Raw genomic sequence first — 56386 nt, 5'->3', positions numbered from 1 at the left:
CAAAACAGTTTGTAAAACACACACATTTCACCGCCAATATCAGCAAAAACTTCTTCAATATCCGTAATTTATAAATTTACACTTCCCATTCTTCCACTTGCCAGCAATCCGCTTCGCATTTCAATACTAATTTTTCCACCAAATCCGCATCTTCAAGGCGGCTGATAAAGCCGCTTAAGATGTCTTCACCGCCTTCCCATTGCCATAGGCAAAGTCCGTAGGCATGTAATTCCAATGCGGCGATGGCAAGCAAATCCACGCTGTCGCTATATTCCGTGTAACTGCCTTCCCAATCGCGTGCGCCGAAGAGCAGATTTGCGCCCCACTGCTCGCCTACTTGGCTCAGACTTTCGATGAGGGCGGCGCTGTCTTCTTGCAGCGCAAAATAGCTGCCGCTTTTGCCTAATGCTTGATGCAGCAGCAGATAAATCGGCGCTTCTTCATCATCAATATCTTCCAGTGCATCAGCAAAGGCGGCAAGGGTTTTGTCTAAAGATTGCTCGGGCGGACAGAATAGTTCAAGCAACAATTCTGCGGCATCAATTTGCGTATTTTTATAAGGAGAGAAACTCATTTGCGCTTCCTGTGTTAACAATAATGCGTCCTGCGGGGCGCTTCTCCCAATCTCGACAGACAGGAATAACTTCATCTAAAAAGATTTCTTGATAAGGCATGTGCGCGACAAAATCGCTGTCGAATAATTTTGCCAACCAAGACCAGATTTGCTCCCGCTGTCCGCTGCGGCAATGGCTAGAGCTGATGCCGTACAAAGTCACGCTGCGCAAGATAAAGGGCATGACAGAGCCCTGCCAAATGCTGTTTTCCGCCATACCGATTGCACAGACCGCGCCATGCGGCTGAATTTTGCTCAATAATGCTGCCAAACTCGCGCCGCCTAAGGTATCAATCGCGGCGGCAAATTGCGCCGAATGCAGGGCTTTGGGACTATCCTTCACCTCTGCCAAAGACAGAATTCTTTGCGCACCCACTTGATAAAACAAGGCTTCATGCGCATCAGGCGAACGTGCCAATGCCACAACATCATAGCCCAAATAGGCCAATATCTGCACCGCCCACAAGCCGACCGCGCCATTAGCTCCTGTAACGGCGATTTCGCCGTCTTCAGGCACAATGCCGTGTTTGAGCAATTTATCAACCGCCAAAGCAGCGGAAAATCCTGCCGTGCCTAATAACATTGCGGTTTTGCTCGTCCAAGCGCTTGGTATGGGAACGATACTGTCGGCATTGACCGCAATCATTTGCGCCAAACCGCCGTTCACTTGCTCGCCCAAACCGGCACCCGCCACCAAGACCGCATCGCCCTTTTGCCACCTAGCATCCGCAGAAGCCTGCACCACACCCGCCGCATCGATGCCGGCAATCAGTGGATACTGCCGCATCACTTTGCCGCCACCGGTAATCGCCAGCATATCTTTATAATTCAGAGCGCTATATTGCACCGCAATTTGCACTTCGCCGCTAGGCGGCGCAGCATCTTCCACCAGACAAGCATTTGCCTCTGGATATCCATGAATTCGTATGGCTCGCATGAATCCCCCTGAAAAAGGCATAGTGTAAGCAAGGAATTGTCTTTATGCCACAATCGGGCGATAATCCGCGCCTGCTAAGGTTTCAACACACAGGACAACACATAAAGCGTCGCTCTAGGTGTTGCCATAAATAGGAAGCGCTTACTGCTGCTCCCGATAAAATCCTACCGCCATAAATGGCGAGGGGTCAACCGAAAAGGAATTTTTGATGAAAGCTAACATTATTCTGGCGGTAGAATCGTCCTGCGACGAAACAGGCGTGGCGATTTACGACTGCCGACGCGGCGCGCTCGCCAATCAAGTATTCAGCCAAATCGACATGCACCGTGCCTACGGCGGCGTAGTACCTGAACTGGCGGCACGCGACCATCTCAAACGCCTACCGCTTCTGCTGCAACAAGCCCTTGCCGAGGCAAAATTAAGCCTGCAATACATTGATGCAATTGCCTACACCGCAGGCCCGGGTCTGCTCGGTGCCTTAATGACCGGCGCGGGCTATGCCCGCAGCCTTGCCTATGCGCTTAATATCCCCGCCTATCCCATTCATCATATGGAAGGACATCTGCTCTCGCCCTTATTGGCAGCTGAACAACCCGAGCTGCCCTTTCTTGCCCTACTGGTTTCAGGCGGACACACGCAAATCCTCGCCGTTGATGCCATCGGACAATACCGCCTACTCGGACAAACCCTAGATGACGCCGTAGGCGAAGCCTTCGACAAAACCGCAAAAATCATGGGACTTCCCTACCCTGGTGGACCAGAACTGGCCGCACTCGCCCGACAAGGCAACCCGAAACGCTACGACATGCCGCGCCCTATGACCAACCGCCCGGGGCTGGACTTCAGTTTTTCGGGATTAAAAACCCATGTCCGCCTGCTTATCGAACAAGAACCCGCCGAGGCGCATGCCGACATTGCCGCCAGTTTTCAACACACCATTGTCGAAACCCTGCTCATCAAATGCCAGCGTGCTTGGCAGGAAAGCGGCTACCGCGATTTGGTCATCGCAGGCGGCGTATCCGCCAACCAAGCCCTGCGCAGCGGACTGGAGAAAAAAGCGCAAGCCTTAAAACGCCGCGTCTTCTTCCCCGAACTCTCGCTATGCGGCGACAATGCCCTAATGATTGCCCATGCCGCCGCCCGCCGTCTCGATATCGGCAAAAGCGCGGCTTTATCCCTAGACATCAAAGCGCGTTGGTCATTGGAAGCGCTCTCCGCCTAAAACGCCTCGCTTGCCTAAAGCCGCTCGGCAAGCGACAATGCGCCTTTTTCCGAGGACAATATGGCGGACTTCTCTCGCATCGAGCTGCTGACCGATAGCAGCATTCTAGAACAACACGAATTTCCTTTATTTGAATATACGGGACTCTATCTGCAACTGCGCAGCCAAGCACAAGCCATGGACTACTGCTGCATTGTGGTTGACCAACAAGAAGCACAGGATGCCAATGATGAAAAACTGCTCAACCTTGTCGCCGCCTCGGGCTATGTGGATGATGACAGCGACATTACCTTCCGCATCAGCAAAGCCGAGCAATATTTCTATACCTATTTCAATTTCAAAGCGCATGATGCGCATCTAAGCGATTCAACGGACTAATGCCGGCTTTTTTATTCAAGAGAGGATAAAAAATTATCCCCGAACATCAACTGAAATCTTCGGGGATAAATCGGCATCTGAAACAAGAATAAGATTATTAATGCTGCTGTCTATGCGGAAAACGCTCGCGCGGATTGCCAAAAATCATGGCAATCATCAATAAAGCGGCGAATGCCAAGAGAGACCATAGCGGAATGGATAAGCCTAAAAATTTATCGACGACGGCACAATCGCCGGTACCCTGCATCGATTGCAACAAACCATTCCAAAATCCATTCTTATCTAAAGTGCCCCAGAAATCGAAGCCGCAGGCAGGAATTTCGCCGGCAGGCAAACTTTGAATATGCAAATGTCTGGCGCTTAAGCCCAAGCCGAAAAAAATGCCCGCATATTTGCCAATCATCAATATCGTGCGGCTTATCGGTTTTACAGGCCAAAAAACCGCTTCCAATATCATAAAGCTTCCCGCTATTGCGAATGCGAGCCGCTGCATCATGCACAGCGGACAAGGTGCCAGATAAAGCGTTTTTTCCAAATACAGCCAAGCAAAAAGAATTAAGCCCCAAGCGCCTAGGCCGCTTATAAATAAAGCAATACGTTTATGTGTCTCTAACATGCTTTTTCCTATCTAATCTATAAGGCGCGCATTGTAGCAAATGCCCCCTGTGCTTGACTAAATTATCGTAAATGCCTTGTATTTTTCATAGCTGCCGCCATTGATGATACCTGTATGCAAAAAATTCGGATATCAAATGAGCGTAAATAATCAAGATCTTGTACTTAATGAAATGCGAGCAGCATTAGCCTTGCTGGAAACGGAAATGCGGACAATCGGCTGGTGGCAATCCCAAGCGCCGCCGGTAGAAGCGCTGAACAGCAAAGAGCCTTTTTGCATAGATTATTTGCGTTTTAGCGAATGGCTGCAATGGGTGTACATCCCTAAAATGCAGGCCTTTATGAATCAAACAGGCCGTCTGCCTGCCCAAAGCAATTTACTGGCGATTGCAGAAGAAGCATGGAAAGGCAGCGACCGCGACAGCACGGGCTTATTGCAAATAATTGAATTATTAGACGCCTTAGTCATGGGCGGTGCCAAAGACAAATGGCAGGCCGTCATCGGGCAAAGCTTATCTTAGTCGGGAAAAAGGCATTGTTTCAGCTGAATCATTTGCGAGTCCTCGGCATGATGCAACAACATCTGAGATACGCGTTCCTGCCATAATCGGGCAAAACGGCTTTGCTCTTGCACATCCGCCAATCCGCTCATCACTTTCGGCATTAAAGCGCGCATCTCTTCCGGCCAAGGCACAATCTCCGTATTCAGCGCGATGCTTACCGCATCGCCGTTATAGTCAAGGAATTCAAAAAGAGTTACAATTTAAACACATCTCGCCGTACTCTCTGCGCTACCTGTTAGCAGCATTACTGTGCCACTTTTTCATTTCTTTGACTATATCCTGGCGGCGCATCAGCATTACTGCTTCAATATCGGCATTAAATTGCAATAAATTTCTGCGCTTAAACAAAGCTTGCGCGCCAATGCCGGCAAAGCCCGTATCGCTTGCCGCGCCCGTGAGCAATTGCACAATACTCGCCATGACGCCGGTAGTGCCGCTATCCGGCGATTGGGCAAAAAATACTTCTATTTCGCCGCGTTGGGCAAGCTCTTCGCCGTATAAAGCCTTAATGCCTGCCAAAGTCATTAAATAGGCGGCGGCAACCGTCGGACAAGAATGCCCCGCCAATTTTACGGCATCCGCATAGCGGTATTGCAGCAACCCCAAATCTGCCGCCCCCAAAAACCATGCCAATTTATCTTGAATATGCAAGATAGGCGCTTGGGCGAAAAAATCCGGAAAACCTTCGCTGTCAAAGGTGAGACTCATGCTTTACTCCTAATAAGACGTATTATTTGCCGATGCAAAATCCCGAAAAGATTTCGCCTAATAAATCATCGGCATGAACTTTGCCGGTAATTTCGCCCAAATCATCATGCACAAGCCGCAAATCTTGAGCCAATAATTCGGCGGCGCGATGTCCTTGGAATGCCTGCCATGCCTGTAGAAAATGCTGCTGCGCCTTATCCAAAGCGCGAATATGGCGCTCCCGCGCAATAAAAGGCGCCTCGCTTTCCGTCTTGCCTGCCAATTGGGCGATTTTCTTGCGCACCGCTTCCAAACCTTGCCCCGTTTTGGCGGATAGCCATAAGCCGTCTTGATATTGTGCTTGCAGCGAAGCGTCCACCAAATCCGCTTTATTATAGAGTTTTACAATCGGGCTATTGCCGGCGCGCTCGCGCAGCTGCGTTTCCAAATCTAGGATTTCTGCCGCATCCATATCATCTGCGGCAATCAGCAAGGCAATCAGTTGGGCATGCTGAATCGCCTGATGGCTGCGACGAATGCCCTCTTGCTCGACAATGTCTTCGCTTTCGCGCAATCCCGCCGTATCCACCAGATTGATGGGAATGCCTTCAATGATAATGGATTCGCGCAAGATGTCGCGCGTGGTGCCGGCAATATGCGTTACAATCGCGCGGTCCTCTCCCGAAAGCGCATTTAAAAGGCTGGATTTGCCCGCATTCGGTTTGCCTGCCAAGACTAAATCGATGCCCTCATTAAGCAATTTGCCTTGCTCAGATTGCTGTAATAAGGCGGAGAGTTTCTCGCCCCAAGCCAAAAGACGCGCTTCGATATTGCCTTCGCTGATAAAATCGATTTCCTCTTCCGGAAAATCCAGCGCCGCTTCGATATAAACGCGCAGCTGCAAAATCTCATCGCCCAAACGGTTTACCTGACGGGAAAATTCCCCTTGCAAGGAACGGTTTGCCGCCTGCATTGCCGCCGTAGAACGCGCGGCAATCAAATCGGCGACCGCTTCGGCTTGGCTTAAATCCAATTTATCGTTTAAAAAGGCGCGCCGCGTAAATTCCCCTGCTTCAGCCAGTCGTGCGCCGCTATCCAATGCCGCACCGAGCAAGGCATTAGCCACTGCAATCCCGCCGTGTCCCTGCAATTCGACCACGTCTTCGCCGGTAAAAGAATGCGGGGCTTGGAAATACAGCAAAATACCTTGATCGATTAAGCTCCCGTCTTGCGCGTAAAAATGGGCAAAATGCGCATAGCGTTTGCGCACATCTTCTATTTTGCTCAATTGTTTGGCAATCGCCAATGCCTGCGCGCCGCTGATGCGGATAATGCAAACGCCCCCTGTTCCAGAGGGCGTTGCAATCGCGGCTATCGTATCATGCTGTCCAATCATGAGGATTGTTTGGCATGATGATTTTGCGGCGCTTTGTGCGGTTCGCCGTAGCGTTTGTTCATCAGCGATTGCTGAACAATGCCGAAAGCGTTCGATACCGTCCAATACAGCACCAAACCTGAAGGGAACCACATAAACATAAAGCCGAAAATCAAAGGCATCATGAGCATGACTTTTTGCTGCATGGGATCAGCCGGCGGTGGATTGAGTTTTTGCTGTAAGAACATCAAGCCCATATTGATAATCGGCAGGATGAAATACGGATCCATTGCCGACAAATCTTGAATCCAGCCCATCCAAGGCGCATGGCGCAGTTCCACTGATTCCGCAAGCATGTAGTAGAAAGCAATGAAGAAAGGAATTTGCAGCAGCATCGGCAGGCAGCCGCTAGCAGGATTGACCTGTTCTTTCTTATACAATTTCATGATTTCTTGGCTCATGGCTTGGCGGTCATTGCCGTAGAGCTCGCGCAGGCGCGTCATTTCAGGTTGCAGAGCGCGCATTTTCGCCATCGATTTGTAAGCCCAAGCCGAGGGCACGAAAAAGAGCAATTTAATCAACAGGGTCATGACCACAATCGCCCAGCCCCAGTTGCCAATCACTTTATGAATCAGCTCCATGACTTTAAACATGAATTCCGAAATCATAAAAAGCATGCCGTAATCAACGGTTTTATCCAAATACGGTGCTACCTGATCAAGGTCTTTAACGATTTTCGGCCCGACATAAGCGCTGCTGCTGAACTCGTATCGACTTCCTGCGGGAATGCTCAGCACTTCCGATTTCACGCCGACGATATGATCGCCGTTATTGGGATTGTATTGCGTATAAAGCACATGCGGCACGCTGTTTTTCGGTACTAAGGCGGCGATGAAATAATGTTGAATCATGGCTACCCAGCCGTCTGTGCTATTGACGGATTTCGCGGCTTTTTTAGTGTCTGCGATATCGCTTAATTTGATTTTTTCATAGCGGTTATCCGCCGATGATAAGACCGCGCCGGTAAAAGTGGCGATATTGGATAAGCCTTGCGAGCCTTGGGCTTTGCCGAAAGCAATTTGATTATAGGCAATGCCTTGCCATGTGTTTGCGCTGCTGTTGTCTAATTGCTGCAGCAATTCGAATTCATATTTGCCGCGATGGAAAGTAAAGGTTTTGCTGACGCTGAGACCTTGTTCATTCTGCCAGGTAAAAGGCACCGTCAGGCTGTCTTGCCCTTCCGCCAGCACATATTCGTTTTGCGCGCTCTGCCATAAAGCGGTGTGCGTGGGCGAGGCTTCATCGCGTGCAGCGCTAACCATGCCCGAGGTCATCTGCATGCGGTTGGGGTCGTTTTGACGAATCAAAGCCAATGCCTGATCATCTTTCAAACTCACGGAATATTTCAGCAAATCGGCCTGCATCAGCGTGGCGCCGCGCGTGCTAATTAAGACGTCCAGCACATCGGTACGCACACGGACAAACTGCTCCTGAGCATTAGCATGAGCGGCAACCGGCGCATTCATCGACGTATTTGAAGCGCTGACCGACGGTACACCGGCATCGGAAGCAGAAGGATCGATTTGTATTTGTGCGGTAGGGTTTTGCGGCATATTCGCCAATTGCCAGCGCTGCCATAAGATGAAAATTAATCCTGCTGCCAAAGCATACAAAATTACACGCATATTACTTTTCATATTTCTCCACACTTTTTTCTGGAACGGGGTCATAGCCGCCCTTAGACCAAGGCCCGCAGCGGCAAATGCGTTTGACGGTAAGCCAAGAGCCGTACAATGCGCCGTGGGTTTGAATCGCCTCTTCGCCGTAATGCGAACAGCTCGGTTCAAAACGGCATTGCCGACCGATATAAGGGCTAAGGGTTAAGCGGTATAGTTTAATCAATCCGATCAGGAATCTTTTCACTGTTGTATTCTATGCCAATGTTTTTGCAATGAAGCAAATAAACTCGCATTATCCGCTAATGCCGCCGCTGATTTCGGCATCACGATAATATCTATGGTTTTCGCGTCCGGGCTTAACATCTGCAAACGGAAAGATTCGCGAATAATGCGTTTAAGGCGATTGCGTTCATGCGCTTTTGCAACACGCTTTTTCGCCACTACCAAACCGAGACGGGAAAACTTAGGCGATTCCATACAAGAACGCCCCAGTACAGTGAAATAGCGGTCGCTGCTTCTCTGTTCAGGGGCGGAAAATACCTGATCAAACTGCGCGCGCTGCGTCAGTCGCGCTTCTCGCACAAAGGCGGCACACACGCGCAAGCAGATATTACACGGTCAAACGATGACGGCCTTTGGCACGGCGGCGGCTTAAGACTTTGCGTCCATTGGCGGTAGCCATGCGCGCACGGAAGCCGTGAGTACGTTTGCGTGATACATTACTAGGTTGGAAAGTACGTTTTGACATTATTGTCTCCTATTAAAATTCAAAGCGCGGGATAATACGGTGTTTATTAAAACAAGTCAAATATTTCAACACATAGAACGCCACATAAAGTGCCATTCCGGCGGTTGCCCCGTATCGGAAAATACCTGCGTCTCTTCCAATTGCATTATTTTCCTGAAAAAAGAGATTTCAACTAACAAGGCATTTTGGATAAAAACCGTCTTTGCCATTTCTTTTTCTATTATTCATTCGATTGATAAATAGCGCGGGTTTTAAATGCCAAAGATAAAGTGCCTTTATCAATATAAGCCAATTCCCCGCCAATCGGCACGCCATGCGCCAAGCGCGTCGCACGAACATGATGTTTAGCTGCCAATTCATTAAGAAAATAGGCGGTTGCCTCGCCTTCCAAGGTGCTGTTGGTTGCCAATACCAATTCCTTGATTTCTCCTTGAGCCAAACGTTTATCCAAGATATCAAGTCCCAAAGCCTCTGGACCTATACCATCAAGCGGCGAAATATGTCCCATTAAGACAAAATACAAGCCTTGATAATCGGTGGATTGCTCGATTGCCAGCACATCCGCAGGCGCTTCCACAACGCAAAGCGTCTGCTGGTCGCGATGTGCATTGCGACAAATCAAACAGGTCACTTCATCGCTCAAATTGCGGCAAGATTCGCAGCGTTGCGCCGTATGCAGGGCGTGTTCTATCGCTTCCGCCAATTGCGCGGCTTGCGTTTGCTTTTTCAGCAGCAAATCCAAAGCCATTCTTTGGGCGGTTTTTGCGCCTACACCGGGTAGGCAGGTCAGCGCTTCGACCAATCGGTCGAAGCTAGGGGAAAAAGACATCTTAAAACGGCAGTTTGAAACCTGCCGGCAATCCCATACCTGCGGTAACTTTGCTCATTTCCGACTGTGTCATTTCCTGCACTTTCACAGCTGCATTATTTACCGCGGCGGCAATCAACGCTTCTAACATCTCTTTGTCTTCATTCATCGTCTCGGCGCTAATCTGTACGCGCGTGCAACCGTAATGACCGTTCAATTCCACTTCGACCGCGCCGCCGCCGGCTTGCCCCGTCACTTTCTTATTGACCAGCTCAGCCTGCATTTTTTGCATATTTTCCTGCATTTCCTGAGCTTTTTTCATCATGCCGCCCAATCCACCTTTTAACATCATTCACTCCTAATGTGATTCACTGTCTAAAAAACGAATTGAATTCTCATCAATTCGTGCATCAAATTCTTTTTCTAAGGCTTGCACGGCGGGGTGTTGAAGAAAATCTTCCCGTAATTGCAGCTCCTGCGCCTGAAGTTGCACATGCCGATGCTGAAATACGGTTTGCTGTTCTGCCTGTTCTGCGAGAGAAACTTGGATTTTTTCCCCTACAGCGGCGCTTAATTGCTGCGCCAATTGCTGCAAATGTGCCGCACTTGCCCAAACTTTACCCGCCTCATCCGCCGCCATCTGCAAATGACCGTGTGCATAGCTGACGGGATACATATTTTCTTTGACAAAAAAACTATTTGCCAAAGGCAAAGCCTGCGCCACCTGCTGCCAAACGGCAGGGGCATTGATGCTGGCTTCCAATAATTCTCGGCTGATACGCGACGGTGTCTCCGCTTTATCCGAAGCGGCTTGTGCCGGAGATACTACTGCTTCTTCCCAAGGCGGCATCTCCTGCGGCTCATGAAAAATGCTATCCTCAGAAGCAGGCACCGCCTCTCTATCATCAGAGGGCAAAGCCAGCGCAACAGTATGCGCGCTCTGTTCCTGTTCTGCCGCTTCCTGTAATTGTTCTGCTAAATGATGCAAATCCGGCACAGCGGATGGCTGCAATGCCGCCTCATCAATCGGACGCACCTGCGCCAAATCTTGTTCGGGGAAGACCGGCTGCAATGCCAGCATGCGCAAGAGCATCATTTCAACCGCCATCGCAGCATCGGGTTGATAAGGCAGACTCTGCCAAGCATCGGTAGCGATTTGATACCACAACTGCACCAATTCAAGCGGCAATTGCGCCGCCAAATCCACCATATCGGCATGCACTTCTTCGGCAAAACGCTGCGCCTGCAATTGTGCGATGGTCAAAGATTGCAAGGTCTGCAAAATGCGGCGCAGCAAATCGCTGTAATCCGGCGCATAGCTTTCCAAAGCCGCATATTCCTGCCGCAATGCCTGTGCATTTCCCGCCGCCAAATGACGAAATAAAGCCCTGACGCGCACCGCTGGCACCGCACCTAACAAAGCGGCGACATCTTGAGTCAATACCCTGCCCTGTCCGTAAGCAATCGCCTGATCTAATAAACTCAGGCTATCGCGCATACTGCCCTGCGCCGCCTCTGCCAGAATGCCCAAGGCTTCCGTCTCAAAAGCCGTTTGCTGGCTTTCCAAAATATACTGCAAATGCGCGGCAATCTGCGCCGTACTCATATTTTTAAGCTGAAATTGCAAACAGCGCGAGATGACGGTAGCAGGAATTTTCTGCGGATCGGTCGTGGCAAGAATAAATTTCACATGCTCCGGCGGCTCTTCCAAGGTCTTGAGCAAAGCATTAAAACTGCCGTCAGACAGCATATGCACTTCATCAATCAAATACACTTTGAACCGCCCTTTAATCGGCATATACGGCACACTGTTAAGCAATTGCCGTGTATTATCGACCTGCGTGCGGGAAGCGGCATCCACCTCGATTAAGTCCGGAAAATTGCCCGCATCGATTTCGCGACAATGCTCGCATTCTCCGCAGGGATGGGAAGAAATACCGTTAGTTAAGCAATTAATTGATTTTGCGAAAATTCTGGCGATGGTCGTTTTGCCGACGCCACGTGTGCCTGTGAATAGATAGGCATGATGAAAATGCTGATGATCAAGGGCGTAACTCAACCCTTGAGTTACATGCTGCTGTCCTACGAGTTCTTGAAAATTTTTCGGGCGCCACTTTCTGGCTAATACTTGATGCATAAGACCGTCAGCTAAAAAAGAAAAAGGCCTACACCAGCACTCCTCGGCACCCAAGATCGCCACTACCGTTGCTTCCTTCCGGACCTGGCGGGGTTCGCGGCTTATTGTTGCGAGGTACCAATGTAGACCAGAAGCGCATTATAGCGACTGCCTGTTAAAATGCAAGCAATGTTTCAACCCTCAGAAAGACACATAAAATACCCTCTGTGTATTGCCCTGAATTGCAAGAGTTTACACTTCTCCGACTATAAATCATCGTAAAATAATTGCCGAAGAAAGCGCGCCGTTTACAGCCTTTGACTTCACGAATTTGTCGGCTTATTTCAAGCCGAAGGCCAAACGCATCCAAGCAAAGCGGCGGATGATTTCATATAGGGCGAAACTCAATAATAAAGTAAGCAGACTTATCGCCGCATAATATTGCCCTGCCGAGAAATTCGGACTATCCAAAAGCCAGGCAATCATAATCACAATCGGATGATGCAGCAAATAAATCACAATCGCCGACTGAATCAGATAGCGAATCACTGTACCGCTCTGATATTGCAGATGATAGCAATAATAGAACAAGAGAAAAGCCACACCGCCTGAGGAACAGGCATGCAATAGACGATAGGTAAAGCCGCCTAATGCCGGAAGATAATCTTGCAGTTTGATGAGTTTAAGCCCCAGCAGATAATCGATGATAAAGCTTAGCATTGTAATCATCAGCAATATGGCAATCTGTTTCTTAGTGATGCGGTGCAAGAACTCGCGCCGCGCATAAAGCAAAGCGCCGCAATAATAAAAAGGAAAAAATTGTAAGGTATTAACGATGAAAAAATTAAATAAATTGCCGTCAATCGAACCGAAGAAATGCCAATATTTACCATTTAAATACAGCGCGAGAGGATAAACTGCCGTAGCGATTAACAACATGATGAGAAACTGTTTCCACCATGCGCTGAAATAAATTTTTTCAGGAATCAGCATGTCCAAACAAGCACAAACAAAAAGCGTAATCAAAAACCAACCATGCATGACCATGCGCCATAAATCAAAATTTTTCCAAGCAAAATCCATATAATAAGCGCCGAATATTTGCAATAACAGATTAACGCCAAAGCAGCCCAATAATAAAGGCAGCAAAACGCGCTTAATTCTTGCTTGAAAAAATACTTTTTTGCCCTTGCGGCTGCGAATCATGCAGGCTAAAAATCCTGAGACGAGGAAAAAAGTTTCCATGCGAAAAATATGCTCCGGATAGACGAGCGCAAAAATCGCAAAGCTTTTATGATGAATACTGGAATAAACAAAAGTAAATTGCGGCGAAATCACCGATACCGTATGCCAAAATACGCCGACAATCATCAGCACGGCACGCAGCATATCCAGACCGTGATAATAAGTATAGTCAAAGAAATGAAAAAGTGGTGCAGTAATGCTGCTAACAGGTAGCGCAGAGAGTACGGCGAGATGTGTTTAAATTGTAACTTTTTTTGAATTCCTTGACTATAGTAGAAGGTTTTGTCATTAATAAAAAACAAAAGCTGCCTGTTAAACAGGCAGCTTTTTCAAAAGTTTTTTAATAAATATCGAAATCAAAATATTGCCGGTTGATTTTCTGATATTCCCCATTGTCGCGAATACCTTTAATCGCCGCATTTAAGCGCCGGCGCAATGCTTCATCGCCTTTGCGTACGGGAATGGAAACCCCTTCGCCGTAAAATTCCGGATCATTAAACAAAGGTTCGGCGAATGCAAAGCCTTTTCCCATTTCTGTTTTCAAAAAGCCCGAAGATAATGCGGTCTGATCGGCTAAAGTGGCATCCAAGCGCCCTGCCACCAGGTCTAAATTCACTTCGTCTTGCGTGTTGTAACGCTCAATGGAAGACACGACTTGGGCAAATTTCGCGGTGGCGTAATAGTCGTGAATGGTCGAGGTTTGCACGCCGATTTTTTTGCCTTTCAAATATTCCATTAAATTCTCTTGCGTGATGGCTTCCGCTTGTGCGGCGGCAAGCGCCAATTGCCCGTTATTGGAATAATATTTGTCTGTGAAATCGACGGTTTTTTTCCGTTCTTCGGTTGCCGACATCGAGGCGACGGCAAAGTCAATCCGCTCGTTCAGTAATGAAGGGATAATACTGTCCCAATCCATTTTCACCAACTCGCATTCTGCCTGCATTTCCTTGCATAAGGCTTTGGCGATATCGACATCAAAGCCGATTAATTCATTGCTTTCATTGACCGCAGAAAACGGCGGATAAGCGCCTTCGATGCCGATGCGCAAGGTTTGCGCCTGTGTCAAAACGGCAGTTGCGGCGATTAAAGCAGCAATTAAGAGTTTTCTCATTTTCTTCCCCTTTCTTGGATAGGTTGTAAATGGCGATAAATTCGCTTTTCTAACAATTTAAATAACACAAAAATACATAGCGTAATCAAAAGATAAATAACGGCTGCCGTACTAAAGGCGAGATAAGGTTCGTAGGTTTTGCCATAGGCACTGCGCACCGCCTGCGTCAAATCCATAATGGCGATGGTTGAGACGATTGCCGAACCGTGCAGCATGAAAATCACTTCATTGCTGTAAGCCGGCAAGGCACGGCGCAAGGCACCTGGCAAGATAATGCGTCTGGCGATTTGCGCTTTGCTCATGCCGAAAGATTTTGCCGCTTCGATTTCCCCTAGCGGTGCGGTTTCGATAGCTCCGCGCACGATTTCGGAAGTATAGGCGGCGGTATTTAATGCTAGCGTTAAAATCGCCCAAAACATTTTATTGCGCAATAAATCCTGCATAAACTGCGATAAATTCGTGATTTCCGAAATCCATAAGCCTAATGCGAAATAAATCAAATAAAGCTGAATCAGCATCGGCGTGCCGCGAAAGATATAGCTGAAACTTAAGGCAGGCAGGCGCAACGCAAAGGGCAGGCGCGATGCCATCAGCATGCCTAAAGGAATTGCCAAACACAGTCCAATCAATAGAGAGGTAGGCACCAGCCATAGGGTATTGAGCGTACCTTTCCAAATATCGCCGCCGTATTGGCTGAAAAAACGAATCAGATATTCCCAAAAACTTTCATCACGCATTAAGACACCGTCGCAAAGCCTTTAGAAAAATGTCGTTTTAAGGCGAATACAATCATAAGGGAAATCGTCGTAAAAAATAGATAGCCCAATGCGCCGATCATATACATCGCAAGGCGCAGTACAAAATCCGATTTAATCATAGGATTGCTGGTCGCCGCTTCTTTGATGACTTTGGTTAAATCATCCACTTGCACCAAAGACACTAAAGCGGTAGTTTTCATCAAGACCAGCCAATTATTGGAAATGCCCGGCAGGGCGTAACGCAGCATTTGCGGAAAACTGATGCGGCGAAAAATTTGCCAAGGCGACAAGCCGTAAGCTTTTGCCGCTTCAATCTGTCCTTTGGGAATTGCCAGATAGGCACCGCGGAAGGTTTCCGCCATATAAGCGCCGAACATCAAACCGATGGTAATCACGGCGGTGGAAAAATTATTCAAGGCGAGGTCTTGCAGTCCCAAAAAGCGGGCGATATCGGTTTTGCGAAAAATCAGCAATAAGCGCTGCAAACCATAGAAAAACAAGAATAATTGCACCAAATCGGGAATGCCGCGCAATACGGTGGTATAGGCCGTCGCCGGCATGCTCAGCCACGGTCTGCGCGATATTTTGGCAAAACAGGCAATCAAACCGATTACAAGTGCCAAGATAAGCCCGAGCAAGGAAAGCTCAAGCGTTATCTTTGCGCCCTCAAGGATACGGTCTTGATAACGCCAAAGGACTGAAAAGTCTTTATCCATTATTTGCCGTAAATATCGTAGCTGAAGTATTTGTCATTGACTTTTTTATACTCGCCGTTGGCACGGATATTTTTCAAGGCTTGGTTGAAGGATTGGCGTAGTGCTTCGTCTGCTTTGCGCACGCCGATGGAAATCCCTTCGCCGAAATAGGCGGGTTCATTGATTTCCTCGCCGAACTGCTCAAATCCGGTACCGATTTCGCGATCTAAAAAGCCGTCTTGCAAGACGATTTTATCGGCAAATAAAACATCTACCACGCCTTTTTTGGCATCTAAATTGGCATCGTCCTGCGTGGTATAGCGGTCGATTTTCGCCCATTTGGCAAAATGATCGGTGGCATAGCTGTCAAATACGGAAGCGGATAACACGCCGATGGTTTTACCTTTCAAGCCGGCTTCCGTCATTTCGACGTCGCTACCTTTCAGGCGCACGAAAATACCGGGGTTGTGATAATAAGGCTCTGTAAACTCAATGACTTGACGTCGTTCATCATTGGCATTCATGGAGGCGATAATCGCATCGATTTGCTCATTGTTCAAAGCGGGAATCAGCCCTTCCCAGTCAATTTGCTTAAACTCGCATTCACGCTGCATTTCCGCACATAAAGCCTTGGCAATATCGATATCAAAGCCGATCATATTGCCGTTGCTGTCGATTTCCGAAAATGGCGGATAGGCACCGTCGGTGGCAACAATTAAAGGTTTTGCCATAACGGGCAATGCCGCTGCCATGCAGAATGTCATCAGTAATTTTTTCATATTTACCTCTAGCCTTTTAATGAGTTGGACAAAAACTGGCGAACGCGCTCCGAATCGCTGTGATAAAAGAGTTTGTCAGGCGTGCCTTCTTCTTCAATCTGCCCTTGATGCAAGAACATCACATGATTCGATACTTCGCGCGCGAAGCCCATTTCATGCGTAACCACTATCATCGTGCGCCCTTCCGCCGCCAATTCCTGCATGAGCTTCAACACATCGCCGACCAATTCGGGGTCGAGCGCGGAAGTCGGCTCGTCAAAAAGCAGGGCATCAGGCTCCATCGCCAAGGCGCGGGCAATGGCAACGCGCTGCTGCTGCCCGCCGGATAATTGCGCCGGATAATAATGCCGCCTTTCGTACAAGCCCACTTTATACAAGAGGGCTTCGGCACGGGCAACGGCTTCTGCTTTCGAGAGTTTGAGCACCAGCATCGGGGCTTCAATCACATTTTGCAGCACCGTCATATGCGCCCACAGATTGAAACTTTGAAACACCATCGTTAAGCGGCTGCGCAGGCGCTGGATTTGTTTTTCCGATACCGCCAAACGCTCGCCTTTGCGATCCGTCTTAATCTGAATATCTTCACCGGCGACAATAATCTCGCCGCTATTAGGCATTTCCAAGAAATTCAGGCAACGCAGAAAAGTGCTTTTGCCCGAACCCGAAGAACCTAAAATAGACACCACATCGCCTTTATGCGCGGTCAAAGAAATGCCTTTGAGCACCTCATGGCTGCCGAAAGATTTGTGAATATTACGCGCTTCAAGCGCGGGAATCGCTGTCAATGGAATGTCCTAGACCGTAGAAAGCGATTTATTGTACACGCTGCTTGCCGCCTGTAAAGCAAAAAACGCAGACAATGTTATCTTGGCAATCACTATCGCTTATACTGCGCTCTATCGCTTATACTGCGCTTTTTTTCCGAGAACCGCTATGCAAACCGCCATTCAAGATTTACTTGCGGCATTGGTCAGCCGCCCTTCGATCAGCCCGAATGATGCCGGCTGCATGTCGCTCATCAGCGATTTTTTACGCGACACGCCCGCCCGCATCCGCCTCATCCGCATTGAAGACACGGACAATTTATTCATCGCGCACGGACAAGGCGCACCGCATATCTGCTTTGTGGGACACACGGATGTCGTACCGGCAGGCAGTGAAAGCGACTGGAGCAGTCCGCCGTTTACCCCCAGCATACGCGAGGGCAAATTATACGGACGCGGCAGCGCGGATATGAAAGCGGGCGTTGCCGCCATGAGCTTTGCCTACCGCGAATTGATTCAAAGCCATCCGCAGCATCAAGGCACGCTGTCTCTGCTGCTGACCAGCGACGAAGAAGCCGCCGCAACGCACGGTATCCAAGCCGTGCTCCCCCTATTGCAAGCCGAAGGCATACACATAGATTATGCGATTGTCGGCGAACCGACCGCCAAAGACGCGCTCGGCGATTTTGCCCGCAACGGACGGCGCGGATCGCTCAATCTCAAATTGCAGATTAGCGGCAAACAAGGTCATGTCGCCTACCCCGAAAACATTTGCAATCCCATCCACGGCTTAGGACACATCATTGCGGAAATCGCCGCCATCGAATGGGACGCAGGCAATGCGCATTTTCCGCCTACCTCCTGCCAATTCAGCAATCTGATTGCCGGTACCGGCGCGGAAAACGTCGTTCCGCAAACCGCCACCGCGCTGCTCAATTGGCGCTTTAATACCGAGCAAACGGAAGACGGCATCAAAACGCGCGTGGAAACATTGGTCCGCCGCATCTGCGCGGAAAAACAACTGAGCGCAACATTTGACTGGAAACTCTCCGGACTACCCTTTTCCACCGCCAATCAAAAACTCCTCCAAGCCCTGAGCAAAGCCGTGCGGGAACATTGCGGACGCGACATCGTCTTTAACACCGCCGGCGGCACCTCCGATGCCCGCTTTATGGCGCAATACGGCGCGGATACAGTAGAATTCGGCACGCTCAATGCCAGCATTCATCAAATTGACGAGCATGTGCTGCTGGCGGATTTAGCGCCGATGGCAGCGGTGTACCGTGACTGCGTGCGGCATCTGTGGGTGGCATAAATGCTTTGGATTAAAGCCGCCATCGGCGCTATCAGCGTCATCATCATTCAATTGCTGGCACAAAGCCGCCATTATTATCTGGCAGCGTTGGTGCCCTTATTCCCTACTTTTGCCTTAATCAGCCATTACATCTTGGGCAATAGCCGAGCGCCGGCGGAATTTAAGCAAGCCGTATTATTTTCCATCTTCGCCCTGCTGCCTTATTTAGGCTATTTGCTGACGGTATATTTCAGCGTTGACCGCTTGGGCTTATGGAAGAGCTTGGGATTGGGGCTGCTACTGTGGACCGGCTTGGCGATGCTGCTAATCTTTATTTGGCAGAAAGTGTTCTAATCCCTATTTATAGTCGAAGAATTGAAAAAGTATTACGATCTTGGCTCGCCTTGTACGCATTTCCACTTCTCCGACTATACATAGTCATCAATAAGCGGCATTAACGCTTAGCCGCGCAATTACCGCCCATATACAAAAATATCTGCCTTTATTTAGAACGATAATGTCCTGTGATATCAAATTGGAAGAGGATATTCTCTTCTTGCGTACCGTTAGCGATATTATGAATAATCAAAGGCGTGCCGTCGGCGGCTCTGCGCTCTGAAACGATGCCGATATGCGGCAAATGATTCGGCAGCCGCCAAGTTACGATATCGCCTGCCTGATAATCCGCCGCCTCCGAAGAAATCTCCAGACTTTGCGCATGACGGCGCAAATAGGTTTGCAGATTCGGCACGCGGCGATGGTCGATATTGCGGTCAGGGCGCTTCAGTCCCCATATTTTAGGATATTGGGCAAAATGTTTGCGCATATCCTCATGCACTAACACCTGCAAATCAATTGCTTGCCGACGCAAGGCGCGAATCAGCACATCGGTACAGACGCCGGTATGCTCGGCAACATCGCCCATAGGATAGGCAAGTGTTTGATAGCTGCCGTCATAGCCGGTGGTTATGCCGATTTGCGCCCTTGCCGCCTGCACCAAAGCTTCGCCCTGCCAGATTTGCGCCCAATTTTGACGGCTGGATAGCAAAAGCAGCAGTAATAAGATGTTTCTCATCATTTCCTCTCATTGTTCAAAACATATAGTCTCTATATAGCCGAAGAATTAAAAAAGTATTACGACGTTGGCTCGCCTGCCGTACTATCTGTACTGTCTGCGGCTCACCGCCTTGTACTACTTTTCCACTTCTCCGACTATAGCATTATCTTTCCTGAAAACAGAATGTTCAAGCCTGTTGATGAAGGCGGATATGGCTTGCGCCTTGATGGCGGCTGCGAATATGTTGCGCTTGATAGCATAGGCGGTAGGCATTATTTTCCCAAAATGCTTCGAGGCTCGGGCTGGCGCCATAAACGCAGCCGAATTGCCAATCGGCAAGCTGCCGATGCGCATCATTCAGCAGGCGGCTGGCAATTTGGCGGCGGCGGCAATCGGGATGCACGGCAATTCTTTGTACGCGTGCAAAACGCTGTTGCGCCCAATGCAGCTCGCCGCTGCGCTGCAATAATTGCTGCATCAGCAAGCGTCCGCGCGGTCGGCGTTCGCCGGCAATCACAGCTTGAGCCAATGCCGTATCCAGCGGCGTTTCCAAAGCGATTTGCAGCACGCCTAAGCATTCGCCCTGCGCATTTGCCGCCATAAATAAGGCTTGATCCGGCATATCCAGCAAACGCTTTAAGTCTTCCGGTCGACTGCGGTAATGCGCCTGATTCAGTAAAGACCAATAGCTGCGCAATAGCTGTTCATCGGCGGCTAAGTCTTGGGCTTGCAGCGCAATAATCTCTGTCGCCTCATGCGATTGCAGCGCTGTCGCCTGCCCTGCGGGAAACAGGAAAAGTCTATCCATCAGGCATTCCAAAGTGTCGCCGCTGTGATAACGATAATTACCCTGCAAATGCACAATCTGTTCTTGCCTGATGCCGAGTGCCGGCAATGTATTTAAGCAAAAATGCTGCGCACTGCCTTCATAGCCGTCGCTGGTGCTAGCGAGGGTAAAGGCAGGATAATGCCGACACAGGGCAATCAATTGAGCCGGCGCGAGTGCCGCCGCCTCATCGACAATCAGGGCTTGCGCAGCAGGCAGACGGCGCAAGGCTTCATCCGGCGGCAGGCAAAGCAAGGGGACTTGCGTATGCGCAGCAATGGTTTGGCGATTCTGTGCAAACGGGCTCACAAGCAACAGCGGCGCAATCTCTGCGTCGGCAAGGGCATTGATTTTCTGAGCTAAAAAATGGCTTTTGCCGCTGCCGCGTTTGCCGAGAATAATTTGCGGCTGCGCATAGCTAAAGCGTGCAATCGCTTGATGTTGCGCGAGCGGCGGCGCAGATGCGGTATTTTGCTGTGCCGCCAAACGCCGCAAACGCTGATGAAAACAATCGGCGCAAGTCTCAATTGCTTCGCCATGCGCCAGCCATCGCCTGTGGTCGGGGTCGCCGTCGGGGTAATGCGCCGGCAGATGCAGATAGAGATGATGCCCTGCGCCAATCGCCCCCGCTAGAGCGGCAAAGGCATTAGGAAATAAGCCTTTGCCGGCATCGTAAAACACATCGCCTTGCGTGGTGCCGAGATAGCGGCGGTAATCCTTAAGCGCAATATCGCGTCCAAAAACGCCGAGCGGCGGTAAATCCGCCGCTTCGATAAGATGCAATTGCCGCATAGCGCACAATGGGCTAGCGATTATTCTGTCCGCGTTGGCGGATAAAATGATCGCAAAGCACCAATGCCGCCATCGCTTCCACAATCGGACAGGCGCGCAGCCCCACGCAGGGGTCATGCCGTCCTTTGGTTACCACTTCCGTGTCTTGATTGTGAATGTCGGTGGTTTTACCGGCAACGAGAATGGAGCTGGTCGGTTTGAAGGCGGCGCGCAGCATGATGCTTTGCCCTGTCGAGATACCGCCCAAGATACCGCCGGCATGATTGCTTAAAAAGCCTTGTTCCGCCGCGCGTTCGTCGCGAAATTCGCTGCCGCGCTGCGTGATGCAGTCAAAACCGTCGCCGACCGCCACGCCTTTCACCGCATTAATGCTCATCAAGGCATGCGCCAAATCCGCGTCCAAGCGGTCAAAGACCGGTTCGCCCAAGCCTAATGGCACATGCTCGATGACAAGAGTGATTTCCGCACCGATGCTGTCGCCGTCTTTGCGGATGTCGTATAAATAGCGGTCCAGCATTTCGATTTGATGCGTATTCGGGCAATTGAAAGGATTGCTGCCCACATGCACCCAATCGACAAATTCCAATTTATGCTCGCCGATTTGCGAGACATAGGCGCGGATTTGCGTGCCGCAGAGATGCTGCAACACCGCTTTGGCAACCGCGCCGCCGACCACACGGCTCGCCGTTTCGCGTGCCGAAGAGCGCCCGCCGCCGCGATAATCGCGGATGCCGTATTTCTGCCAATAGCTGTAATCGGCATGTCCGGGGCGGAATTTTTCCGCAATCGCGCTGTAGTCTTGGCTGCGTTGGTCTTCATTGAAAATCACAAAACCAATTGGTGTGCCGGTGGTTTTGCCTTCAAAGATGCCGGAGAGAATTTGCACACTGTCGCTTTCTTTGCGCGGCGTTACATGGCGGCTGGTGCCGGGTTTGCGGCGGTCCAAATCCGCCTGAATGGCGGCAATATCCAAATCGATACCGGCAGGCGCGCCGTCAATCACGCCGCCAATCGCCACGCCGTGACTTTCGCCGAAGGTCGTCAGCACAAAATTCTGACCGATGCTATTGCCGCTCATATTGCTTCCTTACAGAATGGCTTGCTCAATCCGTGCAGCGATTTCTTCTACGCTGCCCTTGCCGTGAATCTCGCGCAATTTGCCTTGCGCGCGGTAAAAATCAATCAAAGGTTTGGTTTGCTGCTCAAACACGCTTAAGCGGTTGCGGATGGTGGCTTCATTGTCGTCCGCACGTCCGCGCGCCAGCATTCTTTGCACGATTTCTTCATTATCCACGTCTAAAAATACGGCATAATCAATCGCCTGTCCGTTATCGGCCAAGAGTTTGTCCAAAGCCTGCGCCTGCGCCAAGGTACGCGGGAAGCCGTCAAAGAGTGCACCTTTGTCGTTTAGGCGTTTGGCAATCATGCCGATGACGATGTCATCGGAAACCAGTTCGCCTGCGTCCATGATTTGCTTTGCCGCCAAGCCCAATTCCGAGCCTGCGGCGATTTCGGCGCGCAGCATGTCGCCGGTGGAAAGATGCTGCAAGCCGTGCTTGGCAATCAATTGTTCGGATTGCGTGCCTTTGCCGGAACCCGGTGCGCCTAAGAAAATAATGTTCATATCCGCCTCACTATGCAAACAAATTAAGCCGCGGATTGTAGCATGAAAAATATTGTCGCGCTGTGCCTGCATCAAGACTTGATTCTTTAACTAAACTTCATGTTAAGATAAGGCTCTTGTAACATATGTAGAGAGAAAGCAAGATGAAATATTACACCCAAGACCATGAATGGATTAGCATTGACGGCGAAATGGCGACCATTGGCATTTCAGAGCATGCCCAAGATGCCTTAGGCGATATTGTTTTTGTGGACTTGCCCAGTATCGGTGCACAAGTCAGCGCCGGCGCAGAAGCGGCGGTGGTGGAATCGGTCAAAGCCGCCGGCGAGGTCAATGCCCCTGCTTCCGGAGAAGTGCTTGAAATCAATGAAGCCTTGGTCAATCAGCCCAGTTTGGTCAATTCGGCGGCGGAAGGCGAAGGCTGGATTTTTAAAATCAAGCTCAGCAATCCCGCCGAAATCGAATCCCTGATGGACGCTGCCGCCTACCAAGCCTTTTTGGGGTAATCCATGACTGCCAAAGAACGATTTGCCGAGCGCCATATCGGCGCCCGCCATGCGGAAATCAAGGAATTATTGCACTATATCGGTTTTGACAGCGTTGCGCAGTTCACGCAAAGCATTGTGCCGCCGAATATTCGCCGCAAAGGCATGAACCTGCCCGATGCGCTCACCGAATCGCAGGCACTGGCGGAAATACGCGCCATTGCTCAGCAAAACAAACGTTTGCGCTCTTTAATCGGACAAGGGTATTATGCCACGCGCACGCCTTCGGTGATTTTGCGTAATGTCTTGGAAAATCCCGCTTGGTACACCGCTTATACGCCCTATCAACCGGAAATTTCTCAAGGTCGTTTGGAAGCCATGCTTAATTTCCAAACCATGATCTGCGATTTGACGGCAATGGATATTGCCAACGCCTCTTTGCTTGACGAGGCAACCGCCGCCGCAGAAGCCATGACCCTTGCCAAGCGCCACTACAAAGGCACAAGCAAAACCTTCGTGATTGACCACGGCGTACATCCGCAGACCATCGACGTACTGCTGACGCGCGCACGCTATCAAGACATCGATATTATCGTCGCCGATTGCTACGAGCTGGCAAAAGAAATCGATGACTGCTTCGGCGTGCTGCTGCAATATCCCTGCACGCAAGGACACGTTGCCACTAAAGAAGAAATCAGCGAACTTGCCGACAATTTGCACAGCCGCGGCGCCACGCTCTCCGTCGCCTGCGATCTGCTCTCGCTCACTCTCATCAATCCGCCCGGCGAAATGGGTGCGGATATCGTCATCGGCAGCGCGCAGCAATTCGGTGTCCCCCTAGGCTACGGGGGTCCTCATGCCGCCTTTATGGCGGTGCGCGATGCGCTCAAACGCCAAATGCCGGGACGTTTGGTCGGCGTATCCGTGGACAGCCGCGGCAAAGCCTCCTACCGCTTGGCATTGCAAACCCGCGAACAACACATCCGCCGCGAAAAAGCCACCAGCAATATTTGCACCGCGCAAGCCCTGCTGGCAGTTATGGCTTCCAGCTATGCAGTGTATCACGGCGCGGAAAAGCTCAAGCAAATTGCAGAACATGTGCATAAACTGACCAATCAAATTGCAACGGCGCTCGAACAGCAAGGGCTGAAAAACCGCCATCGGCACTATTTCCGCACCCTGATTTACGATTTCGACAGCATTGAAGCCGCCGACGTCGTCATGCAACGCGGACTGAACGCCGGCATCAACTTCCGCCGCCACAGCCCGACCGAAGTCGGCTTGAGCATCGATGAATGCAGCAATGAAGCGGAAGCCGTTACCGTTATCGAATGTTTTTCAGGCGTAGAAATTGCTGCATTACCCGATGCCAACTCCTCGGTATTGCCCGCTGCCTTACGCCGCAAGAGCGCCTACCTCACGCATCCCGTCTTTAACCGCTATCACAGCGAAACCGAGATGATGCGCTATCTGCGCCGCCTCGCCGATTACGATTTGGCACTTGACCGCAGCATGATTCCGCTCGGTTCCTGCACCATGAAGCTCAATGCCGCCAGCGAAATGATACCGATCACATGGTCGGAATTCAGCGACATCCACCCCTTCGCGCCCAAAGAGCAGGCCGCCGGCTATCATCAGATTTTCCAAGAATTGGAAGCATGGTTGGCGGAAATCACTGGCTATGATGCGGTTTCCCTGCAACCCAATTCGGGGGCGCAGGGCGAATACGCAGGACTGCTCGCCATCCGCGAATACCACAGCAGCCGCGGCGAAGAACGCAATATCTGCCTCATTCCCGCTTCCGCGCACGGCACCAACCCCGCCTCCGCCCATCTTGCCGGCTTGGAAGTGGTAGTGGTCAAATGCCGCGACAACGGCGATGTGGATATCGACGATTTGCGCGCCAAACTTGATGAACACGGCAGCAATACCGCCTGCATCATGATTACCTACCCTTCAACGCACGGCGTATTTGAAGCACATATCGGCGAAATCTGCGAACTGGTTCATGCCGTGGGCGCACAAGTCTATTTGGACGGCGCAAACTTCAATGCGCAGGTCGGGCTTGCTGCACCGGGCTTATACGGCGCCGACGTATCGCATCTCAATCTGCACAAAACCTTTGCCATACCGCATGGCGGCGGCGGACCCGGCGTCGGGCCAGTGGCGGTTAAAGCGCATCTCAAACCTTTCTTGCCCAGCCACAGTGTAATTGCCACCGGACAAGGCGGCTTAGCCGTCAGTGCCGCGCCTTACGGCAGTGCCTTAATCACGCTGATTCCGTGGATGTATATCCGCATGATGGGCAGCATCGGTCTGACCGCCGCCACCGCTTCCGCGATGATTAATGCCAACTACATCGCCAAACGCTTGGGCGAAGCCTATCCTGTGCTCTATACCGATGCCAAAGGCTATGTAGCGCACGAATGCATCTTGGATATGCGCGGCTTTAAAGACAGCGCGGGCATTCAAGTGGACGATATCGCCAAGCGCCTGATTGATTATGGTTTCCACGCGCCGACCATGAGCTTCCCCGTGCCCGGCACGCTGATGATCGAGCCGACGGAAAGCGAAAGCAAAGCCGAGCTCGACCGCTTCTGCGACGCCATGCTCGCCATTCGCGAAGAAATCCGCCAGATTGAAAACGGCGTTTTACCGCAGGACGACAATCCGCTGAAAAATGCGCCCCATACCTTGGCGGATTTAGTTGAGGACTGGACGCATCCCTATGACCGCAAAACGGCGATCTTCCCCTTGCCGCATATGAATCCGGCAAAATACTTTGCGCCGGTCAACCGTATCGACAATGCGCATGGCGACCGTCAGCTGTTCTGCTCCTGCCCGCCGTGGAAAGACAGCGACAGCAGCAACTAATGAGAGAACAGGGCTGAAAAGCCCTGTTTTTCCTTACTCAGCCGCTTCTTTTGCCGGCATTTCAAAATCGCATAAACAAATAGAAAACCCTTGCTTCTTGCCTTGCTGCTACAATGCCAAGCCTTTTTGACTAAGCCGATAATCGCCATGAATCTCGCCCTCTACAAACTCATTCCGCGCGCTTTGCTGACCAAAGCCTTCTATCATCTCGCCCGCATCGAAACGCCGCCGCTGAAAAACGCCATCATCTGGACATATCAGAAAATCACCGGCGCCGACACTGCCTTTGCCGCAGAAAAAAATCCCTACCGCTACCGCAGCCTTAATGACTTTTTCACCCGCGCCTTAGCCGCTGGCGAACGCCCGATAGATAATCAGCCTCAAGCCTTTATCAGCCCTGTGGACGGACGCTGCGCCGTATTCGGCAGCATCGAGGCAGGACAATTGCACCAAGCCAAAACCCGCCAATACAGCCTCGCCGCCCTGCTCAATTCCGCCAAATACGCGGAAGCCTTTGAAGGCGGCAGCAGCGTTACCCTCTATCTTGCCCCTGACGATTACCACCGCATCCACATGCCCTGCGACGCCCGCCTGACCGCCATGTCCTTCTGCCCCGGCGACAAACACAGCGTTGCCATCGATTTACTCGAACACATCCCGAATTTGTTTGCCGCCAATGAAAGACTAGTCTGTCATTTCGACACCGAATTCGGCGCCATGGCGCTGATTATGGTCGGTGCCCTGAACGTCAGCAGCATTGAAACCGTCTGGCACGGCGAACTGCGCGACAGCGGCGACAATCACTACCGCTACTCGCCCGCCAAAACCTTTAAAAAAGGCGAAGAAATCGGACGCTTCAACCTCGGCTCGACCGTCATCCTCTGCTGCAGCGAAGACATGATTGACTTCAACAATCCCAAACTCGGCAACGGCAATAAAATCCGCATGGGCGAAGCCATCGGCACGCTACGCGCATGAGCAGTACCATTTTAGAAATCTATACCGACGGCGCCTGCAAAGGCAATCCCGGCATCGGTGGCTGGGGCGTGTATATGCGCTATGGCAAACATGAAAAAAGCCTCAAAGGTGCCGATTGGGAAACCACGAACAACCGCATGGAGCTGATTGCCGCCATCGAAGCGCTGAAAGCGGTAAAACGCGCCTGCCCCATTCATCTGACCACCGACAGCAACTACGTTAAAAACGGCATTACCGACTGGCTGCCCAAATGGAAAGCGAAAAACTGGCGCACCGCCAATAATCAGCCCGTGAAAAACGCGGAATTATGGCAAGCCTTAGACGCCTTGGTGCAGCAGCATGACATCCAATGGTTCTGGGTCAAAGGACATAGCGGCCACCCCGGCAATGAAATGGCGGACAGCCTCGCCAATCAGGCAATCGAAGCATTACGCAAGCAATCATCATGAAACACACAAACGACCTCTCCGCCATCAGCGGTCTGCTGATCGGCTGCATCATTTTCGGCTTGGGCAGTCTGATTGTTGCCCATGTGCCTTTGGGCAGCTATGCCATCGCTTTTTGGCGGATTTTCATTGCCTTTTGGGTTTTTGCCGCTCTGTGTTATCTGCGCCGCCTACCCTTGCCGCGCCAGCCCTATGCGCTGGCATTCATTGCCGTAGGCGGCTTTTTCTTCGCCTTTGATTTGGCATTGTGGCATGAAAGCATTCATGCGGTAGGGCCGGGCATTTCCACTCTGTTGAACAGCCTGCAAATTTTCTTTCTAACCGCCATCGGCTTCTGTTTTTTTCGAGAACGCCCCAGCCGTCTGCAACTGCTGAGTTTGCTGCTCGCCATTATCGGCGTGGCATTGATTGCCAGTCCCGAATTCAACCATAATCAGCGTGCCTTATGGGGCTTTGCCAGCGGCATTTTATCCGGCGCGGCATTGGCGCTTGCCATGAGCTGTGTACGCAAAGTGCAAGACTATGAAAACATCGCGCTGATTCCCCTGATGTGCTTTTACAACCTCAGCGCGGCGCTGACCGCCCTGCCCTTTGCCCTCTTATCCGATGCGCCCTTTATGCCGCAAACTGGCAACAGCTGGTTTTGGGTCGCCGTTTACGGCATTGTGATGCAATGCGGCGCATGGGGATTGGTCATCTACGCCATCCGCCGCCTTTCTTTAGCGCTTACCGGACTGATTTTGCTCAGCGAACCCGTCGCCGCCATTATGATTGACGCGGTTTGGCTTAATAAAGCCATCGCACCCCTGCAATGGCTGGGCTGCGCCCTAACCCTAATCGCTATTTATCTTGGGAGCTTACGCCGCAATGCCTAGCAAATCACTTGCCCCCGCCCCTGCTTGCGTTTACCATACGCGCTTTTCAAACCACCAGGTAAGACAATGTTTAGCAAAGACATGACCATTGCGAGTTTTGACGAAGAGATTGCCAAGGCGATTGCCGCCGAAGAAAAGCGCCAAGAAGCCCATATCGAGCTGATTGCCTCGGAGAATTATTGCAGCCCGCGCGTGATGCAGGCTCAAGGCAGCTATCTAACGAATAAATATGCCGAAGGCTACCCCGGCAAACGCTATTACGGCGGCTGCGAACATGTGGATACGGTCGAGCAATTGGCGATTGACCGCGCCAAAACCCTGTTTTCCGCCGACTATGCCAATGTGCAACCGCATTCGGGCTCGCAAGCCAACGGCGCGGTTTTCCTTGCTTTATTAGAACCGGGCGATACCGTCTTAGGCATGGATCTGGCACACGGCGGACATCTGACCCACGGCGCGAAAGTCAATTTCTCCGGACGCAGTTATAACGCCGTCGGCTATGGTCTTGACCCCGAAACCGGGCTGATTGACTACGACAATGTACAAAAACTTGCCGAAGAACACCGCCCCAAAATGATTATTGCCGGCTTCTCCGCCTACTCGCAAGTTTTGGATTTTGAACGTTTCCGCGCCATTGCCGATTCGGTCGGCGCCTATTTATTAGTCGATATGGCGCATGTGGCGGGTTTGGTCGCCGCCGGCTTATATCCCAATCCGATTCCTTTTGCCGATGTGGTGACCACCACTACGCACAAAACCCTGCGCGGACCGCGTGGCGGACTGATTTTGGCACGCGCCAACGAAGAGATTGAGAAAAAACTCAACTCCGCCATTTTCCCCGGCATTCAAGGCGGGCCTTTGATGCATGTGATTGCGGCAAAAGCCGTTTCCTTCCTTGAAGCCCTCGACCCTTCTTTCCAAACCTACCAAGAAGCAGTATTGGAAAATGCCAAAGCGATGGCAAAAGTCTTTAACAGCCGCGGCTATGACGTGGTTTCGGGCGGCACCAAAAACCATCTCATGCTGATTAGCCTGATTAGCAAAGGACTGACAGGCAAAGCCGCCGACGCCGCCTTAAGCCGTGCGCATATTACCGTCAATAAAAATTCCGTGCCCAATGACCCGCAATCGCCTTTTGTAACCAGCGGCATCCGCATCGGCACGCCCGCCATTACCACGCGCGGTTTCGGCGTCGCGGAAGCAAAAAAAGTCGCCACATGGATTTGCGATATTTTAGACGATATCGACAATGAGGAAATGATTGCCGAAGTGCGGCATAAAGTCGGCGAACTCTGCGCACAATTCCCTGTTTACGCATAAGGTTGCGCCTTGCATTGTCCTATTTGCAATCATCCTGAAACCAAAGTCGTGGACTCGCGTCTGGTGGCGGAAGGCGAAAAAATCCGCCGCCGCCGCGAGTGCCTCAATTCCGATTGTCTGGCACGTTTTACCACTTATGAAGTGGCGGAAATTCACATTCCCACCGTCATCAAACAAAACGGCGACCGCGAAAGCTATTCGGCGGACAAACTGCGGCGCGGATTGCTGCGCGCCTGTGAAAAACGACCCGTCAGCGCCGAACAAATCAGCGCCCTGATTCATCACATCGAGCAGCAAATGCGCAGCAGCGGCGAACGCGAAATCTCTTCCGAGCAAATCGGGCAATGGGTCATGGAAGGCTTGAAAACCCTCGACCATGTCGCCTATATCCGCTTTGCCTCCGTGTATTTGAGCTTTGCCGACATCGCCGCTTTCCAACAAACCATTGATGAACTCAATAAATCCTAAATCCGGCGACGCCTCCCTGCCCCCGCATGAATATTGGATGCGTCATGCCCTGCATCTTGCCGCGCAAGGCAAATATTCCGCCGCGCCCAATCCGCGCGTGGGTTGTGTCATTGTTAAAAACGGCGCCTTAATTGGCGCAGGTTTTCATCAAGCCGCCGGCACCCCGCATGCCGAAGTACATGCCCTACACATGGCAGGTGCGCAGGCACGCGGCGCCGTCGCCTATGTCAGCCTTGAGCCCTGCGCCCATTTCGGACGCACCCCGCCCTGCGCAGACGCTTTGATTGCCGCCGGTATTGCCGAAGTCATCATCGCCTGCCGCGACCCGAATCCGCAAGTCGCCGGCAAAGGTATCGCCAAATTACAGGCGGCAGGCATTGCCTGCACCGTCGGCGTTTGCGAGCAGGAAGCCTTAGATTTGAATCGCGCTTTTTTTCATCGCATGCGGACAGGGCTGCCTTTTGTCAGCCTCAAACTCGCCGCCTCTATGGACGGACGCACGGCGCTGGCTAACGGCGAAAGCCAATGGATTACCGGCGCTGCCGCGCGCGAAGACGTGCATGAACAACGCCTTGCCGCCGACGCGATTCTTGCCGGCAGCGGCAGCGTCATAGCAGACAATGCGCGTTTGAACGCGCGTTATCCGACCGCACGCGCACAGCAGCAGCCGATACGCGTCATTATCGACAGCCGTCTGCACATACCTGTCGATGCCGCGCTGTTTGCCGAAGCAAGTCCCGTCATTATCGCCACGCTGGAAACAGCGCCCACACGTCCCGAACTTGCCGCGCAGGCGGAAATTCTGCGCTTTGCACCCAATCCGCAAGGCAAAGTACCTTTACGCGCCTTATTGGAAACATTAGGCAGGCGGCAAATCAATTATGTTTTCGCAGAAGCCGGCGCAGCTTTGGGCGGCGCCATGCTTGATGAAGGACTGGCGGACGAAGTGCAGCTCTATCTCGCCCCCGTATTTCTCGGCGCGGACGCCCGCCCCCTACTCCTGACCGCGCCTTTGCCGCACTTATCTGCTAAAATAGCCTATCGCATTTGCGGCAGCCGCATGCTGGGCGAAGACTGGCATTTCACGCTGCGCCGCGCCACACAGGATTAAGACCATGTTTACAGGCATCATTGAAAACACAGGGCAATTGCGCCAACGCGAGCAACACGGCGAAGACCAAAGTCTGCTCATCGCCTCCGAGCACTTCGATTTCAGCACTTCGCAATTGGGCGACAGCATCGCCGTTAACGGCGTCTGCCTGACCGCAGTAGAATTGGGCAAAGATTTCTTCCGCGCCGATGTGTCGGCAGAAACCCTAGCCTTAACCACATTAGGACAATTAAGCGTCGGCGAAACCGTGAATTTGGAACGTGCCCTGACCTTATCCACCCCTTTGGGCGGACATTTGGTCAGCGGACATGTGGACGGCATCGGCACCTTATGCGACCGCTTTCCCGACGGACGCAGCGAACGTCTGATTTTTGCCGCGCCGCGCGAACTGGCGCGCTATATCGCCAAAAAAGGCTCGATTTGCATTGACGGCATCAGCTTGACCGTCAATGAAGTGCAAGACCATCTGTTCCACGTCAATATCGTACCGCACACCATGCAGTGCACCAGCTTAGGCAGATATGCCGTCGGGCGGGAAGTGAATTTGGAAGTGGACTTGCTCGCGCGCTATTTGGAACGCCTACTCAGTCAGCAAAGCGAAGGCGAAGGTTTGACGGAAGCGAAATTACGCGCCTTCGGCTTTTAAACATTCTTAGGAGAAGCTATGCAACTCAACAGCACAGAAGAAATCATTGCCGATCTGGCCGCGGGAAAAGCGGTTATCTTAATGGATGATGAAGACCGCGAAAACGAAGGCGATTTGGTTGTTGCCGCCGAGCATATCACCCCCGAACTGATTAATTTCATGGTCAAACACGCACGCGGATTGGTCTGCATGACCATCACCCAAGAGCGTGCCAAACAACTCGGACTGCGTCCGCAAACCGAACACAACACCGCCGCTTACGCCACCGCCTTTACCGTCTCGATTGAAGCGGCGCAAGGCGTAACCACCGGCATTTCCGCGCAAGACCGCGCCTTGACGATTCAAGTCGCCGCCGCCCGCGATGCACGTCCCGAAGACGTAGTGCAGCCGGGGCACATTTTCCCGATAGTGGCGCGCGAAGGCGGCGTGCTGGTACGCGCAGGGCATACCGAGGCCAGCAGCGATTTGGCGCGCTTGGCAGGGCTTGAGCCGGCCGCCGTGATTTGCGAAATCTTAAAAGAAGACGGCACGATGGCGCGCCGTCCCGATTTGGAAATCTTTGCCCAAGAACACGGCTTAAAAATCGGTACCATTGCCGATCTCATCACTTACCGCCTCGCCCGCGAACAGACCGTTACCGCCGTCGCTTCCTGCGAATTGCCCACCGCCTACGGCAATTTTGCCTTGACCGCTTATCAAAGCATCTTGGATAAAACCCTGCATTATGCCCTCGTCAAAGGCAAAATCAGCCCTGAAACGCCGACCTTTGTGCGCGTGCATGTGCAAAATGCCTTAGCCGATTTATTCCAAGCCGATTTGTCGGAACGCAATTTCCAGTTGGATGACGCCTTAAAACGCTTGGCACAAGAACCGCAAGGCATTATTGTCGTGATTGACGACGGACAAAACACCAACGATATTGTGGCGCGCATGCATGCCTTTGCCCACAATATCGCGCCGCCGAAACGCAAGCAGGAACAAGATCTGCGCACCTACGGCATCGGCGCACAAATTCTTGCCGCCCAACATGTCGGCAAAATGCGGCTGCTTTCCGCACCCTACAAATTCACCGGACTCTCCGGCTATCAGCTGGAAGTGCATGAATTTATTGGCGATACTCACTAATCAAGGACTATTATGACAGACCAAATCAAAAGAATCGAAGGGCAATTCAGCTCATTGGACAATGCCAGCTTTGCCATTATCTGCTCGCGCTTCAACGACTTCATCGTCAATAAACTGGAAGTCGCCGCCATCGATACCCTCAAACGACATGGCATCAGCGCGGACAATATCCACGTTTACTATGTGCCGGGTGCGCATGAGCTGCCGATTGCTGCCCAACGCTGCGCCGCAACCAAGAAATATGATGCGATTATCGCCCTCGGCGCCGTCATCAAAGGCTCGACAGGGCATTATGACGTCGTAGTCAACGAACAAGCCAAAGGCTTAGGACAAGTGGCATTAAAATACGATTTGCCCGTACTGACCGGCGTTTTGACCACCAATAATATCGAACAAGCGATCGAACGCGCCGGCACAAAAGCAGGCAATAAAGGTCATGATGTGGCGATGGCGGCGATTGAAATGGTCAGCCTGCTCCGTCAAATCGGCTAACCCTTCTTTTTTTCACCGGCATTGTCGCAAGCGGCAATGCCGATAAGTTCTTTTACAGCGCGGCAAATCCAACTCTATGACCAACAAAACCTCTAATCTCAAACGCCAAGCCATTAAAGCGCGTTCGCAGGCTCGCTACGAACTGCTGCAACTGCTCTATCAATGGCAATTACAAGACGACAGCCCCGAATATGTACGGCGCAACAGCTTTGAAAACAATGCCCGACAAGATATTGACAGCTTTTATTTCGATGAAGCATGGCATTACATCACCGCACACAGCGTCAAACTCGGCGAGCTGTTTCTGCCCTTTTTGCAACGCCGCCCCTTCTCCGCCCTTGACCCGATTGAGCGCGCCATTTTATGGATTGCCGCCTTTGAACTCACGCGGCGCAAAGACATCCATCCGACCGTGATTATCAATGAGGCGGTGGAATTGGCAAAAAAATTCGGCGCTGACGAAAGCTATAAATTTATCAACGGCATTTTAGACAAACTCAGCAAAAATCTTCCCGAAGAAGTGTCGACGGAAGTCTCTGTTAGCCCCCAATCCTCTCAAACTGCGGAATAGACAGACTCAGTTTTTCATCAGCAACATCTACATTAGGAACATCATATGCCAATCGTTAACATTAAAATCATTGAAGGTCGCAGCATCGAACAAAAACGCGAAATGACCCAAAAAGTTACCCAAGCCATTGCTAGCAGCTTAAGCATTGCGGAAGCTGCTGTCTGGATTAGTATTGAAGACTTAAAACCTGAAAATCTGTGCCAAGGCGGCGAACTTCGTGCCGATAAAAAATAAGGCATGAAGAAATCTGATATCGACACTTTTTTTGCGCGTTTACAAGCAGCAAACCCCAAACCAAGTACCGAATTAGAATACGATTCGGTATTTGAGCTGCTGATTGCCGTCATGCTATCTGCGCAAGCCACCGATGTCGGCGTCAATAAAGCGACACGCAAACTCTTCCCAATTGCCAATACGCCGGAAAGCATCTTAGCCCTTGGCGAAGAAGGCTTGAAAAGCTATATAAAAACCATCGGCTTATTCAATAGCAAGGCAAGTAATATCATCAAAACCTGTGCTTTGCTGCTAGAAAAATACGATGGAAAAGTCCCCGATCAACGTGAAGCTTTAGAAAGTCTGCCGGGCGTAGGACGCAAAACCGCAAACGTTGTCCTCAATACCGCTTTCAGACAAATTGCCATGGCGGTCGATACGCATATATTTCGCGTTTCTAATCGCACAGGACTTGCAAAAGGCAAAAACGTTCGCGAAGTAGAAGACAAATTACTGCAACGTGTGCCTAAAGCCTATCTGTTAGATGCCCATCATTGGCTGATTTTGCATGGCCGCTATACCTGCACCGCTCGCAAACCCAAATGCACCTTTTGCATCGTTTTCGATTTATGCGGCCAACCTGTCAATATAGAAGAATAAAGCATGTTTTTTCTCACGCTATTTATTCTAATCTTTATCTGCGGTTGGCTGATTAGCGCATGGCATTGCCGGCATCAGCGACAAGAATTGCTGCGCCATTTTATTTTGCCTACTTATGCCTTTATTGCCGCGAGAGAAAATGGACTCTGGCATGCCGTTTTGTTGCAAATCATCGGCGGCATCGGATTAGCGATTACGCTCATTATTCAACAATAAAATATAGTCAATTCATGGCAAAATTAATCATTTTCAATTGGATAGATCGGATACTTGTATCCGATATTACTTAAAATATAAATTTGTCGGATTCAAGAATCTGATCTACTTCTCTATAAATCAGTATCTTAGATATTTATATCCAACAAAATTTGTCATGTGAGTGCTTTCTGACATAAACGCCTAAGCTAAGGTTAAAAATATAATGTTCGCATTTGTCATGAATTGAGTATAACTCTCCATAAAAAACCGCCCGTAAAACCTAAATGGTTTTATGAGGGCGGCTATATAGTCAGAAATGAAAAGTAGTACAAGGCGATGAGCCACAGACTGTACAAGAGCGTACGGCAAGGCGAGCCAACGCCGTAATAGCTTTTCAATTCTTCGACTATATATTTAGAAACTTCCGTGCTTAAGCCAATAATTTCTGCAATAATTCATTGACTGATTTCGGATTTGCCTTTCCTTGTGATTTCTTTAATACTTGTCCGACTAAATAGCCTAGCATTTTCGCTTGTCCGCCTTTATATGCCGCTACCTGATCAGGATTTGCAGCTAAAACTTCTTCCGCCCATTGCTGCAATTGTCCGTCATCATTAACCTGACGCAAACCTTTAGCATCAATCAAAGCATCTACGGAAATATCGGCATTTCCCCATAATTCAGGCAATAACTTTTTCGCGGCATTAGCAGACAACGTATTATCCGCCACACGGGCAAGCAAAACAGCAAATTGATTGGGATTCAGCAGACAATCAGCAAAGCCCTGCCCTTCCGGCAATAATTTCGGCAATTCAGACTGCATCCAAATCGCCGCCGTTCTTGCCTCTGCACCGGCATTCAATGCCTCTTCAAAATATTGCGCAGTTGCTTTGTCTTGCACTAAAAAACGTAAACTGTCTTTATCTAAAGCATATTGTTCTGCATAACGTTGCTCGCGCAAATGCGGTAATTCCGGTAAATTTTGACGTATTTGCTCAATCCATTCTGCGCTTAATTGCAAAGGCAGCAAATCAGGATCCGGGAAATAACGATAGTCATTGGCTTCTTCTTTAGAACGCATCGTGCGCGTTTCCATCTTATCAGGATCAAATAAACGCGTTTCCTGTTCAACCGTGCCACCGTTTTCCACTACATCAATCTGTCTTTCGATTTCAAGCTTAATTGACTGCTCAACAAAACGGAAAGAATTGATATTTTTTAACTCAACACGAGCATTATAAACTTCACTACCTTTCTCACGAATTGAGACATTCGCATCACAGCGGAAAGAGCCCTCTTGCATATTGCCGTCACTAATACCTAAATAACGCACAAGATGATGAATTTTCCGCATATAAGCAACCGCTTCAGCCGCACTGCGCATATCAGGTTCAGAGACTAATTCAATCAAAGGCACACCTGCACGATTTAAATCAATCCCCGTACGATCTGTAAAAGCATCATGTACGGACTTACCCGCATCTTCTTCTAATTGTCCGCGATTAATCCTCACTTGCCGTTCGAACTCCGGTAAATCTACCAAACCACCTAAAATAATCGCATCAGCTAATTGGCTAATTTGATAACCTTTCGGCAAATCAGGGTAGAAATAATTTTTGCGCATAAAAAAAGCATTCGGGTTAATTTGACTACCTAAAGCCAAACCAAATAATACCGCATATTCAAGCGCTCGCTCATTTAATACCGGTAGAACCCCCGGATAGCCTAAATCAATTTCATTAACATGAGTATTAACTTCCGCGCCAAAAGACGCAGAAGAAGAAGAAAATAATTTACTCTCCGTTGCCAACTGAATATGCAACTCTAAACCAATAACCGCTTCATAAATCATAACAATACCTAAAACGAAAAGCCCCACCATGCAGTGGGGCAAAATTATAAGCAAAATAAACTACTGACGCAAATTGCTGAATTTATCAGTATCTGTTAGTTTTCTATCGATAATTCGAGGTGTAATAAACACTAATAATTCATCCTTATTAAATACTTTATTAGTATTTTTAAACACATTACCAATTACAGGAATATCGCCTAATAATGGAACCTTTGCCTCTCCTGTTGTTTGCGTCTGTTCATAAATACCACCCAAAACAATAGTCTCGCCATTTTGTACTTCAACTTTAGTTAGAATTTCATTAGTATTTATTGCAGGCTCACCATTAACTAGTCGATTAGAAACATCATCTTTAGTAATATGGATTTCCATACTTACACGATCATTAGGCGCTATGCGTGGTGTAACTTCCATACTCAATTTAGCATCTTTAAAATTAGTATCTGTACCAGAATTACTTGCTTTTGAATAAGGAATTTCCTCACCTTTAGAAATAAGGGCTTTATAACCATCTTGAGTAACCACTCGAGGACTAGAAACAATTTCCGACAAACCTTCTGCTTGTAAGGCGCGTAATTCTAAATCGACTAATACTTCTTTACCTAAAATTGAAATACCATACCCAGCTGTAGGATTCGTACCTGTTATATCGGTTGACAAGCTACCTGGAGCAAGATTAACTCCTAAACGATCGCCTAAAGTTCCCGCACTCGTACCACTTAAAGTCCCACTTCCACTCCAACTATCAGTTCCTTTGTCTCCTCTAAAGCTTATTCCAAAACGAGAACCAAAAGCTCTAGAATATTCATCAGAAGTAATTACCAAACGCGAATCTATTAACACTTGGCGCACAGGCTCATCTAATTTAGCAATTAAATCTCTAACTCTTTGAATATTTTCAGGAATATCAGTTACCATTAAGGAGTTAGTACGTTCATCAACAGTAACACTACCCTTTGAAGATAATATAGAATCTTCATTTCTATCACCAACATTAGCATTATTATTACTATTGAAATTATTACGTGATTCTACAATCATTTTCAAAATATCAGAAGCTTTTGCATATTTCAACTGAATAAGCTCTGTATTTGAAGGTTGTAATCCTTGTTTCTCTTTATAAGCTGTTAAAGCATCAATTTCCATTTTATTCAATTCTGCTTCAGGTGCGATATAGATCACACGATCTACTTTGCGCATAGCAAGACCTTTGGTCTTCATAATAATATCAAGCGCTTGATCCCAAGGCACATTATCCAAACGTAAAGTAATATTACCAACTACAGTGTCACTTACTACAATATTATTATTCGTAAATTCCGCAATAATTTGTAATACAGCACGCACTTCAATATCTTGGAAATTTAATGATAAAGGCTGTCCTGTATATTGTTTTCCAGAGCCAAAACCGCTCAATTCACGTAAACGTTGAGCATTTTCATCTGTTGAAGGATGTTTAATCTCGATATTATATTCATTGCCATTGGTATAGGTTACATATTCATAAGCATTACGCCCCATATTTAAGACAATTTTACTGTCTGCACCACTAGGCAAAATATCAACATAACGGACAGGCGAGCCATAATCAGCCACATCTAAACGTTTTTGACCAGCCTTAGGTACTTTATAGCTAGAAATTGTTGCGACAACAGAAGCCCCTTCTGTTTTTACAGATACCAACGCATCTTTGCTTGGCAAAGTAAAACTTAACACCCCACCCTTATCTCCATTTTTATGGAACATAGGCGCCAAATCAGGAACAGATTTAGCCATATTATTAATAGGCGCAGGAGCTTGAGTATTTAATGTTACCGGAACCATTGGCGCTGCTGAAGCTTGGTTAAACAAAGCAGAGTTATTAGCAGTATTTATCGCAGGAGCTGCTGCAAGTACCTGGTTCCCTCTTAAGGCGACATGAACATCCGAGCCTACTAAGCGCACGTCATAAGCAGCTGGGGCTGCTAAATTAATTACTGCACGAGTACGTGCATCTCCAGGAATAACATTTACAGAGTAAATACCATTTTGATTGACAGCTGTTTCTCTATTAGCTAAAGCAGAGCTTGTATTAGGAAAATCTAATACAATTGAAGCAGGAGATGTTGTATTAAAGGACGTTGGCAATACTGCTGCATTCTTAAAAACAATTTCATAAGCACCAGACGGCGCATTCGAAGCATTAACAGCCGTAATTGCTGCAGCAAAACTTCCAGAACTAGCTAATAAAATACAGCTACATAATATTCTTTTCATCATAAGTCTATCCTAAACTCAAATTATTAAAACAATTCCAAAGTGGCCATTCTATCCTGCCAGCCTCTAGGTACTTTATATTTTTCCTGAATCACAATATGATCAGGCTTAATTTCTTTAATCAAACCATGATTTCTTCCAATGTATTCCCCCACTCTTGCTTCTTGAATACTCAAATCAGGTGTTCTTATTAAAGCTACCATTTGCTTATTAGGAGACAACATTGTACCTGTCATTTGCAAAGAAGAAAGCTCAAAATTTTCCAAATAATAAGGCGCATGAGATACAGGCGCAGAAGCACTACATTCGCTAGAATTACATTCCGTTTCTGTTACAGGCATTTCTGTTTGTTTCGATACTTCCGTAACAAAAGGTCTAAGTTTAAATGGATCTTCAGTACCTCCTTTATATTCATAAGCTTCGTAGGGTTTAGCTTCTGGCAAAGGTGAAAGATCTAAATTAGCACTAGGTTTAGTTTGCGCTTTGACTTGTCGTAAAAAATCACTTGCATCTGACTCTGCATCTCCAAAAACAAAGCCCGTTATGCCTAAATAACTTGATACAATAGAAATCAATAACATATTCCGTTTCATCATTTTTTCCTATTATTTAGCTGCTGTTGATGATTGTGGTAATTCGCCTTTGCGAAGTTTTTTTATATCACCATTATAAATATACGTCTGCAATTGTGTGTCTGTCACTGCAATTGCATTTTCAGCCCATATATCAGAGATATCTCTAGTATTTGATGAATTTTTCAAGACTACTAAATTAAAATCTGAAATATTCATAATTCTTTGCAAATTAGTTAATCTTTCAGAAAATTGCGCAAAATTAGTAAAATAAGTTGTAGTATTTAAGGCTATTGGTGCAATATCATAATATTCTGTTGGAATATATTTATCTGCCGGTTTAAATCCACTAATATTAATGCCTGAATCAGAAGCAGCTGTATTGACATCTTCAATTGATTCAGCTATTTGATTTTGCGCAGGCAAATAAGCCAATAAAGACTCTAAACGAGCTAACAATTCTTCACTTCTTGCTTTATAAGCATCTAAATCAACAGTATATTGCAACAATTGACGATAGCTTTTTTCTCTTTCTTCAATAGTTGCTTGGTTCCTGCTTTCTGTCTCATCCATTTCTTTTAATTTAAAATGATTAAACGCAAATAGAATGCCCCCGAAAAGTAAAACCCAAATAATTGCTCTATAATATATCGGCCATGTGCCTGGATTACTTTGATCTAACTGATTAACTGGTACAAATTTCATACATTATTCCTCAATAATCATTTTGCAGCTACATCTGCTTCTATTCCGAATTTAGGCTCAACTGTAATCACTAAAGTAAAGACCCTAACCGCTGTTTCATCTGTAACAGCATAACGATTTCCTGTTTTTGCTTTTTGCATATCCACTAAGCGGACTATTGAAAAATGTTTAAAATCGTTTAATACGCGTATAAATGAAGATACTCCCATATCATTTTCAGCAGTGCCGGTAATAGTAATTTGCCCTTGCTTGTAAGAAATACTATCTAGAAATACGGACTTAGGCGTGTTTATCGCAAGATAATCTAAAATTTCTACCGAAAGACTACGTTGATTTTGCAATCCTTGAATTACTAAAATCTGCTTAAGCACTTCTTCATTAAGCGCTTTCATTTTATTAACTTCTGCTTCGGTTTTTTTCAACTCAGCGATATTATTATCTAATAAACTGATTGCACGATTTTGACTTTCTAAATATTGATTTTTAAAATACCAATATCCTCCGCATAATCCCGCTGCTACTAAAAAAACCACTGCAGTAGCTGTCATGAAATCTTTTTTCTGCTTGGTTCGTAGTTCCGCGCGCCAAGGTTGTAGATTAAATTTTCTTGCCATTATTTACCTTCCAATGCTAATGCGATTGCCAAACCATGATTAATACCATCTTGCAGCAAATCAGTTTGTTTTGATTGCAATTTAATAAACTGAGAAAGATCTAACAATTCTAATGGCACATTAACTTTTTCTGTCAACGCTAGCACTAAGCCTTTCAGCTGAGCGCCACCGCCTGTGATATAAATTTTTTCGACAGCCTTAGCATCAGGGCTACTTGCTTCGTAAAAATCTAAAGCAAGGTTCATCTGCTCGCTTAAAGAAGAAACATAAGGCATCAGGACAAGTTCCTGATATTCTTCACCTAGATTTTGGTTTAGTTTTTTCGACTCTGCCGATTCCAAATCCAGATCATAAACATCTCGAATAATTTCACTCACTTGGTTACCGCCGATCTGAGGCTCTCTAACAAATACGTATTTACCGTCCTGATAAACACTGATTCGAGAATGCGTATAACCGATATCCATTATGGCAATAGTTGATCCGTGTATTCTTCCTGCTTGCACAAGATTTTCAACCAAACGTTCGTAAGCAAAAACATCTACATCTACTTGCGGATTATTCAAAGTTTTTGCTTTGCCTGCAAATAATGCCGTTTTATCATCAATTAAATCCCGACGTGCCGCAACAGCTAAGTGACCGCCATTTGCATCTTTTGTTTCGTCAAAATCAAAATAGATTTGGTCCAGATTAAAAGGCAATGATTGTCCTAAATCTAACTCAATAGCACCTTCAACAGCTTCTTGGCTAGTATTTTCGGGCAATACGATATTGCGCATAATCGTATCACCGGAATTGACATGAATCACCGGCTGACCTTTTATGATTTTATGGGTCTTTAAGATTTTCGCAATTAGGTTTTTTAAGCCTTCTTTATCTTTGCCGCCACGCATTTCTTCTGGCAAAATTTCATAAACAAGATAATTGCTCACGAAACTTTTTCCAGCTTTTTTTACGCATGCAATTTTTATTGCATATTGCCCGATATCTATTCCGATATATTCGGGATTTCCCAACATAATTAACTCCTTTTAGTTGCCGGGACTAGGTCACGGTTTTCAAATGCTTCTTTCTTTCTCACCCATATACATTTGGCGAGGTCTGCCAATACGATAGCCCTCACTAATCATCTCATTCCAATGAGAAATCCAGCCAGCTGTACGCGATACAGCAAACATTGCTGTAAACATGTTAACAGGAATGCCGAGCGCACTGTAAATAATTCCTGAATAAAAATCAACGTTCGGGTAAAGTTTTCTTTCAACGAAGTAATCATCTTTCAATGCCGCTTCTTCCAAACGCATTGCCAATTCCATTCGAGGATCATCGCCATAATGCTCAAGCACCTCATAGCAAACTTTCTGGATAATTTTAGCACGCGGATCATAATTGCGATAGACGCGGTGTCCAAATCCCATCAATTTAAAAGGATCATCCTTGTCTTTAGCACGTGCAATATATTTATCGATATTGGCGACATTACCAATTTCATCAAGCATATTAAGCACTGCCTCATTTGCACCACCATGCGCATTACCCCATAGAGCGGCAATACCTGCTGAAATCGCAGCATAAGGGTTTGTCCCTGTGCTTCCTGCTAGACGAACGGTAGAGGTTGAAGCATTCTGCTCGTGATCCGCATGTAGGATAAACAAAAGATTCAGCGCCTTAATAGCCAAAGGATCCGCTTCAAAACGGCTACCCGGACGAGAAAACATTGTACGCAGGAAATGTTCGAAATAATCGTCTTCTTCTTTCGGATAACCGAAAGGATAACCCTGAGCATGTCGATGTGTACTGCCTGCGATAGTCGGCATTTTGGCAATTAATCGCATCGCCGTAATATAACGATCTTCAGGATTATTGATATCCAAACGATCATGATAGAAAGCGGCTAATGAACCGACAACGCCCGTCATCATTGCCATGGGATGCGCATCATGATGAAATCCTTCAAAGAAATTCTGTACCCGCTTATTAAGCATGCGGTAGTAACGGATTTGTTCATTGAATTTTTTACTTTCTTCTTCATTAGGCAGCTCGCCGTGATAAAGAAGATAAGCCACGTCTAAGAAAGAAATGTTTGCTTCGCAGAGATTTTCAATAGGATAACCGCGGTACATGAGTTTGCCGGCACCGCCGTCAATGAAAGTAATTTTACTTTCGCAAGATGAGGTAACGCCGAAACCGGGGTCATGCGTAAAATAGCCCAATTCCTTTGGCAAAGTCGCGATATCAATTCCCGGACGACCTAAAACAGGTTGAATAACAAGAAGTTCTACTTGTTTTTGCGCTTCTTTATCAATAACGATGATTGTTTTCTCACTCATAAAAAAATCCTCCATTTCAGGGGTAACTTATTTTTGATTAAGTTACCTTAATGGAGGATTAGGGTCAAGCGCAAAGGCGCTTTTGACGCTTATTTTTTTCCGTATTTACGGCGGAAGCGGTCAACGCGTCCTGCGGTATCGACAATATTTTGCGTGCCAGTATAGAACGGGTGCGATTTACTACTAACGTCCACGCGTACTAAAGGGTATTCTTGTCCGTCTTCCCATTTGATGGTTTCATTTGTATGAACAGTTGACTTTGTCAAAAAAGCAAAATCTGCGCCTACATCTTGAAAGACAACCGGACGATAATTAGGATGAATATCTTTTTGCATTTTAGCTCCAAATTTGTGTATTGCTTAAAAAGCGGCTGATTATAGAGGGCAAGCTACTGCATTGCAAGCATTTCCCCAGCATTAGCCGCAAAAACGTCCATTTATTTATAAGCCGTCAAAAAAATCTTTTACCCGATTGAGAAAACTGCTCTCTTTCGGCGCATGGCGCTGACCGCCCTCATGCAAACTGCGGTCAAAATTTTTCAACATTTCTTTTTGCTCTTTAGAGAGATTCACAGGCGTTTCAATCACGACCGTGCACAGCAAATCACCCGCAGCAGCACCACGCAATGATTGCACGCCTTTGCCGCGCAGACGGAATACTTTGCCGGTTTGCGTTTCCGCAGGAATGACCAATGAGACGCGCCCTGAAAGTGTAGGCACTTCGATTTCCCCACCCAAGCAGGCGGTTACAAAGCTAATCGGCATCGTGCAATACAAATGGGCGCCCTCGCGCGTAAAAATGTCATGCGGACGCACATGGACTTCGATATACAAATCTCCTGCCGGCGCCCCCATTTCTCCCGCTTCTCCTTCGCCGCTTAAACGGATACGGTTGCCGGTATCCACACCGGCGGGGATTTTTACAGTTAAATTGCGCGTATCTTTGACTCGACCTTCTCCGCGGCATTTGTCGCAAGGATTTTCAATAATTTGTCCTTTGCCATGACAAGTCGGACAAGGTTGTGCAATCGAGAAAAAGCCTTGCTGCGTCCGCACTTGTCCGGAACCGCGGCAAGTCGTACAGGTTTTCTTCTTCGATTTTTCAGTCGCGCCGCTGCCATCGCAATGCGTACATTTGACCAAAGTCGGAATTTTAATATTCAGCTCTTTGCCGTTTGCCGCTTCTTCTAGCGTTAATTCCACCGTATAGACCAAATCGCTGCCACGATGCTGCTGTCTTCTGCCGCCTGCGCCGCCGAAAATATCGCCGAAAACATCGCCGAAAATATCGGAAAAATTCCCGCCGCCGAAACCTGCACTAAATCCGCCCGTTCCTGCCTGTCCCGTTGCCGCATCAAAGCCGAAACGGTCGTAGGTCGCGCGTTTTTCCTCATCAGAGAGGATTTCATAAGCCTTGCTAATTTCTTTAAACTTTGCCTCCGCCTTTTCTTTTTTATCCGCATTGCGGTCAGGATGCCATTTCATGCTGAGCTTGCGGTAGGCTTTTTTTATCTCGTCAGCGCTAGCGGTTTTGCTCACGCCTAAAATTGCATATAAATCTTTTTCTGCCATGTTCTTATAGGGTAAGGGCGGTTTCCCGCCCTTTGTTCAATGAAATAATTAGTCTTTTTTCTCGTCTTTCACTTCTTGGAAATCGGCATCGACAATACCGTCGTCGCCGGCGGCATTATTTTCCGCGCCTGCTTGCGCCTGCATTTTCGCAAAAGATTTTTGCATTACCGGCGAAGCGGCAGTCATCAACTCTTCCGTACGCGATTTAATCGCTTCCACATCTTCGCCTTTCATCGCTTCGCGCAAGGCGCTTACCGCCGTATCAACCGCAGATTTCTCATCGGCGCTGACTTCATCGCCTAATTCCGCAATTGCTTTTTCCACGCCGTTAATCATCGATTCGGCGCTATTATTCGCTTCAACGCGCTCTTGGAATTTTTTATCTTCCTCGGCATGCGTTTCCGCATCGCGCACCATACGCTCGACTTCCTCATCGCTCAAACCGGAATTGGCTTTAATCACAATCGATTGCTCTTTGCCGGTTTCCTTATCTTTTGCCGATACGTTCAAAATGCCGTTCGCGTCAATATCGAAAGATACTTCGATTTGCGGCATGCCGCGCGGTGCGGGACGAATATCGTTCAAGTCGAAACGACCCAAAGATTTATTGCCCGATGCCTGCTGACGCTCGCCTTGCAGAACATGAATCGTTACCGCGGATTGATTATCTTCTGCCGTTGAGAACACCTGCGCCGCATGGGTTGGAATCGTGGTATTTTTCTCGATCAGCTTAGTCATCACGCCACCCATCGTTTCAATACCCAAAGACAAAGGCGTTACGTCCAACAACAACACATCTTTAACCGTACCGCCCAAAACGCCGCCTTGAATCGCCGCGCCGATTGCCACCGCTTCATCAGGGTTAACGTCCTTACGCGGCTCTTTGCCGAAGAAATTTTTCACCGCTTCTTGCACTTTCGGCATCCGCGTTTGACCGCCGACCAAAATCACATCGGTAATATCGCTGTTAGACAAACCCGCATCTTTCATCGCAATGCGGCAAGGCTCGAGCGAACGCTCAATCAAATCCGCCACCAGCGATTCCAATTTGGCGCGGCTGAGCTTGATATTCATATGCTTAGGACCGGTTGCATCTGCCGTAATATAAGGCAGATTGATATCGGTTTGCTGGCTGGAAGACAATTCAATCTTCGCTTTTTCCGCCGCTTCTTTCAAACGCTGCAAAGCCAGAGCATCATTAGACAAATCGATACCCTGATCCTTTTTAAACTCGCTGACCAAATAATCAATCACGCGGCTGTCGAAATCCTCGCCGCCCAAGAACGTGTCGCCATTGGTTGCCAAGACTTCAAACTGCTGACCTTCCTCATCCAAATCAATCGTTTCGATGATAGAAATATCGAAAGTACCGCCGCCTAAATCGTACACGGCGATTTTGGCATCTTTCACTTCATGATCCATACCGTAGGCCAAAGCGGCAGCGGTCGGCTCATTGATAATCCGTTTGACTTCCAAACCGGCGATACGCCCCGCATCCTTCGTCGCCTGACGCTGACTGTCGTTAAAATACGCCGGCACAGTAATAACCGCTTCGGTCACTTTCTCGCCCAAATAATCTTCGGCGGTTTTCTTCATTTTCATCAGCACGCGCGCAGAAATCTCAGGCGGCGCCATTTTTTTGCCGTCCACATCCACCCAAGCATCGCCGTTATCCGCTTTCACAATGTTATACGGCACCAGCTTAATATCTTTCTGCACTTCTTTTTCATCGAAGCGGCGGCCAATCAAACGCTTAATCGCAAATAAAGTATTTTTCGGATTGGTAACCGCCTGACGTTTGGCGGGCTGTCCGACTAAAACCTCGCCGTCTTCGGCAAAAGCCACAATCGAAGGCGTGGTACGCGCACCTTCCGCGTTTTCAATCACACGCGCCTTGTCGCCGTCCATAACCGCAACACAAGAATTAGTCGTTCCCAAATCGATACCGATAATTTTACCCATTGAATTTTCCTCATAAAAATAAAATAAAAATGTTTTGATGCACGCTATATGCCGCCGCTTTTTTCAATTTCAAGCCGTCTGCGGCATTTTTTGCCTGCTTTAACTATTCTTCACAATCACCACTTGCGCCGCGCGCACCGTGCGCCCGTTCAGCACATAGCCAATCTGCGCCACATGCATGACCGTATTATTTTCCAATTCAGGATTCGGCAACATCGCCACCGCCTCATGCACATCGGGATTAAACTTATCGCCGCCGGCGGGATTGACTTCCTCCACGCCGTGCTTAGCTAAATTTTCGCGCAACATCTTCAGCGTCAATTCCGAGCCCTCGATAAACTGCGCCATCACCTCGGGCTTATCCGCGCTTTCCTGTGCCGCTTTTACGCCCAAAACCAAAGAATCCAGAACCGGCAGCAATTCCTTCACAATCCGCTCATTGGCAAATTTATGCGCATTCAACAATTCTCTTTCCTGACGCTTGCGCAAATTCTCATTTTCCGCGCGCTCGCGAATCACTTGATCCTTTAATGCCGCCACCTGCTCCGCCAATTGCGCCACCTCTTCCGATTGCGCATTCAGCACCGTATCCACATCTAATATCGGCTCTTCCGCCGCCATCTCCACCGCTTCAGACGCCTCTGCTGCAGCTTGGGCATTCTTTTCCATTTCTTCGTTTGACATAACACACCTATGTTTTCTCTTAAATCATTGCCCGACAATATGAGGACGGCTATTTTTTTTTCAAGGCTCGTGCATAATATCGGTATGAAAATGCCCTTTTTACTCAGCTTTTGCCTACCGCTTCTCTGCGCATGGACACTTGAAATCGACATTGGCAACGCCCGCATCGGCGACAGCCGCAGCGAAAACATCCGCATTCGCGCCAACAGCACCAACGGACGCGACTGGCAGATTAGCGCCCAAGCCCCGCAACTCAAGCACCCGCAAGGCAATTGGCAGCAACTGCGCGCCGAAACATGGCTACACTATAAAGACGGACAATTCTCCTTAAGCCGCCCCCGATTTTCCGCGCAGGCAGAAAAAAACGCCTTACATTTTTCCGCTCCGCAACACATCGCCTTGCAGCAGAAACTCAACCTTGCCCCGCTCAGCCTGCACATCAGCCGACAAGCACAAGCCTCGCCCTTCCTGCAACTGGACTGGCATCATCAGCAACGCGAATTACAACTCGTCAAAAAAAACCTGAACACAACGGAACTCAATGCGCTACTTGCCTTCTTACACCTGCCGCCGCTACCGCCCCTAGACGGCGACATCAGTCTCAAACTGCTACTCAAACAAAAGCGCGACACATGGCAGCTCAACGGCGACATCGACTTACGCATCCGCAACTGGCACAGCCCGGACTACCTGCAAGCCGTAGAAAACCTCAACGCCAGCCTCAACATCGCCATGCAGTATCAGCCCGAACAAGGCTGGCAGGGACATCTTCGCGCGCACATCCCGCAAGGCGAAACCCTCTTTCAAGGACTCTACTTCAACTTCAAACAAGCACCGTTACAACTGGAAAGCGACTGGCAATACCGCAAGGAAACACTTAGCCTTAAAAACCTGCGTGCCAATGACGGTCAGCTGCACATCGCAGGCGGATTGAGCTACAACAGCCGCACACAGCAACTAGAACAACTCTCCTTGCAAGAATTTTCAGGCGCAGCGCAAGCCCTCTACCAACACTACCTCAAACCCTACCTCGGCACAGACAGCCTCTTTGCCGACAGCGACTGGCAAGGCAGCTTCTACGCCAGCGGCGACTGGCACAGAAATAGCGGCTTCAGCAACAGCGCCCTCGTGCTACACCGCTTCGGCATCGCCGACCGCCAAGAACGCTTCCGCTTTCCCAGCATTGACGGACAAATCGGACAAAGCGGCGAATCACGCCTCAACATCGCCGCCGCCACATGGCGCAAACTGCCGCTCGGCGCATCCAAACTGCGTTTTCTCTGGCAAGACAAATCCATTAAGCTGCTCGAACCTTGGCGCATCCCCATACTTAACGGCGCATTAGTCATCAACGACATCCGCGCCGACCGCGACAAACAGCATCTGCTCAACATCAGCCTAGACCCCATCGACCTTGCCGAACTCAACCGCGCCCTTGAACTGCCCGTATTTCAAGGCGACATCAGCGCGGAACTACCCGAAGTCCGCCTCAGCAGCAACAGCCTTGCCCTCAAGCGACCGGTACATCTCAACGTTTTTGACGGGCACATCCTCATCAGCGATCTGCGCATCGAAAACATCTTCAGCAACCAAGCCCAGCTCTACTTCTCGCTCGGACTGAACATGATCGATTTACAACGCCTGACCAGTGCATTCGGGATTGCGGAAATCCGCGGACGCGTCAGCGGATTCATCACAGACGTTGCTCTTGCCAACTGGCGACCCATCGCCTTTGACGCCAGCATCATGACCGACGAAGACAACCCCGGCGAACGCCGCATCTCGCATGAAGCCGTGCAACTGCTCACACAAATCGGCGGCTCTTCCGCCGCCATCGGACAATTCGTGCGCATTCTCAGCAGCTTTCCCTATCAAAAACTCGGCTTCAGCGCCACACTGCGCGGCGATTTATTAACTATTGAAGGCGTAGAAAAACACCCTGACGGCGGCTTCTACCTCGTCAAAGGCAGCGGCTTGCCGCATCTCGACATCATCGGACACCAAAGTCGCAGCAGCTACCGCGAACTCAGCGCGCGTATCAAAGCCGCCCTAAACAGCGACGGCCCTACAATTGAATAAAGCCGCACTTATTTTGAATGGGAATACACCGCCGATATCCAAGAAACCGCACATCGTATGCTTAGCGCCTTTACGGGCGATTGGGCAATCAGCGCACATCAAATTCTAACTCTTAGCAGGAAATGAAATTATCGTTATCGCCGATATTGACGGCAATAAAATTCTTTTCTCGCAAACGCCTCATCCATGCTATGTTTTCTTAGAAAATATTGAACTGCAAAAAGTAACGAATTAATTAAGGCAAAATCAGTAAATCTCTAACTTCTGAATATTTAGGAAACATCGTATCCAAACTCATCAAAGAAAGATTATAAAATACGCTGCTGGCAATAATAAATCGGTCAGCAGGATCTTTATGATGTTCTTGCAGATTCTCTGACAATATCGCAATCTCTTTGTTAATAGGAAGAATCGTCAGCGTTTGACTAGCCAAATCTATCCATTCGGAAGTCGGAATACTTAATTCAATGCGTTTTCTTTTTACCAATTGTGCCACTTCCCAACAAGAAATTGCACTAATAAAAACTTCTTCCTTGGCTATTCTATTAATAAAGTGAGATGGCAAACCGCTATGATTTTGCCATCGAATCCAAATATGGGTATCTAATAACAACATTAATCCGCATCCCAATCATTATCTAAAGCGCTTATATCATCATAAATAAGCACCGTATTTTTTAGCGCGGGATTAGGCGTATTGATTAATTCCTGCTTCAATTCAGGCGCGGCAATCGGCATAAAAATTACTTCAAAAGATTGATTTTGAAATTCTTCCGGCACCTCAATCTGCTTTACCGGAAGATGATAAACTTTCTTATGTACTTCTACTTTCATTTCCACCTCAATCAATATTGCTAAATTAAGAAAACATAGCGCATTTTCACATCATTTTCCATGTCTGAATCCCAATTATGATGCGTTAACCCCAAGCATGTCATTACAAATGTGCTAGTGATCCGATTTAAGCCCTGCGCCGCACATGGTAATCAAGCAATCTTCAACGACGCCGTACTGCTCGCCATAATGCAGATAAGCGGCATAATTGGCGGCGGTCGTATGTTCACAGTAAATGCCTTTTTTCGCCAACATATCGCGTGCGGCAAGAATACGATCTTCCGGCGCATGCACAAAGCGCACAGGATATTTTCGCGCATACGCCAATATCTCTCTTGCCCGCATCGGCTGTCCGATGGCAATTCCTTCGGCGATAGTCGTTTTAAGCGCCGTCGGCTCGATAACATCCCGCTCTTTTTGAGCCGCTTGCAGTAAAGGATCGCAATACTCGCTTTGTAGGGCGATAATCGTCGGCATTTCTTCAATGACGCCGCTTACCAACAAATGTTCCAAACCTTTCATAACGCCGATGAACAAGGTGCCGTTGCCTACCGGAACGACAATATGCTTGGGAATTCTGCCGAGCTGCTCGAAGGTTTCATAAATATAGGTCTTAGTACCCTCATAGAAAAAGGGATTGTAAACATGATTGGCATAATATACGCCCTCTTTATCGACTTTGGCGCGGCAGACATCGGCGCAATGATCGCGACTGCCGGCAATAATCTGCACCTGCGCACCATGTGCTTCAATCATATTAATTTTCTTCGGCGAAGTGCCTTCCGGTACGAAAATTTCGCATCGAATGCCCGCCTTGGCACAATAGGCTGCCACACTGTTGCCGGCATTGCCGCTGCTGTCCTGCACTACCGTATCCACGCCGATTGCTTTGCAATGGCTGATTAATACCGCCGCGCCGCGATCTTTAAAAGACAGTGTCGGCATAAAATAATCCATTTTTAACAATACCTGTTTATCCAAACGGCGGATAGGCGTCATACCCTCGCCCAGCGAAATATCGCGCCAAGATTCGTCTTGCAAGGCAATGAATTTGCGATAACGGAACAGACTCCATTCATCGCGGTCAATCTCTTTCAAATCAAAGCGGGGCGGCTGATAATCAAGCGTCCATAAGCCGCCGCAGTCGCATTTGGCTTGGCGGGTAGAAACCGGCGCGCTTTGAGCGCATTGCTGGCAAATAAATTTCATGATGGTTCTCCTTAGGGTAATTCCGCAATCGCGTCAATTTCAATCAAGGCGTTGTAATGCAAAGTAGGACAAGGCACGACGGTACGGGCAGGTTTATGTTTGGCAAAAAAATCGGCATAGACCCGATTGACGATTTCCCAATCCGCCATATCGACAATATACAAACGGCATTGCACGACAGCATTTGCACCGATGCCTGCGCCGGCAAGCACATGCTGCAAATTCATCAATACCTGCATGGTTTGCGCGGCGATATCGCCGACAATCTGTCCTTCGGCATTAAAAGGCAGCTGTCCCGACACATAGAGCATGCCTTTGGATTTCACTGCAGGCGCATAATGCCCTCTGCTTGGCGGAGATAACATCATTTCCATCAACGCTTACCTCTCACTTCGTCTAAATAGCTGTACACCGTTACTTTATTAACCCCTAATTTTTCAGCCGCTTTTTCAATGCTGCCTTTCATCATAAAACCTACTTTTTTCTAATTATCTAACTCGAACTGGTAATGACCCTGAGTGTTGTATCACACAAGAGGTAGAAAATTATGGGTAAAATCATCTCAGTCATTTCAACAAAGGGCAGTGTAGGTAAGACCACACTCATCATTCATCTTTCTGGCTATTTAGCTTCAATTGGTAAAAAAGTTTTGCTTGTGGATGCTGATAGTCAGCAATCATTGAGCCGCTTTTTCGATTTTGAAGGTCTTGACCCTAATATTGCCAATGCTGGTTTTGGCAAATGGTTCACTGGTGAGTGCAGAGTAAGCGAGGTTATTCTCAAGACGGCGAATCATCGCAATATTGACATCATTGTCAATGATGATCCGAAAAAATACCTGGTTTCCAAGTTTCTAAGAGACAATGCTGGTGCAGTATTTCAACTTGCCAGTATGCTCAAACCGTTAAAATATGAATACGATTATATTTTCCTTGATACAGAGGGAACAGATGGACGCGACCATGATGGCAATTCAGTGCAAAATGCGGTGTTGTTGGGTGAGCCTGATTTAGTATTGTCTGTCACAAAAACTAAATTGCAATATGCAATGGAAGTGCTGCGCGTAGTGGATGTCCATAAGGAGGCAATGCGTGCTTACCGCTTTATTGGCAAAGAACATTATGCACCGTTGAAATTTATAGTAAATGAGCATGATCGCAGTCTAGTCAATGCTCAAGAGATTTTGCGTGAATTGCAGGTTTCTTTTGCAGAGCCTGATTTTGCCAATGCAGAATTGTTCAAAACAGTTGTACCGCTTAAACGTAAGTTTTTCGAGTCTTATTATCATGATAAACAATTTGCTCATGAGTATCATGACACTAATAAGCATGACTTGCTGCCGCAGGTGATAGTGGCTTTGGCAGAGGAAATTTTTCCTGAACTTGTATCTGAACGTAGCATTTCTGCTACAGGGGAGCAGGTATGAGTTTGCTTAATTTTAGCCGTAATGATGCTTCTGTCAACGAAACACAAAATGTTAGTCAGTCACGCATTATTCGTGTGGATATTAGCGAGATAGAGGTTTCGCACATTAATCCACGTCATTCTCGTGGTGAGCATTATGAATCAACCAAGGCTTCTATTCGCAATATCGGATTGCAGTCAATTTTGACAATTACACGACTACCAGGTGCGCATAATTATAGCCTCTATAATGGTGGTAATACTCGTCTTGCGATTCTTAAAGAATTGCTTGAAGAATATTTGGCACAGGGAGAGCGAGATAAAGCTGAACAGATTCGCTTTCAGCAATGCCAGTTCGTGCCTTATACCGATGATTTGGATTTGCTGATTAAGCATATGGCGGAGAATGAGGAACGTTCTGGAATGACCTTTATTGATAAGGCAAGAGCGGTATTTGATATTCGGCGCTTATATCTGCAGCAGAATAACGTGGAAAGCGTGTCTAATAATCAATTAGTGAAATACATTCATTCTCTTGGTTGGACAAGAGTCAATCAAAGAGCAATGACAGAATTAACTTATGCTTATGAAAATCTTGAATCAGTTATTCCTAAAAGTTTAGATGCAGGTCTAGGCAGGCCCAAGGTTCAGCAGCTGCGCACCTGGCTAAATCTGATTGAACAATATTTACAATGGCTATTAGAACGTAATAACTATGCCTACAGTATTGAGCAAGCACGTCAATTATATTACAACACACTAGCAGAATATGACGATGACCTCGAACCACTAGATTTGGATTTGTTTTTTGAAAATTACCGTTATCGCTTATCTGATGTACTGGTGCAGTTCGACCGCTCTCTAACGTCAACGGCAATTTTACAAGAAATTCGCTTTATTGAAGAAAACGGCCATGTGTGTGAAGAAATGTCACATGAAGAGCTAAGCAGACGTTTAGATGAAACTTCAGATATGCCACCAGCAGTCTTTCCAAAGCCTCGCAAGCCACGCTCTACCCCTCCATCTACCAAAGAGACAGAAAATAATAAATATGATGCAGATCATATTGAAACAGGCAATCAGAACGCTGATTCTGCCACAGGGATTAGACAATCTGAACAACAGTTAGGGGAAAACAATTCTATTCCAACTGTAATCATCAACAATCCAGCGATGCTGGAACAAATTGCGCAGCGCAAACAAGCAAAAAGAGAAGTAGAAAATGATTCTGTCGGCGCTAAGATAATTATGCCTTTTGGTGCGCCACTTGATCCACCTAATATTTTTCTGCCTAAAAATGAACTTAATGCACAAGTGCGTACACGTTGTCATGAGTTATATCGGCGTTTACTTAATCTCATCAATCATGAGTTATTAGTTAAAGTCATTGATTTAGACTTACACCCAATTACTCAGGAAACGCCGTATTTTTATCTCAATCTCAATGATGAAGAAAAATTTACCCAATTGCAAAATCTATTTCAAGACAAAGCGTTTCCTAACCCACAGAAATTTGCCGTTTTAATATTTTTTAGTCTATGGGATTTCTACACTAATTTTATTTTTCAGCCTGATACTGATGCTCAAGAATATCCCTCTATCCTTAGAGCACAACAGTTGTGGCAGGAATTTGCCAGTATTTATCATGATTACTCCTTATGGTGCAGAACAGGTCTATTGTTTAGCCATATTGCCGCCAAAGAAGAAGTGATCGCAATTGGTAAAGCAGACCAAATTAACCTGCATCTCTTAGCCCTTATCCATGCCATAGAGACTAAGCAAGATATTGGAGAATAGCCATGGATGACCATGACATCATGACGAAAATCGCTTCCACACTCTTGATTGAGGTCATTAATGCCTCATCAAGAGCAAAGCCGATTCATCAGCAATTTGGTATTTCTGACGAAGATTTTTCCTATCTGTGCAGAATGAATATGCGAGAGCTAAGACAGATTGCCGCGTCTAATGTGTTTTCCATCATAACCAATACTCGATCGCTAAATATGAGCGTACAGCGTACATTGCGAGCCAGAGATATTAATCACATCATCCAAGATGCGATTCGTCTTGGTGCAAGTCGCAAAATCATGCATGAATATGCGGATATTCATGGCGCAAAATTTAAAGATATTCTATCCAATGTTGATGAATGGCAAGGCTCTGATGTCGGCAGACCTCAGATGATTAGCGATAGTGATTACGCCAAGCTCGCTGATTTACATAACCAACTTGGGCAGCATTCACCCATTTATAGCAATATGGATCATTTGCGCTGCCTGATTTTTCTTGCGCAGCAATCAGGGTTAAGTATCAATCGTATTCATGAATATTACTACAAAGATAACAAATTTCTTTATACGTACTTAGCAGAAAAGGGAGAATCGCATGAGCATCAATAAGCGTAATCAGTTTGTCAATCGCACTATTGAGCTCGTGCGCAAAGAAATCCATGAAGAGTTTGCTGACAATGCCACAGGTATGATTACCTTTGTAGGACGACCACAAATTATTACACCTGGCGAACTCATCTTTGATAAACATCTCTCTGCTGATGACAAGATTTATTGGTGTCAGCTCAGAAGCATTTGCCAAGGTAATGAGCTTAAACAATTGCCTGACCAAAGTGAGATGGCAGAGGTGATTGGCAAATCACGAGCCTCTGTCATTAGTTATACCAAAATGCTGCGAGCAACACGCTGGATTAGCGTGATTGATGTATTAAAGGTCAATAATCTGCCGACACGCTATTGTTATGCCATCAATGATTTGCAATTTACTTTAGATGAGATTTTGAAACTAGACCAAGACTATCTTGCATTCATTGAATACGAAGCAGCTCATAGCAAAATAGACCGCTTACGCAGCTATTGCAGAATGTTAATCAATGGCCTATTCCAACAGAGACAGCTATTTAGTCTAGGTGTTTTGAAAACTGAAACAGTAGATTCTATTCTGCAAGATGAGAAACAAAAATCGGCACTTGTTGTCAAAAATCCTAACAGCGGAGAAAGCTCCGTTGTCGGGCAAAGGGACATTTTAGGTGCTAAAAAGTTTGAAAAGCCTTATTCTGTAAGGCTTTTAGCGAGGTCAAAAGCTTTGAACACAAAAAATGCTTTTTCTGTGGCTCAAAACAGGTCAAAAAAGATGGCAGACAAAATCA

Annotated in this window: 62 protein-coding genes, 1 other RNA gene and 2 pseudogenes (1 of these 65 cut by a window edge); 26 read left to right on the top strand and 39 right to left on the bottom strand. The window is 48.0% G+C overall.

The genetic code is table 11. The features are described from left to right. A protein-coding gene (locus ACJHVI_RS10250) for a hypothetical protein (RefSeq protein WP_483184635.1) crosses the window boundary here: on the top strand, positions 1–15 show its 3' portion. The gene continues 231 nt to the left of window position 1, outside the view; the window shows 15 of its 246 coding nt (coding positions 232–246); its start codon lies beyond the left edge, outside the window; it ends in the stop codon at positions 13–15. A 61-nt stretch (positions 16–76) separates the two neighbouring features. Here ACJHVI_RS10250 and ACJHVI_RS10245 read toward each other — a convergent pair whose 3' ends face one another. Both ACJHVI_RS10245 and ACJHVI_RS10240 read right to left on the bottom strand, forming a co-directional pair. Next, positions 77–574 carry a DUF6630 family protein gene (locus ACJHVI_RS10245; protein ID WP_483184634.1) on the bottom strand — a complete coding sequence of 166 codons (498 nt, stop codon included), beginning with the start codon at positions 572–574 and terminating at the stop codon, positions 77–79. Further along, the gene (locus ACJHVI_RS10240; protein WP_483184633.1) at positions 555–1550 is read right to left on the bottom strand and encodes a YhdH/YhfP family quinone oxidoreductase; all 996 of its coding nucleotides are present in this window, start codon (positions 1548–1550) and stop codon (positions 555–557) included. Before ACJHVI_RS10240 ends, ACJHVI_RS10245 begins: the two co-directional genes overlap by 20 nt. Positions 1551–1758: 208 nt before the next feature. Between ACJHVI_RS10240 and tsaD the strand changes: the two genes are divergently transcribed. Together tsaD and ACJHVI_RS10230 are read left to right on the top strand one after the other, a co-directional pair. Next, a complete protein-coding gene (gene tsaD, locus ACJHVI_RS10235; RefSeq protein WP_483184632.1) occupies positions 1759–2772 on the top strand; it encodes a tRNA (adenosine(37)-N6)-threonylcarbamoyltransferase complex transferase subunit TsaD in 1014 nt (337 codons plus the stop codon). Positions 2773–2832: 60 nt separating this feature from the next. Then, positions 2833–3150 (top strand): hypothetical protein, encoded by a 318-nt coding sequence (locus tag ACJHVI_RS10230; protein WP_483184631.1) that lies wholly within the window; start codon positions 2833–2835, stop codon positions 3148–3150. Positions 3151–3247: 97 nt separating this feature from the next. Here the strand turns inward: ACJHVI_RS10230 and ACJHVI_RS10225 are convergent, their stop codons facing one another. Continuing rightward, positions 3248–3766: a disulfide bond formation protein B gene (locus tag ACJHVI_RS10225; protein ID WP_112862634.1), complete on the bottom strand. Its 519-nt coding sequence runs from the start codon at positions 3764–3766 to the stop codon at positions 3248–3250. A gap of 136 nt (positions 3767–3902) precedes the next feature. Between ACJHVI_RS10225 and ACJHVI_RS10220 the strand changes: the two genes are divergently transcribed. After that, a complete protein-coding gene (locus tag ACJHVI_RS10220; protein ID WP_483184629.1) occupies positions 3903–4286 on the top strand; it encodes a YqcC family protein in 384 nt (127 codons plus the stop codon). Here the strand turns inward: ACJHVI_RS10220 and ACJHVI_RS10215 are convergent. The 16 genes and pseudogenes from ACJHVI_RS10215 to ACJHVI_RS10140 form a co-directional block, all read right to left on the bottom strand. Beyond that, positions 4283–5036 (bottom strand): annotated as a pseudogene (locus ACJHVI_RS10215) (hypothetical protein). The gene ACJHVI_RS10220 and the pseudogene ACJHVI_RS10215 sit on opposite strands and share 4 nt — an antisense overlap. Before the next feature lie 22 nt (positions 5037–5058). Then, the gene (gene mnmE / locus ACJHVI_RS10210; RefSeq protein ID WP_483184627.1) at positions 5059–6411 is read right to left on the bottom strand and encodes a tRNA uridine-5-carboxymethylaminomethyl(34) synthesis GTPase MnmE; all 1353 of its coding nucleotides are present in this window, start codon (positions 6409–6411) and stop codon (positions 5059–5061) included. Continuing rightward, on the bottom strand, positions 6408–8075 hold the full coding sequence (yidC, locus tag ACJHVI_RS10205; protein ID WP_483184626.1) for a membrane protein insertase YidC: 1668 nt from the start codon (positions 8073–8075) through the stop codon (positions 6408–6410). Before yidC ends, mnmE begins: the two co-directional genes overlap by 4 nt. A 1-nt stretch (position 8076) precedes the next feature. Beyond that, positions 8077–8313 (bottom strand): membrane protein insertion efficiency factor YidD, encoded by a 237-nt coding sequence (gene yidD, locus ACJHVI_RS10200; protein ID WP_115218955.1) that lies wholly within the window; start codon positions 8311–8313, stop codon positions 8077–8079. Then, positions 8310–8651, bottom strand: coding sequence for a ribonuclease P protein component (gene rnpA / locus ACJHVI_RS10195; protein ID WP_483184625.1), 342 nt, complete (start codon positions 8649–8651; stop codon positions 8310–8312). Before rnpA ends, yidD begins: the two co-directional genes overlap by 4 nt. Before the next feature lie 28 nt (positions 8652–8679). Next, positions 8680–8817 (bottom strand): 50S ribosomal protein L34, encoded by a 138-nt coding sequence (gene rpmH / locus ACJHVI_RS10190; RefSeq protein WP_115218954.1) that lies wholly within the window; start codon positions 8815–8817, stop codon positions 8680–8682. A 220-nt stretch (positions 8818–9037) separates the two neighbouring features. Next, positions 9038–9646 carry a recombination mediator RecR gene (gene recR / locus ACJHVI_RS10185; protein WP_483184624.1) on the bottom strand — a complete coding sequence of 203 codons (609 nt, stop codon included), beginning with the start codon at positions 9644–9646 and terminating at the stop codon, positions 9038–9040. A 1-nt stretch (position 9647) separates the two neighbouring features. Continuing rightward, positions 9648–9974: a YbaB/EbfC family nucleoid-associated protein gene (locus ACJHVI_RS10180; protein ID WP_483184638.1), complete on the bottom strand. Its 327-nt coding sequence runs from the start codon at positions 9972–9974 to the stop codon at positions 9648–9650. Positions 9975–9983: 9 nt separating this feature from the next. Continuing rightward, positions 9984–11762: a DNA polymerase III subunit gamma/tau gene (gene dnaX / locus ACJHVI_RS10175; RefSeq protein WP_483184623.1), complete on the bottom strand. Its 1779-nt coding sequence runs from the start codon at positions 11760–11762 to the stop codon at positions 9984–9986. A gap of 27 nt (positions 11763–11789) precedes the next feature. Beyond that, an RNA gene (ffs, locus tag ACJHVI_RS10170) (signal recognition particle sRNA small type) lies at positions 11790–11886 on the bottom strand. Positions 11887–12080: 194 nt separating this feature from the next. Next, entirely contained in the window at positions 12081–13130 is a 1050-nt protein-coding gene (locus ACJHVI_RS10165; RefSeq protein WP_483184621.1) for an acyltransferase family protein, read from the bottom strand. Positions 13131–13326: 196 nt separating this feature from the next. Further along, positions 13327–14097, bottom strand: coding sequence for a transporter substrate-binding domain-containing protein (locus ACJHVI_RS10160; protein WP_483184620.1), 771 nt, complete (start codon positions 14095–14097; stop codon positions 13327–13329). After that, on the bottom strand, positions 14094–14834 hold the full coding sequence (locus tag ACJHVI_RS10155) for an ABC transporter permease (protein WP_483184619.1): 741 nt from the start codon (positions 14832–14834) through the stop codon (positions 14094–14096). The genes ACJHVI_RS10160 and ACJHVI_RS10155 overlap by 4 nt, the downstream gene beginning before the upstream one ends. Beyond that, complete coding sequence (locus ACJHVI_RS10150; RefSeq protein WP_483184618.1) at positions 14834–15571, bottom strand: ABC transporter permease; 738 nt, start codon at positions 15569–15571, stop codon at positions 14834–14836. Before ACJHVI_RS10150 ends, ACJHVI_RS10155 begins: the two co-directional genes overlap by 1 nt. Next, on the bottom strand, positions 15571–16329 hold the full coding sequence (locus ACJHVI_RS10145) for a transporter substrate-binding domain-containing protein (protein WP_483184617.1): 759 nt from the start codon (positions 16327–16329) through the stop codon (positions 15571–15573). The genes ACJHVI_RS10150 and ACJHVI_RS10145 overlap by 1 nt, the downstream gene beginning before the upstream one ends. Positions 16330–16337: 8 nt before the next feature. Then, positions 16338–17114, bottom strand: coding sequence for an ABC transporter ATP-binding protein (locus ACJHVI_RS10140; RefSeq protein WP_483184616.1), 777 nt, complete (start codon positions 17112–17114; stop codon positions 16338–16340). Positions 17115–17262: 148 nt separating this feature from the next. Here ACJHVI_RS10140 and dapE point away from each other — a divergent pair, with 148 nt between their 5' ends. Together dapE and ACJHVI_RS10130 are read left to right on the top strand one after the other, a co-directional pair. Then, on the top strand, positions 17263–18408 hold the full coding sequence (dapE, locus tag ACJHVI_RS10135; RefSeq protein WP_483184615.1) for a succinyl-diaminopimelate desuccinylase: 1146 nt from the start codon (positions 17263–17265) through the stop codon (positions 18406–18408). Then, positions 18409–18741 carry a GlpM family protein gene (locus ACJHVI_RS10130; RefSeq protein ID WP_483184614.1) on the top strand — a complete coding sequence of 111 codons (333 nt, stop codon included), beginning with the start codon at positions 18409–18411 and terminating at the stop codon, positions 18739–18741. A gap of 148 nt (positions 18742–18889) precedes the next feature. Here ACJHVI_RS10130 and ACJHVI_RS10125 read toward each other — a convergent pair whose 3' ends face one another. From ACJHVI_RS10125 to ACJHVI_RS10110, 4 genes are all read right to left on the bottom strand, one after another. Beyond that, on the bottom strand, positions 18890–19465 hold the full coding sequence (locus tag ACJHVI_RS10125; RefSeq protein WP_483184613.1) for a DUF1287 domain-containing protein: 576 nt from the start codon (positions 19463–19465) through the stop codon (positions 18890–18892). A 166-nt stretch (positions 19466–19631) separates the two neighbouring features. After that, positions 19632–21062 carry a GNAT family N-acetyltransferase gene (locus tag ACJHVI_RS10120; RefSeq protein WP_483184612.1) on the bottom strand — a complete coding sequence of 477 codons (1431 nt, stop codon included), beginning with the start codon at positions 21060–21062 and terminating at the stop codon, positions 19632–19634. A gap of 13 nt (positions 21063–21075) precedes the next feature. Further along, positions 21076–22140: a chorismate synthase gene (aroC, locus tag ACJHVI_RS10115; RefSeq protein ID WP_483184611.1), complete on the bottom strand. Its 1065-nt coding sequence runs from the start codon at positions 22138–22140 to the stop codon at positions 21076–21078. Positions 22141–22149: 9 nt separating this feature from the next. After that, positions 22150–22686 (bottom strand): adenylate kinase, encoded by a 537-nt coding sequence (locus ACJHVI_RS10110; RefSeq protein WP_483184610.1) that lies wholly within the window; start codon positions 22684–22686, stop codon positions 22150–22152. A gap of 143 nt (positions 22687–22829) precedes the next feature. On the opposite strand from ACJHVI_RS10110, the gene gcvH reads away from it, so the two are divergent. From gcvH to ACJHVI_RS10035, 15 genes are all read left to right on the top strand, one after another. Then, complete coding sequence (gene gcvH / locus ACJHVI_RS10105; protein WP_483184609.1) at positions 22830–23192, top strand: glycine cleavage system protein GcvH; 363 nt, start codon at positions 22830–22832, stop codon at positions 23190–23192. 3 nt (positions 23193–23195) lie between these two features. After that, the gene (gcvP, locus tag ACJHVI_RS10100; RefSeq protein ID WP_483184608.1) at positions 23196–26045 is read left to right on the top strand and encodes an aminomethyl-transferring glycine dehydrogenase; all 2850 of its coding nucleotides are present in this window, start codon (positions 23196–23198) and stop codon (positions 26043–26045) included. 126 nt (positions 26046–26171) lie between these two features. Beyond that, a complete protein-coding gene (asd, locus tag ACJHVI_RS10095) occupies positions 26172–27023 on the top strand; it encodes an archaetidylserine decarboxylase (protein WP_483184607.1) in 852 nt (283 codons plus the stop codon). After that, positions 27020–27472: a ribonuclease HI gene (gene rnhA / locus ACJHVI_RS10090; RefSeq protein ID WP_483184606.1), complete on the top strand. Its 453-nt coding sequence runs from the start codon at positions 27020–27022 to the stop codon at positions 27470–27472. Before asd ends, rnhA begins: the two co-directional genes overlap by 4 nt. Next, positions 27469–28344 carry a DMT family transporter gene (locus ACJHVI_RS10085; protein ID WP_483184605.1) on the top strand — a complete coding sequence of 292 codons (876 nt, stop codon included), beginning with the start codon at positions 27469–27471 and terminating at the stop codon, positions 28342–28344. Before rnhA ends, ACJHVI_RS10085 begins: the two co-directional genes overlap by 4 nt. Before the next feature lie 66 nt (positions 28345–28410). After that, the gene (glyA, locus tag ACJHVI_RS10080; protein WP_483184604.1) at positions 28411–29664 is read left to right on the top strand and encodes a serine hydroxymethyltransferase; all 1254 of its coding nucleotides are present in this window, start codon (positions 28411–28413) and stop codon (positions 29662–29664) included. A 9-nt stretch (positions 29665–29673) separates the two neighbouring features. Beyond that, positions 29674–30132, top strand: coding sequence for a transcriptional regulator NrdR (gene nrdR / locus ACJHVI_RS10075; RefSeq protein WP_483184603.1), 459 nt, complete (start codon positions 29674–29676; stop codon positions 30130–30132). Beyond that, on the top strand, positions 30113–31243 hold the full coding sequence (ribD, locus tag ACJHVI_RS10070; protein WP_483184602.1) for a bifunctional diaminohydroxyphosphoribosylaminopyrimidine deaminase/5-amino-6-(5-phosphoribosylamino)uracil reductase RibD: 1131 nt from the start codon (positions 30113–30115) through the stop codon (positions 31241–31243). Before nrdR ends, ribD begins: the two co-directional genes overlap by 20 nt. 4 nt (positions 31244–31247) lie before the next feature. After that, a complete protein-coding gene (locus tag ACJHVI_RS10065; protein ID WP_483184601.1) occupies positions 31248–31889 on the top strand; it encodes a riboflavin synthase in 642 nt (213 codons plus the stop codon). 18 nt (positions 31890–31907) lie between these two features. Continuing rightward, complete coding sequence (gene ribBA / locus ACJHVI_RS10060; protein ID WP_115218930.1) at positions 31908–33014, top strand: bifunctional 3,4-dihydroxy-2-butanone-4-phosphate synthase/GTP cyclohydrolase II; 1107 nt, start codon at positions 31908–31910, stop codon at positions 33012–33014. Positions 33015–33026: 12 nt separating this feature from the next. Continuing rightward, complete coding sequence (gene ribH / locus ACJHVI_RS10055; RefSeq protein WP_483184600.1) at positions 33027–33506, top strand: 6,7-dimethyl-8-ribityllumazine synthase; 480 nt, start codon at positions 33027–33029, stop codon at positions 33504–33506. Positions 33507–33582: 76 nt separating this feature from the next. Beyond that, positions 33583–34077, top strand: coding sequence for a transcription antitermination factor NusB (nusB, locus tag ACJHVI_RS10050; protein ID WP_483184599.1), 495 nt, complete (start codon positions 33583–33585; stop codon positions 34075–34077). Between the two features lie 45 nt (positions 34078–34122). Then, positions 34123–34311 carry a 2-hydroxymuconate tautomerase gene (locus tag ACJHVI_RS10045; RefSeq protein ID WP_483184598.1) on the top strand — a complete coding sequence of 63 codons (189 nt, stop codon included), beginning with the start codon at positions 34123–34125 and terminating at the stop codon, positions 34309–34311. A 3-nt stretch (positions 34312–34314) separates the two neighbouring features. Then, positions 34315–34950, top strand: coding sequence for an endonuclease III (gene nth, locus ACJHVI_RS10040; RefSeq protein ID WP_483184597.1), 636 nt, complete (start codon positions 34315–34317; stop codon positions 34948–34950). Positions 34951–34953: 3 nt separating this feature from the next. Continuing rightward, positions 34954–35166, top strand: coding sequence for a hypothetical protein (locus ACJHVI_RS10035; RefSeq protein WP_115218925.1), 213 nt, complete (start codon positions 34954–34956; stop codon positions 35164–35166). Positions 35167–35578: 412 nt separating this feature from the next. On the opposite strand, the gene gatB is transcribed toward ACJHVI_RS10035, so the two are convergent. The 11 genes from gatB to ACJHVI_RS09980 form a co-directional block, all read right to left on the bottom strand. Next, positions 35579–37000: an Asp-tRNA(Asn)/Glu-tRNA(Gln) amidotransferase subunit GatB gene (gene gatB / locus ACJHVI_RS10030; RefSeq protein WP_483184596.1), complete on the bottom strand. Its 1422-nt coding sequence runs from the start codon at positions 36998–37000 to the stop codon at positions 35579–35581. A 60-nt stretch (positions 37001–37060) separates the two neighbouring features. Continuing rightward, the gene (locus tag ACJHVI_RS10025) at positions 37061–39262 is read right to left on the bottom strand and encodes a type IV pilus secretin PilQ (RefSeq protein WP_483184595.1); all 2202 of its coding nucleotides are present in this window, start codon (positions 39260–39262) and stop codon (positions 37061–37063) included. A gap of 23 nt (positions 39263–39285) precedes the next feature. Next, a complete protein-coding gene (locus ACJHVI_RS10020; RefSeq protein ID WP_483184594.1) occupies positions 39286–39855 on the bottom strand; it encodes a pilus assembly protein PilP in 570 nt (189 codons plus the stop codon). 9 nt (positions 39856–39864) lie between these two features. Beyond that, positions 39865–40536, bottom strand: a complete 672-nt coding sequence (locus ACJHVI_RS10015; RefSeq protein ID WP_483184592.1) for a type IV pilus inner membrane component PilO — start codon at positions 40534–40536, stop codon at positions 39865–39867. 17 nt (positions 40537–40553) lie between these two features. Then, complete coding sequence (locus ACJHVI_RS10010; protein ID WP_483184591.1) at positions 40554–41150, bottom strand: PilN domain-containing protein; 597 nt, start codon at positions 41148–41150, stop codon at positions 40554–40556. Next, positions 41150–42169, bottom strand: a complete 1020-nt coding sequence (gene pilM / locus ACJHVI_RS10005; protein ID WP_483184590.1) for a type IV pilus assembly protein PilM — start codon at positions 42167–42169, stop codon at positions 41150–41152. Before pilM ends, ACJHVI_RS10010 begins: the two co-directional genes overlap by 1 nt. Positions 42170–42208: 39 nt before the next feature. Continuing rightward, complete coding sequence (locus ACJHVI_RS10000; RefSeq protein WP_483184588.1) at positions 42209–43480, bottom strand: citrate synthase; 1272 nt, start codon at positions 43478–43480, stop codon at positions 42209–42211. A gap of 89 nt (positions 43481–43569) precedes the next feature. Then, positions 43570–43815 carry a type B 50S ribosomal protein L31 gene (locus ACJHVI_RS09995; RefSeq protein WP_115218917.1) on the bottom strand — a complete coding sequence of 82 codons (246 nt, stop codon included), beginning with the start codon at positions 43813–43815 and terminating at the stop codon, positions 43570–43572. Between the two features lie 105 nt (positions 43816–43920). After that, positions 43921–45051: a molecular chaperone DnaJ gene (gene dnaJ, locus ACJHVI_RS09990; RefSeq protein ID WP_483184587.1), complete on the bottom strand. Its 1131-nt coding sequence runs from the start codon at positions 45049–45051 to the stop codon at positions 43921–43923. Between the two features lie 48 nt (positions 45052–45099). Continuing rightward, positions 45100–47013: a molecular chaperone DnaK gene (dnaK, locus tag ACJHVI_RS09985; RefSeq protein WP_483184586.1), complete on the bottom strand. Its 1914-nt coding sequence runs from the start codon at positions 47011–47013 to the stop codon at positions 45100–45102. A gap of 99 nt (positions 47014–47112) precedes the next feature. Then, on the bottom strand, positions 47113–47697 hold the full coding sequence (locus ACJHVI_RS09980) for a nucleotide exchange factor GrpE (protein WP_483184585.1): 585 nt from the start codon (positions 47695–47697) through the stop codon (positions 47113–47115). A gap of 90 nt (positions 47698–47787) precedes the next feature. Here ACJHVI_RS09980 and ACJHVI_RS09975 point away from each other — a divergent pair, with 90 nt between their 5' ends. After that, positions 47788–49776, top strand: coding sequence for a hypothetical protein (locus tag ACJHVI_RS09975; RefSeq protein ID WP_483184584.1), 1989 nt, complete (start codon positions 47788–47790; stop codon positions 49774–49776). Positions 49777–50011: 235 nt separating this feature from the next. Here the strand turns inward: ACJHVI_RS09975 and ACJHVI_RS09970 are convergent, their stop codons facing one another. The 5 genes and pseudogenes from ACJHVI_RS09970 to ACJHVI_RS09950 all read right to left on the bottom strand — a co-directional run. Beyond that, complete coding sequence (locus ACJHVI_RS09970) at positions 50012–50392, bottom strand: type II toxin-antitoxin system VapC family toxin (protein ID WP_483184583.1); 381 nt, start codon at positions 50390–50392, stop codon at positions 50012–50014. After that, positions 50392–50610, bottom strand: a complete 219-nt coding sequence (locus ACJHVI_RS09965; RefSeq protein WP_483184581.1) for a hypothetical protein — start codon at positions 50608–50610, stop codon at positions 50392–50394. The genes ACJHVI_RS09970 and ACJHVI_RS09965 overlap by 1 nt, the downstream gene beginning before the upstream one ends. 114 nt (positions 50611–50724) lie before the next feature. After that, a complete protein-coding gene (locus ACJHVI_RS09960; protein WP_483184580.1) occupies positions 50725–51819 on the bottom strand; it encodes a threonine synthase in 1095 nt (364 codons plus the stop codon). An 11-nt stretch (positions 51820–51830) separates the two neighbouring features. Then, on the bottom strand, positions 51831–52187 hold the full coding sequence (locus ACJHVI_RS09955) for a RidA family protein (RefSeq protein ID WP_483184578.1): 357 nt from the start codon (positions 52185–52187) through the stop codon (positions 51831–51833). A gap of 5 nt (positions 52188–52192) precedes the next feature. After that, a pseudogene (locus ACJHVI_RS09950) lies at positions 52193–52291 on the bottom strand (helix-turn-helix domain-containing protein); the annotation flags it as partial. Between the two features lie 75 nt (positions 52292–52366). Between ACJHVI_RS09950 and ACJHVI_RS09945 the strand changes: the two are divergent. The 4 genes from ACJHVI_RS09945 to ACJHVI_RS09930 all read left to right on the top strand — a co-directional run. Beyond that, positions 52367–53245 carry a ParA family protein gene (locus ACJHVI_RS09945; protein ID WP_483184577.1) on the top strand — a complete coding sequence of 293 codons (879 nt, stop codon included), beginning with the start codon at positions 52367–52369 and terminating at the stop codon, positions 53243–53245. After that, entirely contained in the window at positions 53242–55020 is a 1779-nt protein-coding gene (locus ACJHVI_RS09940; protein WP_483184576.1) for a ParB family protein, read from the top strand. Before ACJHVI_RS09945 ends, ACJHVI_RS09940 begins: the two co-directional genes overlap by 4 nt. Before the next feature lie 2 nt (positions 55021–55022). Continuing rightward, positions 55023–55625 (top strand): hypothetical protein, encoded by a 603-nt coding sequence (locus tag ACJHVI_RS09935; RefSeq protein WP_483184575.1) that lies wholly within the window; start codon positions 55023–55025, stop codon positions 55623–55625. After that, a partial coding sequence (locus tag ACJHVI_RS09930; RefSeq protein ID WP_483184574.1) for a hypothetical protein occupies positions 55612–56386 on the top strand: 775 nt, incomplete at its 3' end. The genes ACJHVI_RS09935 and ACJHVI_RS09930, both read left to right, overlap by 14 nt.

This window comes from Suttonella sp., assembly GCF_056855035.1.
This window is presented reverse-complemented; position numbering and strand designations above follow the sequence as displayed.

What these genes read in the sequence shown, in the direction of transcription:
- ribD (WP_483184602.1), top strand. Translation starts at nt 30,113, where the DNA reads ATGAACTCAATAAATCCTAAATCCGGCGACGCCTCCCTGCCCCCGCAT.
- recR (WP_483184624.1), bottom strand. Translation starts at nt 9,646, where the DNA reads ATGTCTTTTTCCCCTAGCTTCGACCGATTGGTCGAAGCGCTGACCTGC.
- ACJHVI_RS10110 (WP_483184610.1), bottom strand. Translation starts at nt 22,686, where the DNA reads ATGAACATTATTTTCTTAGGCGCACCGGGTTCCGGCAAAGGCACGCAA.
- ACJHVI_RS10160 (WP_483184620.1), bottom strand. Translation starts at nt 14,097, where the DNA reads ATGAGAAAACTCTTAATTGCTGCTTTAATCGCCGCAACTGCCGTTTTG.
- ACJHVI_RS10245 (WP_483184634.1), bottom strand. Translation starts at nt 574, where the DNA reads ATGAGTTTCTCTCCTTATAAAAATACGCAAATTGATGCCGCAGAATTG.
- ACJHVI_RS10230 (WP_483184631.1), top strand. Translation starts at nt 2,833, where the DNA reads ATGGCGGACTTCTCTCGCATCGAGCTGCTGACCGATAGCAGCATTCTA.
- ACJHVI_RS09955 (WP_483184578.1), bottom strand. Translation starts at nt 52,187, where the DNA reads ATGATGTTATCTCCGCCAAGCAGAGGGCATTATGCGCCTGCAGTGAAA.
- ACJHVI_RS10150 (WP_483184618.1), bottom strand. Translation starts at nt 15,571, where the DNA reads ATGGATAAAGACTTTTCAGTCCTTTGGCGTTATCAAGACCGTATCCTT.
- ACJHVI_RS10225 (WP_112862634.1), bottom strand. Translation starts at nt 3,766, where the DNA reads ATGTTAGAGACACATAAACGTATTGCTTTATTTATAAGCGGCCTAGGC.
- ACJHVI_RS10010 (WP_483184591.1), bottom strand. Translation starts at nt 41,150, where the DNA reads ATGGCAAGAAAATTTAATCTACAACCTTGGCGCGCGGAACTACGAACC.
- dnaJ (WP_483184587.1), bottom strand. Translation starts at nt 45,051, where the DNA reads ATGGCAGAAAAAGATTTATATGCAATTTTAGGCGTGAGCAAAACCGCT.
- mnmE (WP_483184627.1), bottom strand. Translation starts at nt 6,411, where the DNA reads ATGATTGGACAGCATGATACGATAGCCGCGATTGCAACGCCCTCTGGA.
- ACJHVI_RS10045 (WP_483184598.1), top strand. Translation starts at nt 34,123, where the DNA reads ATGCCAATCGTTAACATTAAAATCATTGAAGGTCGCAGCATCGAACAA.
- tsaD (WP_483184632.1), top strand. Translation starts at nt 1,759, where the DNA reads ATGAAAGCTAACATTATTCTGGCGGTAGAATCGTCCTGCGACGAAACA.
- pilM (WP_483184590.1), bottom strand. Translation starts at nt 42,169, where the DNA reads ATGTTGGGAAATCCCGAATATATCGGAATAGATATCGGGCAATATGCA.
- ACJHVI_RS09975 (WP_483184584.1), top strand. Translation starts at nt 47,788, where the DNA reads ATGCCCTTTTTACTCAGCTTTTGCCTACCGCTTCTCTGCGCATGGACA.
- ACJHVI_RS10035 (WP_115218925.1), top strand. Translation starts at nt 34,954, where the DNA reads ATGTTTTTTCTCACGCTATTTATTCTAATCTTTATCTGCGGTTGGCTG.
- nth (WP_483184597.1), top strand. Translation starts at nt 34,315, where the DNA reads ATGAAGAAATCTGATATCGACACTTTTTTTGCGCGTTTACAAGCAGCA.
- gcvH (WP_483184609.1), top strand. Translation starts at nt 22,830, where the DNA reads ATGAAATATTACACCCAAGACCATGAATGGATTAGCATTGACGGCGAA.
- ACJHVI_RS10155 (WP_483184619.1), bottom strand. Translation starts at nt 14,834, where the DNA reads ATGCGTGATGAAAGTTTTTGGGAATATCTGATTCGTTTTTTCAGCCAA.
- ACJHVI_RS10085 (WP_483184605.1), top strand. Translation starts at nt 27,469, where the DNA reads ATGAAACACACAAACGACCTCTCCGCCATCAGCGGTCTGCTGATCGGC.
- rpmH (WP_115218954.1), bottom strand. Translation starts at nt 8,817, where the DNA reads ATGTCAAAACGTACTTTCCAACCTAGTAATGTATCACGCAAACGTACT.
- ACJHVI_RS09980 (WP_483184585.1), bottom strand. Translation starts at nt 47,697, where the DNA reads ATGTCAAACGAAGAAATGGAAAAGAATGCCCAAGCTGCAGCAGAGGCG.
- dapE (WP_483184615.1), top strand. Translation starts at nt 17,263, where the DNA reads ATGCAAACCGCCATTCAAGATTTACTTGCGGCATTGGTCAGCCGCCCT.
- ACJHVI_RS10145 (WP_483184617.1), bottom strand. Translation starts at nt 16,329, where the DNA reads ATGAAAAAATTACTGATGACATTCTGCATGGCAGCGGCATTGCCCGTT.
- ACJHVI_RS09940 (WP_483184576.1), top strand. Translation starts at nt 53,242, where the DNA reads ATGAGTTTGCTTAATTTTAGCCGTAATGATGCTTCTGTCAACGAAACA.
- nusB (WP_483184599.1), top strand. Translation starts at nt 33,583, where the DNA reads ATGACCAACAAAACCTCTAATCTCAAACGCCAAGCCATTAAAGCGCGT.
- ACJHVI_RS10000 (WP_483184588.1), bottom strand. Translation starts at nt 43,480, where the DNA reads ATGAGTGAGAAAACAATCATCGTTATTGATAAAGAAGCGCAAAAACAA.
- ACJHVI_RS10120 (WP_483184612.1), bottom strand. Translation starts at nt 21,062, where the DNA reads ATGCGGCAATTGCATCTTATCGAAGCGGCGGATTTACCGCCGCTCGGC.
- ACJHVI_RS10020 (WP_483184594.1), bottom strand. Translation starts at nt 39,855, where the DNA reads ATGATGAAACGGAATATGTTATTGATTTCTATTGTATCAAGTTATTTA.
- ACJHVI_RS09970 (WP_483184583.1), bottom strand. Translation starts at nt 50,392, where the DNA reads ATGTTGTTATTAGATACCCATATTTGGATTCGATGGCAAAATCATAGC.
- ACJHVI_RS10165 (WP_483184621.1), bottom strand. Translation starts at nt 13,130, where the DNA reads ATGCTGCGTGCCGTGCTGATGATTGTCGGCGTATTTTGGCATACGGTA.
- glyA (WP_483184604.1), top strand. Translation starts at nt 28,411, where the DNA reads ATGTTTAGCAAAGACATGACCATTGCGAGTTTTGACGAAGAGATTGCC.
- ACJHVI_RS09935 (WP_483184575.1), top strand. Translation starts at nt 55,023, where the DNA reads ATGGATGACCATGACATCATGACGAAAATCGCTTCCACACTCTTGATT.
- ACJHVI_RS10125 (WP_483184613.1), bottom strand. Translation starts at nt 19,465, where the DNA reads ATGATGAGAAACATCTTATTACTGCTGCTTTTGCTATCCAGCCGTCAA.
- ACJHVI_RS10220 (WP_483184629.1), top strand. Translation starts at nt 3,903, where the DNA reads ATGAGCGTAAATAATCAAGATCTTGTACTTAATGAAATGCGAGCAGCA.
- dnaK (WP_483184586.1), bottom strand. Translation starts at nt 47,013, where the DNA reads ATGGGTAAAATTATCGGTATCGATTTGGGAACGACTAATTCTTGTGTT.
- aroC (WP_483184611.1), bottom strand. Translation starts at nt 22,140, where the DNA reads ATGAGCGGCAATAGCATCGGTCAGAATTTTGTGCTGACGACCTTCGGC.
- ACJHVI_RS10015 (WP_483184592.1), bottom strand. Translation starts at nt 40,536, where the DNA reads ATGAAATTTGTACCAGTTAATCAGTTAGATCAAAGTAATCCAGGCACA.
- ribH (WP_483184600.1), top strand. Translation starts at nt 33,027, where the DNA reads ATGACAGACCAAATCAAAAGAATCGAAGGGCAATTCAGCTCATTGGAC.
- ACJHVI_RS10240 (WP_483184633.1), bottom strand. Translation starts at nt 1,550, where the DNA reads ATGCGAGCCATACGAATTCATGGATATCCAGAGGCAAATGCTTGTCTG.
- ACJHVI_RS09965 (WP_483184581.1), bottom strand. Translation starts at nt 50,610, where the DNA reads ATGAAAGTAGAAGTACATAAGAAAGTTTATCATCTTCCGGTAAAGCAG.
- ACJHVI_RS10025 (WP_483184595.1), bottom strand. Translation starts at nt 39,262, where the DNA reads ATGATGAAAAGAATATTATGTAGCTGTATTTTATTAGCTAGTTCTGGA.
- gatB (WP_483184596.1), bottom strand. Translation starts at nt 37,000, where the DNA reads ATGATTTATGAAGCGGTTATTGGTTTAGAGTTGCATATTCAGTTGGCA.
- yidC (WP_483184626.1), bottom strand. Translation starts at nt 8,075, where the DNA reads ATGCGTGTAATTTTGTATGCTTTGGCAGCAGGATTAATTTTCATCTTA.
- ACJHVI_RS09945 (WP_483184577.1), top strand. Translation starts at nt 52,367, where the DNA reads ATGGGTAAAATCATCTCAGTCATTTCAACAAAGGGCAGTGTAGGTAAG.
- gcvP (WP_483184608.1), top strand. Translation starts at nt 23,196, where the DNA reads ATGACTGCCAAAGAACGATTTGCCGAGCGCCATATCGGCGCCCGCCAT.
- ACJHVI_RS10180 (WP_483184638.1), bottom strand. Translation starts at nt 9,974, where the DNA reads ATGTTAAAAGGTGGATTGGGCGGCATGATGAAAAAAGCTCAGGAAATG.
- dnaX (WP_483184623.1), bottom strand. Translation starts at nt 11,762, where the DNA reads ATGCATCAAGTATTAGCCAGAAAGTGGCGCCCGAAAAATTTTCAAGAA.
- ACJHVI_RS10130 (WP_483184614.1), top strand. Translation starts at nt 18,409, where the DNA reads ATGCTTTGGATTAAAGCCGCCATCGGCGCTATCAGCGTCATCATCATT.
- ribBA (WP_115218930.1), top strand. Translation starts at nt 31,908, where the DNA reads ATGCAACTCAACAGCACAGAAGAAATCATTGCCGATCTGGCCGCGGGA.
- ACJHVI_RS09995 (WP_115218917.1), bottom strand. Translation starts at nt 43,815, where the DNA reads ATGCAAAAAGATATTCATCCTAATTATCGTCCGGTTGTCTTTCAAGAT.
- ACJHVI_RS09960 (WP_483184580.1), bottom strand. Translation starts at nt 51,819, where the DNA reads ATGAAATTTATTTGCCAGCAATGCGCTCAAAGCGCGCCGGTTTCTACC.
- ACJHVI_RS10065 (WP_483184601.1), top strand. Translation starts at nt 31,248, where the DNA reads ATGTTTACAGGCATCATTGAAAACACAGGGCAATTGCGCCAACGCGAG.
- rnhA (WP_483184606.1), top strand. Translation starts at nt 27,020, where the DNA reads ATGAGCAGTACCATTTTAGAAATCTATACCGACGGCGCCTGCAAAGGC.